Origin of the sequence: Micromonospora sp. WMMD882 (assembly GCF_027497255.1) — a bacterium.
Lineage (GTDB): Bacteria > Actinomycetota > Actinomycetes > Mycobacteriales > Micromonosporaceae > Micromonospora.
The window spans coordinates 3,105,388-3,162,522 of the sequence record NZ_CP114903.1; the positions used below are offsets into that span (position 1 = coordinate 3,105,388).

Here is a 57,135-nt window from a genome sequence, read left to right on the forward strand (position 1 = left end):
AGCACGCCGCCGATCAGGGCCAGGATCCAGGCGACGTGGTTGCCCTGCCACAACCCGTACGCGACGGTGAGGTAGAGCGCCGCGCCGATCAGGGCGACGATGACGGCGACCACGCCGTTGTCGAGGGTCTGGTACATGCGGGCGATCGCCTGGAGCCCGACCAGCAGGACCACCACGGCAGCCAGGATCACGGTCAGCGGCGCCCGGCGAGGGGTAACCGTAGTCATGCCACGCACGGTACCGGCCCGGTTACCGCGCCACACTCCCCCTGATCGACAGCTTTCGTCGCGCTTCGGCTCGGGGCCGCGGGTGGTCGGCACGACGACGTGAGCCCCGTCCGTCGGACGGGGCTCACGTCGTTTCCGAATGGGGTGACTGATGGGATTTGAACCCACGACACCCGGGACCACAACCCGGTGCTCTGCCTACTGAGCTACAGCCACCATGCGCGTACCGCCCGGATCATCGACCCGGCCGGGCGTGCTGACCAATGATAGCCACACCCGGGCCGTCCCCGTCGAGCGGGTTCCCCAGCCGGACGGGCCGACTGCCTACAGCTCGGCGGCGATCGCCTTGGCGGTGTCCACGTCCGGGCCGGGCAGCGGGACGAAGAGGGTACGCCGGTAGTACTCCAGCTCGCGGATGCTCTCCCGGACGTCGGCCAGCGCACGGTGGGCGAGCCCCTTGGTGGGCTGGCCGAAGTAGACCCGGGGGTACCAGCGGCGGCACAGCTCCTTGATCGAGGAGACGTCGATCATGCGGTAGTGCAGGTGCCCGTCGAGGCGGGGCATGTCGCGGGCGAGGAAGCCCCGGTCGGTGGCGATCGAGTTGCCGCACAGCGGCGCGGTGCGCGGCTCCTTGACGTACGTGGTGACGTAGTCGAGGACCATCTCCTCGGCCTCGGCGAGGGTGACGGTGGAGCGGCGCACCTCCTCGGTGAGCCCGGACTTGCCGTGCATGGTCCGGACGATCTCCGGCATGCCCGCCAGCTTCTCCTCGTCGGCGTGGACGACCACGTCCACGCCGTCGCCGAGCACGTTGAGGTCGGGGTCGGTGACGAGCGCGGCGACCTCGATCAGCGCGTCCCGCCCGAGGTCCAGCCCGGTCATCTCACAATCGATCCAGACGAGAAGATCAGCCACCGGAACAGACTACGCGCAGCACAGGCCGCCCGCGCCTGCGCACCGTCCCCGCCGCCGCCCGCTAGGGTTTCCCCGTGCCAGCCGAACCCGCCATCCCGCCCGACCTCGTCGAGGACGACCCGGGCGCCCGCAGGGTTCGCCGGCTGCTCACGGCGCTGGCGCTCACCGCCGTGCTGCCGGCGCTCTACCTGCCGGGGCTCACCCACGACTTCTTCGACCTGAAGATCTACATGCGGGCGATGCGGTGGTGGGCGGAGGGCAACCCGCTGTACGACTACAGCCAGCCGGACCGGGTGCAGGGCGAGCTGTACTTCACGTACCCGCCGTTCAGCGCGTTGCTGCTGCGGCCGTTCGCGGCGCTGCCCCTCGGGGCCACCATCGCCGTCTTCACGGCGCTCACCGCGCTCGGCGTGCTGGTGACGACCCGCTGGCTGATCCGGCCGACGATCGCCCGGCACGGTCTGCCCCGGCTGTTCACGCTGACCGTGGCGGTCCTGTTGGTCTTCGCGGTGGAGAGCACCCGCGAGACGATCACCTTCGGTCAGATCAACATGCTGCTGGTGGTGCTGATCCTGGCCGACCTGCTGTTCGCCGTACCCGAGGGACGACGCTGGGCCGGGGTGGGCGTCGGCCTGGCGACGGCGCTCAAGCTGTTCCCGGGCATCTTCATCGTCTACCTGCTGGTGACCCGGCGGTGGCGGGCGGCGATCGTGGCCAGCGCGACGGCCGCGGTGGCGACGCTGCTGGCGGCGGCGTTCGCGCCCCGCGACTCGTGGCGGTTCTGGACGCACGAGCTGTGGGCCACCGACCGGGTGGGGCGCACCGACTACACCGGCAACCAGTCGTTGTTCGGGCTGCTCAGCCGGTTCACCGTGCCGGAGAAGCCGGACCGGCTGGTGTGGTTGCTGCTGGTGGCGGTGGTCGCCGGGTACGGGCTGTGGCGGGCCGGGCGGGCGGCCCGGGCCGGTGACGCGTTGACCGGGCTGACCCTGACCGGTCTGGTCGGCGGCCTGGTCAGCCCGATCACCTGGACCCACCACATCTACTGGTTCGTGCCGGCCGTGGTGATCCTGGTCGACGCCGGGCTCGACGAGCGGACCCGACGCCGGGGGCGGGTGCTGCTGGTGTCGGCCGCCGCGACGTACCTGGTGATCACGTACGGGGTGGTGTCGTTCCAGGACTGGGGGGCGGGCGCGGCGCGCACCGACGATCCGGTGGACGTGCTGACCCGCAACGCGTACGTGTGGCTGTCGTTGTTGCTGCTGGTGGTGCTGCCGGTGCGACCGGCCCGCGGTGAGCGGTTGGCCGCGGCCGGCGCGGACGTACCGCCGGGCCGTCCCGTCGCCGGCCCCGGCCGACGGTTGCGGCGGCGACTTGATTCAAAACTTGCATCAAATGGACAGAACTGACGAGTAGGGATTTTTAGGTTAATCTGGCACCAACTACCTCGACGTTCGCTCAGGTAGCACCGATCCCCCGGTGAAGGTGGCCCTCCGTATCGGCAGCGCGGAGGGCCACCCGCCGTGCGGCCACCCGTAGCGGCGTCCACCGTCGCGGAACCCGCCGGCCGGGCACCGCCCACCGGGTGGCGGGAGCGGGCAGCCGGTCACCGCGCGCCGGGGCGGGAGCCGTCGGTCGGCTCGTCCGGCCGGTCGGGCCGCTCACCGGACGCCCGGCCGACCAGCCGGGGTGGCCAGGTCAGTGGGCCCGACCGCGTCGCCTCCGCCGCCCCGCCCTGCTCCGCGAAGAACCCGCCCTGCTCCGCCGAGAACCCGCTCTGCTCCGTCGCGGCGGCGGGCGGCCTGCCGGTCGCGGTCACCTCGCCTCCGCTGGTCACCCCGCTCCCGCTGGCCAGGTCGGCCAGGCTGGACGGGCGCCCGGCCGCCCCCGTCCCCACGCCACCGACGCGACCGACCTCCTCCGCCGCGACACCGACGCGACCGACCTCCTCCGCCGTGACGTCGGGGCGGCCGGTCGGGGTGGCGGCGACCGCCACCAGCGGGCGGACGGGCAGCGCCGGCACGTCGTCGCCGGCTGGGCGGGACGCCGCGCCGAGGGCGCTGAGCGAGGTCACGCCGAGCCGCTGGGCGAGCACCGGGACCTGGTCGGGCTCGACCACGAAGACCACCTCACGGGGGCGCGGCGGGCGGAGCGGAAGCAGCAGCAGGGCCAGCGCGACGAACAGCATCCCGGCCGGCGGCAGCGCCCAACGGGCCGGGCCGAGCCAGCCGGCCCGCAGGTCGACCCGGACGTCCAGGGCCAGGTCGCCCCGGCCGTCGGGGCGCATGAGCACCAGACTCGTCGGCCGGTCGCCGAACTCGGCCGGGTCCCACTCCAGCCAGCCGACGCCCTCGCGGACCCAGAACGCCCCACCGACGGGGTCGGGCGCTGTCGCCACGGGCGCGTCCCCGCCGGCCCGGCTCAGCCGGACCGGCAGCGGGCCACGGGTCACCGCCACCCGGTCGACGGTGACGTGCGGCGTGTCGGCCAGCCAGTCCCGTACCTGGTCGGTGGGGGCGAGCCCGAGGAAGACCGGACCGTCGGCGGTCCGCGCGGTCAGCCGGAGCCGGTCCACCCCGGCCGGGACGAACGGGGCGTCCCGACGCAGCAGGGCGGCCAGGTCGGTGACGACCACCGCGTGCCCGGTCGTGGCGACCGGCTCGAACCGGGCGCGGAAGCCGTGGTCGGGGTCGGCGTACCGGGTCGCCGCCCAGAGCGCGCCTGCGGCGACGAGCGCCACGATCGCGATGACCAGCAACAGTGTTCCGGCGAGCGCCCGTGCGAAACGCATCCGTGTCGTCCTCCTCGTGCCGAGTACCTGGACGACCTTACCCAGACAAGCGGCACATTCCCCGGATATCCGGGCCAAGTGGACAATCACCCCGCCGGGAACGGCGTCGGCCCGTCGGAAAACCGACGGGCCGACGCGCCGACCGCCACCCCAGGAAGATCCACCACCCCAGAAAGATCGCCACCCCAGAAGGGTCGCCACCCACGGAAGCGGCAGCTCACGAAGGAGACGAGAGCTCAGGACGACCTGGTCGGCTCCCGACGGGTACGCGCGAACGCCGCGCCGCCCAGCCCCAGGCCGGCGAGCCCGGCGACCAGCCCGGCCACCCCGAGGCCGACGGAGAGCCCGCCGCCGTCGGACCCGGAGTCGGCTTCGGAGTCGGCGGCGGCCTCCGGCTCGGCCGACGGCTCCGCGCCCGACGCGGTCAGGGTCAGCACCGGAGCGGGGCTGTCCGGCTCCTCGCCGCCGGGGGTCGGCTCCTCGATCCACCGCTGCACGTTGCCGTCCGAGTAGGTCTGGAGGGTCTTGAAGACCATCGTGTCCACCTGCGGCAGCGGCCCCATCGACACCGGGAACTCCTGGAACTCGCCCGGTTTGACCCCGCCGCCCGCCGCCGCCGTCCAGGTCAGCTTGGACACCACCTCGGTGAGCTGGCTGCCGTGCACCTCCACCGGCGGGTCGACCGTTCGCTTCTCCACCGCTACCGTCCACCCGGACACCGGCATCGTGGACACCGAGCCGACCGGCGCGTTCTCCGGGAGCACCACCTCCACCTTGGTGGTGGCGGCGGTGTCGCTCTCGTTCGGCACGCGGAACGCGAACCGACCGTAGCCGCCCTGGGTGGCCTCCTTCGGGTTCACCGTGACGTGCGCCGAGGCCGACGCGGCGAAGCCGAGAACGGCGACGGCGACAGCGCCGAGGGTGAGGCTGGCGGCGACGCTTGCGGAACGCCGATGACGGATCATGGAATCAGGACCTTTCCTAACGTACGGGCACGGTGGCGGTCACCGTGGCCTGGTCGATGTCGGACGTGCGTACGGTGAACCGGAACTGCCAGTCCCCGGCGGCCGGCAGGCTGATCTCCCCGGTGGCGTGGTTGTCGGTCAGCGGCAGCAGCGGCACCTCGATCGCCTCGATCCCGGCCGCCGGCAGCGCCGCCGTGACCCGCCACTCGGCCACCGGCTGCGGCGAGCCGTCCGGCGCGTACGCGTACAGGTGCACCGAGTTGTTGCCCCGTTCGGCCGGGGTCACCTCCACCTGGAGCGAGTAGATCGGGCTGGTCAACGTGGTGCTGAACGAGGTGACCGCCGAGCCGCCGGAGTCGGCGGCGGTGGTCCGCGCCGGTGGGGTCTGCACCAGCGTCGCAGAGACCCCGAGCACCACCGCCGCGACCGCCAGCTCCAGCCACAGCGCCCGCCGCAGCGGCCGGGGCCGGGCCGCCGCGCTCCACCTGCGGACGAGCTGACGGGAGACCGCGGCCACCCCGATCACCAGCACGAACAGCACGATCTTGACGAGCAGCAGCCGACCGTAGGTGGTGCTCACCAGCTTCTCCGGGGAGCCCACCTCGATCAGGCCGTTCACCGTGCCGGCCAGCAGCAGGGCGGTCACCGCGAGCGCCGCCCAGCGCGACCAGACCGGCAGGATCGCGCCCAACTCCCGCTCGTCGGCCCGGGGCAGCAGGAACACCGCGAGCACGACCAGCCCACCCAGCCAGACGGCCATGCCTCCCAGGTGCACCGCATCCACGAAGATGGTCAGCGGCGGGGCCGGCGAGGCCGCCGCGTGCCCGGCCAACGGCCAGGTGAGCAGCGCCGCCCCGCCGAGGATCGCCAGGATCACCCGGTCGGCCCGGCCGCCCCGGCCGGACAACACCGGCCGCAGCAGCAGCGCCGAGGCCGCCAACAGCCCCAACCGGACCAGATGGGTCACCCCGAAGTCGCTGCCCAGCACGTCCCGGAAGCCGGCGCCGTCCACGTCGAACAGGCCGCCGCCGACGGTGTACGGCACCTGCGTCCAGAGGCCGGCCAGGGTGCCCAGCAGCAGCACCCCGAGCCCGGCCCAGGCGACCCGGGCCGGACCGCGCCGGTCGAGCCGGCCCGGCCAGAACACCCCGAGCATCAACAGCGGCCCGACCAGCAGGAGCAGACCCGCGTACGTGAGGAATCTGGCGACCTTGACCGCGACGCCCACCGCCGGGTCGGCGCGGCTGTCCGTGCCGGTGTCCACCGGCACGGTCGACGGCGCGCCGACCGAGTACGTGAACGCCCCCGAGACGGGGTGGCTGTCCGCCGACACCACCCGGTAGCTGACCAGGTACGTCCCGCGCGCGCCGGCCGGGTCGACGGCCACCGTGACCAGGCTGCCGGAGAAGTTCGGCTCCCCCCGGTCGGCCCGCGACCCGTCCGGCGCGATCACCCGGATCCGGTCGGGCACCTTGCGGACCGCCTCGCTGAACGTCAGCACCACCTCGGCCGGCGGGCTCGGCACCACCGTCTCGGCGGCCGGACTGCTGCTCACCAGCACCGCGTGCGCGCTCGCCGGACTGGCCGGCGCGAGCAGCAGGGCGACCAGGGTGACCAGCAGCCCGGCGGCGGCGACCAGCCGGGCCAGGGGTCGGGGGACCGTACGGCGGGGGTTCACGGCAGTCATACCGCTCATGCTCGCCGAAAAGATCCCGATCGGACCACCCCGTCTCACCCGTGCGCCGCCACGGCAGGTGTCGACAGCGGCCGATCGAGTTGGCGGGTGACCCGGCCCAGCGCCCAGAGCAGACCGGCCTGGACCACCGCCGCCAGGTGACCGATCTCGTGCACCAGGGCGGTGGTCGAGTTGGCGATGTCGACCGCGCTGGTGCCGGCCAGGCAGACGGCGAGCACGAACGCGACCGGGACGAACGCCTGGGCCCGCTCCGGCCGGTACGCGGCCAGCGCGAAGCCCACCGCGAGCGCCACGTCGAAGGAGGCCATCTCCCGGCTGACGTGCGGATCCACCCCCATGCCGAGGCCGGCGAGAAGGATCGGCAACGCCACCGCGAGCTGGGCCGCGGCGGCCACCGCCACCGCCACCCGCAGCACCTGCCGGCGGGCCCGGACGGCGGCTGTGGCGGCGGCACGCGCCGCCGCCGCCTCGGCGGCCACCGCCGCCAGCACCCCGGCGGTCAGATCGGGTACGGCCACCGGCTGCACCCGGACCAGTCGGGTCACCTGCTCGGCCCGGGTCAGCCAGCCCCGGCAGCCGGGGCAGGAATCCGTGTGCGCGTCGAGCGTGGCCGGCGGGGCGCCCGGGTCCTCGCCGTCGAGCCGCGCCGACAGCGCCGCGCGTACGTCGTCGCATGTCATGGTCGGATAGTCGGCCGGGGTTCCGGAAAAGTTCCCGACGTGGCGCATGCCATGGCCGGCCGAAGGAGCCCGTCCCGCCCCCGCCGTCCGCGTAACCTGGGGTGTCGTGATCCCCGCACCGCGTGACACCACCGAGGTCGCCCCCGACGGCGACCCGGTCGACGCCGTCCCGGCCCCCCGGGAGGCCACCGGCGGGTCCCGGGAGGCCGGCGGTTCCGGCGGGGCCGGCGGTTCCGGTGGGGCACGCGCGGCCGGCGGGGTGGACGCGACCAGGGCCGGCGGGGCGGACGCGGCGACGGCGTGGGCGCTGACCGCGCGCGGCGGAGACCCGGTCGCCCAGGCGGCCCTCGTCCGGCTCACCCAGGCCGAGGTGTGGCGGTTCGTGGCCGCGCTGACCGGGCCGGGCGACGCGGACGACCTCACCCAGGAGACCTACCTGCGGGCGTTCCGGGCGCTGCCGTCGTTCGAGGGTCGGGCGAGCGCCCGCACCTGGCTGCTCGGCATCGCCCGGCGGGCCTGCGCCGACCACCTGCGGACCGTGGTCCGCCGCCGGCGACTCGACGACCGGCTCACCGCCCAGGCGCACACCGACCGGCCGCACCCCGACCCGGCCGGGCACCTCGGCGCGAGCGACCTGCTGCGCCGCCTGCCCGACGACCGGCGGGAGGCGTTCGTGCTGACCCAGGTCCTCGGCCTGTCGTACGCGGAGGCCGCGGCGGTGGCGGGCGTGCCGGTGGGCACGATCCGCTCCCGGGTGGCCCGGGCCCGCGGCGAGCTGGTCGAGGCGGTCGGCGAGGCCCTCACCAGTTGACCGGGGAACTTCCCGCCGGATCGGAGCGACAAATGAGCGTGACCGCGACCCGAGACGCCCGACCCGTACGCTGGCCCGTCCTGCGACCGTGGCTGGGTCTCGCCTGCCGGCTCGGACTGGCCCTGGTGTGGTTCCTCGCCGGCGGCAGCAAGGTCGGTGACCTGGCCGCGTCCGGTCGCGCGGTGCACGCGTACCAGGTCATGCCGTACGACGTGGCGACCGTGGTCGGCGCGGCGCTGCCCTTCGTGGAGCTGGCGCTCGGCGTGCTGCTGCTGGTCGGGCTGGCCACCCGGCTCGCCGCCGGGGTCTCCGCGGCGCTGCTGCTGGTCTTCGTGGCGGGCATCGCCTCGGCCTGGGCGCGCGGGCTCGCCATCGACTGCGGGTGCTTCGGCGAGGGCGGCCAGCTCGCCGCCGGCCAGAGCCCCACCTACGGCCCGGAGATCCTCCGGGACCTGGGCTTCCTGGCGCTCGCCGGGTTCCTGCTGATCTGGCCCCGTACCCCCGCCTCGGTCGACGGCTGGCTGGCCGGGGCGCCCGTGGAGGACGACGATGAGTAGTCGCAAGGGACGTAACGAAGCGGCCCGGGTGGTCCGCGAGCAGCTCGCCCGGGAGCAGCGGCGACGCCGGGCCGTCTGGGTCTCCGCCGCCGCGGTGGCGGTGCTGGTGATCGCCGGTCTGATCGGCTGGAGCGTCTTCGCCGGCCAGCGGTCCGCCGACTACACCGCCCCGACCGGCGCGAACGACGCCGGCACCGGGATCGTCGCCGGCTCCGGGCCGGTCACCGTCGACGTCTACGAGGATTTCATCTGCCCGGCGTGCAAGCAGTTCGAGGAGACCACCGGCCCGACCCTGGCCACGCTCGTCGCCGAGGGCAGGGCCCGGGTGATCTACCACCCGGTGGCCTACCTCGACCGGTTCTCCACCACCCGGTACTCCACCCGCGCGTCGGCGGCCTCCGGCTGCGCCGCCGAGGGCGGCCGGTACCGGGAGTACGCCGCGGCGCTGTTCGCCCGGCAGCCGCCGGAGGGCGGCCCCGGGCTCGACGACGACACGCTGGTCGAGATCGCCGCCGAGGTCGGCATCGACCGGGACGGGTTCGCCTCCTGCCTGCGGGAGGGTACGTTCACGCCGTGGACCGAGCACGTCACCGAGGAGGCGAGCCGGGCCGGCGTCACCAGCACCCCGACCGTCCGGGTCGACGGCGAGCCGGTCGCCGACCGCAGCCCGGCCGGGATCACCGCGGCCGTCGAGGCGGCCGGCCGGTGAGTCGACGCCGGCCCTTCCGGCACGTGCCGCCGGCGGTCGGGCCGCCGATCGCCACCGCGGCCCTGGTCCGCGCGGGCGTCGTGGCCCGCGCCGTCGCCGCTGTCCTCGTCACCACCGTCGCCGTGCTGCTGGGCGCCGCCGGGCCGGCCGCCGCGCACGGCGCGGACGCCCCGAACGGCAGCGACTACCGGGTCGCGGTGACCGCCCTCACGCCCGCCCGGCCGGGAATCGACGTCCGGGTGGTCGAGGCGGGCGCCCGGCTGGAGCTGCGCAACGACACCGACCGGACGGTCACCGTGCTCGGCTACTCCGGCGAGCCCTACCTCCAGGTACGCCCCGACGGGGTGTACGAGAACACCCGCTCCCCCGCCACGTACCTGAACCGGACCCTCGCCGGGGAGACCACCGTGCCCGCCGGGGTCGACCCGGCCGCCACGCCGTCCTGGCAGCGGGTCTCCGGTCAGCCGGTGGCCCGCTGGCACGACCAACGGGCGCTGTGGCGGCAGGCCGCGCCGCCCCCACAGGTCGCCGCCGCCCCCGACCGGGAACACCGGGTACGGGACTGGGTGGTGCCGCTGCGCGACGGGGACACCGCCGTGGAGCTGACCGGCGTCCTGGACTGGGTGCCGCCGCCGGACCCGTTCCTGTGGTGGGTGGCGATCGCCATCGGCGCGCTCGCGCTCGGCGCGCTCGGTCTGCTGCCGGCCGGCCGGCGGGCGGGCCGGCGGGCGCTGGTCGGCCTGGGCGCGCTGCTCGCCGTCGGCGGGGCCGCCGCCGTGGCGGTCGCGGTGGGCCGGGCCGCCGACACCGGCGCGCAGGGCGTCGGGGAGCTGCTCGGCGCGTTGCTGACCGGGCAGGTGTGGGCGTTGATCACCGGGCTGGGCGCGGTCGCCGCCGGAGGCTGGGCGGTGACCCGCCGGGCGGCGGCGGACTTCGCGCTGACCCTGGCCGGGGTGTGTCTGGCCCTGATCGTCGGGGTGACCAACGCCGCCGTCCTCGCCCGGTCGGTGCCCCCGCTGCCCTGGCCCCCCGGCATGTCCCGGGTGGTGGTCACGGTGGTCCTGCTCACCGGCGCGGGCGCAGCCCTGGCCGGGCTGTTCCGCCTGCACGCCGAGAGCCGGACGGTCGGCGCCCGGACCGCCGCGGTCGACCCCGACCCGTCCGACGTCGTCCCGCCGCACGCCGGCCCGACGCGCGCCGCCCCGACGAACGCCGGTCCGGCCGGCGCCACCCCGGCCGGGGGCGGTCCGGTCAGCGACGGATGACGAAGCCGTACGGCAGTTCGAGGCGGTGCCGGGCCAGCAGCTCCTCGTCGGCGAGCAGGTCCACCGTCGGCGCCTCGGCGACCACCCGCCCCCCGTCCAGGATCACCGACCGGTCGCAGAGCTCCAGCGCGTAGGGCAGGTCGTGGGTGACCATCAGCAGGGTCACCGGCAGGGCGCGCAGGATCCCGGCCAGCTCGCGCCGGGACGCCGGATCCAGGTTCGAGGAGGGCTCGTCCAGCACCAGGATCTCCGGGCGCATCGCCAGCACCGTGGCCACCGCCACCCGGCGGCGCTGCCCGAAGGAGAGATGGTGCGGGGCCCGGTCGCGGTGGTCGGTCATCCCGACGGCGGCGAGCGCCTCGTCCACCCGGGCGGCCAGCTCCGCGCCACGCAACCCCAGGTTGGCCGGGCCGAACGCCACGTCCTCCGCGACCGTGGGCAGGAAGAGCTGGTCGTCCGGGTCCTGGAAGACGATGCCCACCCGACGACGGATCTCGGCCAGCGTCGCCCGGTCCCGGGTGACCGGCAACCCGCCGACCGTCACCGTCCCCCCGGTCGCGGCGAGAATGCCGTTGAGGTGCAGCACCAGCGTGGTCTTGCCGGCGCCGTTCGGGCCGAGCAGGGCCACCCGGTCCCCGCGCGGCACGGTCAGGTTCACCCCGTCCAGGGCGACATGGCCGTCGGGGTAGGCGTACCGGACGTCACGCACGTCCAGCGAGGGCGGCTGGGTCGACACGCCCCCGATGATGTCAGGCCGCCGGTTCACGGCAGAACGACGGCGTCACGTCAGGACGACGGCTCACGTCAGGACGACGGCGGTGGCGGCGATACCGGCCGCCAGCAGCGGCACCGTCGCCGCCGCCGCCCACTGCCCGACCGTCGCCGCGCCGCCGCCGTAGAGCGCCACCGGCATCCGGCCCGTGTAACCCCGGGAGAGCATCGCCAGGTAGACCCGCTCGCCCCGTTCGAAGGCGCGCAGGAACAACGCGCCGACGCCGGCCGCGAAGCCCCGCAACTGCCACAGGAACCGGGGGTCGTCGCCCCGGGAGACCCGGGCCACCCGCATCCGCCGGGCCTCCCCGACCAGGACGTCGAGGTAGCGCAGCATGAACGTGGCGATCTGGGTGAACACCTGCGGGCAGCGCAGCCGGTCCAGGCCGACGATCAGGTCCCGGACCGTGGTGGTCGCGGCGAGCAGCAGCGACGCGAGCACGCCGAGGGTCCCCTTGGCGAGGATGTTCCACGCCCCGTACAGGCCCTCGACGGCCAGCGGCAGGCCGAGCACGTCGACCCGGTCACCGGCGGCGAGGAAGGGCAACGCGAAGGCGAACAGCACGAACGGCAGCTCGATCATCGACCGGGTGAGCAGCCAGCCCGGACCGATCCGGGCCAACGCGGCGACGGCGGCCACCAGCGCCGCGTACCCGCCGAAGGCCCAGAACGCCTCGCGCGGGGTGGCGACCACCGCCACGGTGAACACCACCATCGCCACGATCTTGACCTCGGGGGGCAGCCGGTGCACCGGCGACGTGCCGGCCCGGTGCAGGACGTGCGTGTGCCCGGCGCCCACCGCGTACCCCTGCTCAGCCGACCGGACCGGCGGTGGCCGCGCCGCCCCGGTCACCGGCCCGGCCGGCGGTGTCGGCGGGGTGGTCCTCTGCCGCCGGGTGGTCGTCGGCGGGATCGTCGGCGGCGTTCGGTGAGCGGCGACGCAGCAGCCAGAAGCCGCCCGCGCCGACGGCGAAGGTGAGCAGCACGCCGAGCACCCCGGACAGGCCGGTGGAGAGGAAGTCGTTGTCGACGCCGCTGATGCCGTAGTCGGCCAGCGGGCCGCCGATCTCGTGCTCCTTCTCCTGCCGGGCCGGGCAGTCCCCGCCGGTGATGGTGTCGTCGGCGTCGAACGTGCAGCCCTCGCGCAGCGACGAGTCGAGGCCGTCCGGGTGGCCGGACGCGAAGTTGCTGACCACCCCGGCCAGCAGCAGGGCCACCAGCAGCCCGCCGACGAGGAACCCCCAGGAACGCTTTCTCACCGCACACCTCCGACGGTCGGCACCGGGCGCGCCGGCGCGGACCGCAGCCCGCGCAGCGCGTAGACGAGATCGGGTCGCACCTTGGCGACGGTGACCACGGTGGTCGCGGTGATCAGGCCCTCGCCGATGCCGATCAGCAGGTGCGATCCGGCCATCGTGGCGGCCAGGCCGCCGAGGTTGCCGCCCAGGTCCGTGGTGCCGCCGAGCCAGTACTGGACGACGAAGCCCATGGCCGCCACCACCACGCTGAGCAGGGCGGAGACGAACGCGGTCACGGCGAGGCCGGTCGGGTTGCGGGGCAGCACCCGCAGCAGGGCGGCGATCAGCAGGTACGCCGCCGCGGTGCCGATGATCGCCATGTTGGTGATGTTCAGGCCGAGCATCGCCACGCCGCCGTCGCTGAAGACCAACGCCTGCACGACCAGCACCACCGCCACGCAGAGCGCGCCGACCCACGGGCCGACCAGCATCGCGGCGAGCGCGCCGCCGAGCAGGTGGCCGCTGACCCCCGCCGTGAAGATCGGGAAGTTGAGCATCTGCACCGCGAAGATGAAGGCGGCCACCAGGCCGGCCATCGGCGCGAGCCGGTCGTCGAGGTCGCGTCGGCCGCGCAGGACGCAGAAGGTCAGCGCCGCCAACGCCACGGCCGCGAAGACCGCGGCCACGGGACCGTTGATGATCCCGTTCGAGATGTGCATCGCCAGGCTGTCCACGCCACCTCCCCGGTAGGGCGACGGGAGGTCCCGCCGACGCCTCACCCTATTTCCGGGCAGGTGTTGTTGCCAACCGTTGGCAACAAGGTGATGACCTCGGTCACCCTGCGCGGACGCCGCCGTACCGGGATCCGGGCGGGGTCGGCGGTAGGGTCACCGCATGACCGCGCCGCACCGTCTCAGCCCCGGCGACCCCGCGCCGGAGTTCACCCTGACCACCGACACCGGCAGCACCCTCACCCTGGCCGACCTACGGGGCCGCCGGGTGATCCTGTACGCCTACCCGGCCGCGATGACCCCCGGCTGCACCAGGCAGGCCTGCGACTTCCGCGACTCGCTCGCCTCGCTCCGGGCCGCCGGGTACGAGGTGGTCGGCATCTCCCCCGACAAGCCGGAGAAGCTGGCGAAGTTCCGCGACCGGGACGCGGTCACCTTCCCGCTGGTGTCCGACCCGGACCGGGCGGTGCTCACCGCGTACGGGGCGTACGGCGAGAAGCAGTCGTACGGCCGGACGGTCACCGGCGTGATCCGCTCCACCTTCGTGGTGGACGAGGACGGGAAGATCGAACGGGCGCTCTACAACGTCAAGGCCACCGGTCACGTCGCCAAACTGCGCCGCGACCTCGGGCTGGACTGAGACCGTCACACCGGGCCACTACGGTGCGTACGTGGTCCGGTACCGGTACACCCCCGAGGCGCTCGCCGACGCGGCGGCGCGTTCCCGCAACGTCACCGAGGTCCTGCGCCTGCTCGGCGTTCGCCTCAGTGGCGGCTCGCACGCGCACGTCAGCCGCCAGCTCAAACGCTTCGGCATCGACACGTCCCACTTCAGCCGCCGCCCTCTCCACCGGGTCTCCCGGGGCCGCCGTACCTCCGCCGCCGACCTGCTGGTCCGGCTGGCCGACGGCTCTCGACGCACGCCCGGCGTCCGGCTCAAATGGGCGCTGTCCACCATCGGTGTCCCCGAGCAGTGCGAGGAGTGCGGCCTCGGGCCGCGCTGGCAGGGTCGGCCGCTGATTCTGCACGTCGACCACGTCAACGGTGACTTCCTCGACAACCGGCCACCGAACCTGCGCCTGCTCTGTCCGAACTGTCACAGCCAGACCGCGACGTACGCCGGCCGGAACCGGCGACCCGCGCCCCTCCCCCTCGGCCCGCCGGGCCCCGGCGGGAAGATCGAGCCGAGCGGGCCGGTCCGACCTCTCACCCCGCCGGAGATCGAGGCGCTGATCCGTCAGGTGGCGGCCGGTGAGGTCACAGCGGTGGAGGCCGCGCGACGGATCGGCTGCCACCGCAACCACGTGTACCGGATCCGTCACCGCCTCGACGAGACGGGCACGGTGACCCCGCGGCCCCGCGTCGCCGGACGGAACGCGGAGGACGCGCAGCTCGTGGTCCGCTTCGCGCTGGCGAACCCCACCCTGGGGCCGCGGAAGCTCGCCGAGCTGATCCGGACGACCACCGGTGGTCGGGCTCGCCCCAGTCACGGAACGGTGTCGAACGTCCTGCGGGACGCCGGTCTCAACACCGTCAAGGCACGACGCACTAGACTCTCCGGTCAGGCGGGAGTGGTGTAACTAGGCAGCCACGCAGGATTTAGGTTCCTGTGCCTTCGGGCGTAGGGGTTCGAGTCCCCTCTCCCGCACGAGGATGCCGGCGCCGTGCGCGCCCCCGGGCGTCAGGAAGCGCTTCCTGACGCCCGGGGCGGGTCGTCGGTGGCGAGCCGGACGGGGTCGCCGACGGCGACCGTGCCGACCGCGACGGGCACCAGGTTGAGTCCGAACACGACGGCCCGGTCGATCCGGCGGTGCCGGGCCAGCGTGCGCAGAGGCTCCTGCCCGGTCCGCGTCCCGGTCTCCTGGTCGACGGTGGTGACGGCGCAGCGGTCGCAGCCGCCGGCGGCGCGGAAGACGCTGTCGCCGATGCGCAGGTCGCGTCCGGTCCAGCCGTCCTCGGCCCAGGCGGGCGCGCCCTCGACCACCAGGTTCGGCCGGAACCTGGCCATCGGCGCCGGCGCGGCGTCGGCCTCGGCCAGCCATCCGTTGAGCGCGTCCAGCGAGGCGGTGACGGTCAGCAGCAGCGGGTACGCGTCGGCGAAGCTGACCTGGTCGCCCGGGTCGTGCCGGCGGTCGCCGCGCGCGATGTGCCGGGTGGGGCGGGCGAGCCAGACCAGCCGGACGGGGTGGCCGAGGGCGGTGGTGAGCCAGGCGTCGGCGGCGGGGCCGGCGGCCCGCGCCTCGACGTCGAACTTCCGGTGCCGGAAGGTACGCGCCGGCGTCGGCTCGCCGCCGGTGGGTTCCGGCACGTCCAGGTCGGGGTGGCCGGGGCCGCGCAGCACGAGTCCGCCGGACCGGAGCGTGGGTCGCAGCGTGGCGAGCGCGGGGTGCCGCCGCTGGGTCACCCCGACGCCGTCGGCGTCGACGATCATCCAGCGCCGGTCGCCGGCCAGGCCCCACGGCTCGACCCGGGCCGCGTCGTGGTCGAGCCGGTGGCACCCCTTGACCGGGTACGTGTGCAGCGCGGCGACCCTCACCAGGCGACGCCGATGCCGTCTCCGGGGTACCAGTGGTTGATCGGGGTCTCCCGGTAGGCGAGGAACCGCCGCCCGGTGCGTTCGGCGTGGTCGGCGAGGACGTTGGTGGCGGTGACGTTGTCGGTGAGCAGCATGGCGCCGGGGGCGAGTTTCGGCTCGACGGCGTCGAACTCGCGCTTCTCGTGGGCTTTGCTGTGGTCGCTGTCGTGCAGGAAGAGGTCGACCGGGCGGTCCATCGCCTGGATGGAGGCGATGGAGTCGCCGATGACCAGGTCGACGACCTGGGACCAGGGCGCGGTGCGGGCGAGGTAGCCGGCCTCGGGGTTGATGTCCAGCGAGCTGACCCGGCCGGGGTCGCCCTCGGCGGTGTTGCGCAGCAGGGCGGCGGCTAGGACGCAACTGCCGAGGCCCTTGTCGACGCCGGTCTCGACGATGTGCTGCGGTTTGCGGGCGCGGACGATGGCGTACCAGCCGACCCGGCGCGCGTACCGGACCTGCCGGTCGGCGAGGCCGCGGCGGGCGGCGCCCCGGGTGGCCTGCTCGATGTGCCGGCGCAGGGTGTCGTCGCCCTCGATCTCCTGGAAGTACGCCTTGACCTGCTTGACGGGGGTGTCGCAGACGACGCTGACGAACCAGGCGAGGTGGCTCTTGCTGAGCCAGGTGAGGTCGTACGTGTAGTTGTGGTGCTCCCGGGAGGTCACCAGCCAGCGGGCGGAGACCTTCAACAGCCTGGTGTCGTGCCGGGCGACCCGGACCAGCCGCTTGGGGAAGGCCGCCACGGGGGCGAGCGGGGTACGGGCGATCGCCCGCCGAAGCTTGGTTGCGTCCACGGAAGGGTTTTACCACCCGTACCTGGGGCGAGCGCCAGCATCAGTTTGCCGTCGTCGGGTTCGGGTTCGGGGTCGGGGGTGGGTGCGGGCGGGTCGCCCGGTCGATGATCGTCCTGCTCATCACCGGTGTCGGGGGCGGGTGACCCTTGCCTGGTGAAAGTTTCCATGCATAGAGTCAGTCCGTGAATGAAACGGCTACCGTGGGGCCGGCGCCGGGTGACCGGCTGCTGGACCTGTTCCACGGTGTCCGGCTCACCCCGACCCAGCGGCGGATCGCCCAGTGTCTGGTGCGGCACGCCGCCACGGTGGCGTACCTCTCCGCCGCCGAGGTCGCCGAGCTGGCCGGGGTCAGTCAGCCGTCGGTGACCCGGTTCGCGGTGGCGCTCGGCCACGACGGCTATCCCGCGCTGCGCCGCCGGCTGCGGGCGCTGACCGCGACCGGGTCGGCCGGGCCGACCCCGTCGACCGCCGGCGACAACGAGTTGCAGCGCGCCGTCCGGGCCGAGATCGGCAACCTGGACCGGCTGGCCGGGCAGCTCGCCGACCGGGACCGGATCGCCGCGGCCGGCCGCCTGCTCGCCGCCAGCCGGCCGCTGCCGGTGCTCGGGCTGCGCGCCGCCGCGCCGCTGGCCGCGTACTTCGCCTTCTTCGCCGCGAAGGTGCACCCGGACGTGCGGGTGCTCGACACCGGTGGCAGCCTGCTCGCCGACCGGCTCGACCAGGCCGCCGCCGCCGGGGCGGGGGCCCTGCTGGCCCTGGTGCTGCCCCGCTACCCCCGGGAGACCCTGGACGCGCTGCGGGCGGCCCGCGAGGCCGGGCTGCGGGTGGTGGCGATCACCGACTCGCCGGTCAGCCCGGCGACCGAGCACGCCGACGTGGTGCTGCCCGCCGCGGTCGGCACCGACCTGGTCTTCGACCTGCACACCGCGCCGATGGCGCTGGCCATGGTGGTGCTCCAGGCGATCTGCGACGCCACGCCGGCCGAGACGCAGGCCCGACTGGAGGCGTTCGAGGCGTCCGCCGCCCGCCGGCAGGTGTTCCTCGGATGATTGTCCGCCGACCGACGTCGCGTCGACAGTTGTTCCTCGGGACGACCGCCCGCCGACCCCGGCGTCGCGGGGTGGCCGTCCGCCGACCGTCGTCGCCCGGGGCGCGGCGACACCGACCGTTGTTCCACGGGTGAGAGGGGATCCGACATGGACCAGCCCGTCCGCGCCGCGCGCGGCGTCGACCGTACCGCCCGGGGGTGGCCGCAGGAGGCCGCCCTGCGGATGCTGATGAACAACCTCGACCCGGAGGTCGCCGAGCGTCCCGAGGACCTGGTGGTCTACGGCGGCACCGGGAAGGCCGCCCGGGACTGGCCGTCGTACCACGCGCTGGTGCGGACGCTGACCGAGCTGCGCGACGACGAGACGATGCTGGTGCAGTCCGGCCGCCCGGTGGGGGTGCTGCGCACCCACGAGTGGGCGCCCCGGGTGCTGCTGGCCAACTCGAACCTGGTCGGCGACTGGGCCACCTGGCCGGAGTTCCGCCGCCTGGAGCAGCTCGGCCTGACCATGTACGGGCAGATGACCGCCGGCTCGTGGATCTACATCGGCACGCAGGGCATCCTCCAGGGCACCTACGAGACGTTCGCCGCGGTCGCCGCCAAGCGCTTCGGCGGCAGCCTGGCCGGCACGTTGACGCTGACCGCCGGCTGCGGCGGCATGGGCGGCGCGCAGCCCCTCGCGGTCACCATGAACGGCGGCGTCTGCCTGGTGCTGGACGTGGACCGGTCCCGGCTGGAGCGCCGGGTCCGCGACGGCTACCTGGACATCGTCGCCGACTCGCTGGACGAGGCGCTGACCTGGACGGTGATCTCCAAGCGGGACCGGCTGCCGCTCTCCGTGGGGGTGGTCGGCAACGCGGCCACGATCGTCCCGGACCTGCTGCGCCGGGGCGCGCCGATCGACATCGTCACCGACCAGACCAGCGCGCACGATCCGCTGTCGTACCTGCCGGAGGGGGTGGACCCGGCCGACGCCCGGGAGTACGCCGCCGCGAAGCCGGCCGAGTACACCGAGCGGGCCCGGGCGTCGATGGCCAAGCACGTCGAGGCGATGGTGGGCTTCCTCGACGCCGGCGCGGAGGTCTTCGACTATGGCAACTCGATCCGCGGCGAGGCGCAGCTCGGCGGGTACGGGCGGGCGTTCGACTTCCCCGGTTTCGTGCCGGCGTACATCCGGCCGTTGTTCTGCGAGGGGAAGGGGCCGTTCCGGTGGGCGGCGCTCTCCGGCGACCCGGCCGACATCGCCGCCACCGACCGGGCGATCCTGGACCTGTTCCCGGAGAACGAGTCGCTGGCCCGGTGGATCCGGCTGGCCGGCGAGCGGGTCGCCTTCCAGGGCCTGCCGGCCCGGATCTGCTGGCTCGGCTACGGCGAGCGGGACCGCGCCGGGGTGCGGTTCAACGACATGGTCGCCTCCGGTGAGCTGTCCGCGCCGGTGGTGATCGGCCGGGACCACCTGGACTGCGGCAGCGTCGCCAGCCCGTACCGGGAGACCGAGGCGATGGCCGACGGCTCGGACGCGGTGGCCGACTGGCCGCTGCTGAACGCGCTCGTCAACACGGCCAGCGGGGCGTCCTGGGTGTCCATCCACCACGGCGGCGGGGTGGGCATCGGCCGGTCCCTGCACGCCGGGCAGGTCTGCGTCGCCGACGGCACCCCGCTGGCCGGGCAGAAGATCGAGCGGGTGCTCACCAACGACCCGGCGATGGGCGTGATCCGGCACGTGGACGCCGGCTACCCGCAGGCCCGTGCGGTCGCCGACCGCGCCGGCGTCCGCACCCCGATGGCCGAGGAGTGAGCAGCGCCGTGGTGGCGGACCGGTTCCGCGAGTTGTGGGACGAGATCGCGCCGATCGGGCGGGACGCGCGCACCGGCGGCTACCTGCGGTACGCGCTGACCGAGCCGGAGCGCCGGCTGCGGGAGTGGTTCCGGGCGCAGGCGGACCGGCGGGGCATGCCGGTCACCGACGACGGCAACGGCAACCTCTTCGCCCGCTGGGGCGACCCGGACGCCCCCGGGGCGGTGCTCACCGGCAGCCACTTCGACTCGGTGCCGCACGGCGGGGCGTACGACGGGCCGCTGGGCGTCGTCAGCGCCCTGCTCGCCGTGGACGAGCTGCGCGCCGCCGGGGTCACCCCGGCCCGACCGGTCGTGGTGGCCGCGTTCGTGGAGGAGGAGGGGGCCCGGTTCGGTGTGCCGTGTCTGGGGTCGCGGCTGCTCACCGGGGCGATCCCGGTCCAGCGGGCGGCCGGGCTGCGCGACGCCGACGGGGTGAGCTTCGCCGAGGCGCTCGGTGACCGCCCGGCGGGCGCCCGGCCGGAGCTGCTCGCCGGGTGCTCGGCGTTCGTGGAGCTGCACGTGGAGCAGGGGCGGGCGCTGGTCGACCGGGACGCGCCGGTCGGGGTGGCCACCGCGATCTGGCCGCACGGCCGCTGGCGGTTCAACGTGACAGGCGAGGGCAACCACGCCGGCACCACCCGGATGGCCGACCGCCGCGACCCGATGCTGACCTGGGCGTTCACCGTCCTCGCCGCGAACAAGGAGGCCCGGCTGCGGGGCGCGCACGCCACCGTCGGGCGGATCCTGGTCGAGCCGAACGCGACGAACGCGGTCCCGTCCCGGGTGACCGGCTGGCTGGACGCCCGCGCCGCCGAGCCGGGCCCGCTCGCCGAGCTGGTCGAGGCGGTACGCGGCAAGGCCACCGAGCGGGCCCGCCGGGACGGCACCGAGGTCACCGTGACCGAGGAGTCGACCACCCCGCTCGTCGGTTTCGACGCGGAGCTGGGTCGCCGGTTGGCGGCGCTGCTGGACGCGCCGACCCTGCCCACCGCCGCCGGGCACGACGCCGGGGTGCTGGCCGGGGCGCTGCCGACGGCGATGCTGTTCGTGCGCAACCCGACCGGGGTGTCGCACTCCCCCGCCGAGTCCGCCGGCGACGACGACTGCGCCGCCGGGGTGACCGCCCTGGCCCGGGTGCTGGAGGAGCTGACGTGCCGGTGACCCGCTGGCTGGCCGAGCACGCCTGGCTGCCCGACCGCCCCGAGCCCACCCCGGACGTGCTGATCGAGACCGACGGCGGTCGGATCACCGCGGTCACCCCGCTGACCGGCCGCCGGCCGCCCACCGCCGGGGTCGAGGTGCTCGCCGACGCGGTACGGCTGCCCGGGCTGACCCTGCCCGGCCTGGCGAACGCCCACTCGCACGCCTTCCACCGGGCGTTGCGCGGGCGCACCCACGCCGGTCGGGGTGACTTCTGGAGCTGGCGGGACGCCATGTACGCGGTGGCCGACCGGCTCGACCCGGACACGTACCTGGCGTTGGCCCGGGCGGTCTACGCGGAGCTGGCGCTGGCCGGGGTGACGGTCGTCGGCGAGTTCCACTATTTGCACCACCGCCCGGACGGCGGCCGGTACGCCGACCCGAACGCGATGGGCGCGGCGCTTGTCGAGGCCGCCGCGCAGGCCGGCGTCCGGATCACCCTGCTGGACGCCTGCTACCTGACGGCGGGGGTGGACGGCGCGCCGCTGGTCGGGGCGCAGCGCCGCTTCGGTGACGGGGACGCGGACCGCTGGGCCGAGCGGGTCGACGGGTTCCGGCCGGCCGGCGGGCACGTCCGGGTCGGCGCGGCCGTGCACTCGGTGCGGGCGGTCCCGGCCGACCAGCTCGGCACGGTCGCCGGGTGGGCCCGCCGGCACGACGCCCCGCTGCACGTGCACCTGTCCGAGCAGCCGGCCGAGAACGACGCCTGCCGGGCCGCGTACGGGCGGACGCCGGCCGGGTTGCTGGCCGAGCGCGGGGTGCTCGGGCCGACCGTCACGGCGGTGCACGCCACCCACCTGACCAGCGCCGACGTGGGTCTGCTCGGCGCCAGTGGCGCCGGGGTGTGCCTCTGCCCCACCACCGAACGGGACCTCGCCGACGGGATCGGCCCGGCCCGTCGGATCGCCGACGCGGGCAGCCCGCTCAGCCTCGGCAGCGACAGTCACGCGGTGGTCGACCTGTTCGAGGAGGCCCGCGCGGTGGAGCTGGACGAGCGGCTGCGCACCCGCCGACGTGGCCACTTCCCGCCGGTCGAGCTGCGGGACGCGGCGACCGTGGCCGGGCACGCCGCGCTGGGCTGGGACGACGCCGGCCGGCTCGCCCCCGGGGCGCGCGCCGACCTGGTCACCGTACGGCTGGACAGTCCCCGGACGGCCGGCGTACCGCCGGTGGGGGTGTTCTTCGCGGCCGGCGCGGCCGATGTCACGCAGGTGGTGGTGGACGGCCGGGTGGTGGTCCGCGACGGTCGGCACGTCGACGTCGACGTGCCGACCGCCCTCGCCGAAACGATCGAGGCGGTGCTGCACCGGTGAGCGCGAGGAGTGAGCCGGTCCTGCGAGCCCCGCAGTCGCGAACGAAAGGCGGCCCCGCGTGAACAGTCTGCTGGTGGACAACATCGGGGAGCTGGTCACGAACGTGGCCGGCAGCGGCGAGGGCGGCCCGTTGGGCATCCGCCGGCGGGCGGCGGTGCTGGTCGAGGAGGACCGGATCGCCTGGATCGGGCCCGCCGCGATCGCGCCGGCCGCCGCCCGCCGGATCGACGTCGACGGGGCGGCGGCGCTGCCCGGTTTCGTGGACAGCCACGCGCACCTGGTCTTCGCCGGGGACCGGGCCGCCGAGTTCGCCGCCCGGATGGCCGGTCAGCCGTACACCGGGGGCGGCATCCGGACCACTGTCGGCGCGACCCGGGCCGCCTCCGACGACACGCTGCGCGCCACCGTGCGCCGGCTCCGCGCGGAGGCGCTGCGCCAGGGCACCACCACCATCGAGATCAAGAGCGGGTACGGCCTCACTGTCGCCGACGAGGCCCGCTCGCTGCGGATCGCCGCCGAGGTGACCGGGGAGACCACCTTCCTCGGCGCGCACGTCGTGCCGACCGAGTACGCCGACCGGCCCGACGACTACGTCGGCCTGGTCTGCGGGCCGATGCTGCGCGCCGCCGCCCCGTACGCGAAGTGGATCGACGTGTTCTGCGAGCGGGGCGCGTTCGACGTGGACCACGCGCGGGCCATCCTGGCCTGCGGTCAGGCGCTCGGGCTGGGCGTACGGGTGCACGCCAACCAGCTCGGGCCGGGGCCCGGGGTGCAGCTCGGGGTGGAGTTGGGGGCGGCCAGCGTTGACCACTGCACCCACCTCGACGACGCCGACGTCGAGGCGCTCGCCTCGACCGGGACCCCGGAAACCGGCACCGGCACGGTGGCCACCCTGCTGCCCGGGGTGGAGTTCTCCACCCGGTCGCCGTACCCGGACGCGCGGCGGCTGCTCGACGCGGGCGTGACCGTGGCGCTGGCCACCGACTGCAACCCCGGCTCGTCGTACACGTCGTCGATGCCGTTCTGCGTGGCGCTCGCCGTACGCGAGATGGGGATGACCCCGGCGGAGGCGGTGTGGGCCGCGACCGCCGGTGGCGCGCGGGCGTTGCGCCGTACCGACGTCGGGGTGCTGCGGGTCGGGGCGCGCGCCGACCTGACCATCCTCGACGCCCCGTCCCACCTGCACCTGGCCTACCGGCCGGGGGTGCCGCTGATCCGCCAGGTCCTGCACAACGGAGTGCCGACATGTCGACCGTGACCGTCCGACCCACCGGAATCTCCGCCGCCGACGTGCTGGCGGTCGCCCGCGGCCCGGCCCGGGTCGTCCTCGACCCGGCGACGGTGGCGACGATGGCCGCCAGCCGGACGATCGTGGACGGCATCGAGGCCGCGGGCCGGCCCGTCTACGGGGTGTCCACCGGGTTCGGGGCGCTGGCGTCCACGTTCGTCGCGCCGGAGCGCCGGGCCGAGCTCCAGCACGCGCTGATCCGCTCGCACGCCGCCGGCATCGGCGCGCCGATGCCCCGCGAGGTGGTCCGGGCGATGATGCTGCTGCGGGTACGCTCGCTCGCCCTCGGCCGGTCCGGGGTGCGCCCGCTGCTCGCGCAGGCCCTGGTCGACCTGCTCAATTACGACGTCACGCCGTGGGTGCCGGAGCACGGCTCGCTCGGCGCCTCCGGTGACCTGGCGCCGCTGGCGCACTGCGCGCTGGCGCTGCTCGGCGAGGGCTGGACGCTCGGCCCGGACGGCGCGCGGGCGCCGGCCGCCGACGCGCTGCGCGCCGCCGGGCTGGCCCCGGTCGGGCTGGCCGCCAAGGAGGGACTGGCGTTGATCAACGGCACCGACGGCATGCTCGGCATGCTGCTGCTCGCCGCCCACGACGCCGCGCACCTGTTCACCATGGCGGACGTGACCGCCGCGCTGGCGATCGAGGCGATGCTCGGCTCGGAACGACCGTTCCTGCCGGAGCTGCACGCGATCCGGCCGCACCCCGGGCAGGCCGCCTCGGCGGCGAACATCCACCGGCTGCTCCAGGGCTCGACGGTGATGGACTCGCACCGCGACGACCTGGCGCACGCGGTGCAGGACGCCTACTCGATGCGCTGCGCGCCGCAGGTGGCCGGCGCGGCCCGGGACACCCTGGCCTTCGTCGAGCAGGTGGCCGCCCGGGAGCTGGTGTCCGTGGTGGACAACCCGGTGGTGCTGCCGGACGGGAGGGTCGAGTCGACAGGCAACTTCCACGGCGCGCCGCTCGGCTTCGCCGCCGACTTCCTGGCCATCGCCGCGTCCGAGGTCGGCGCGATCGCCGAACGCCGGGTGGACCGGCTGCTCGACGTGACCCGGTCCCGGGACCTGCCGGCGTTCCTCTCTCCCGACGCCGGGGTGAACTCCGGGTTGATGATCGCCCAGTACACGGCGGCCGGGATCGTCGCGGAGAACCGCCGGCTGGCCGCGCCCGCCTCGGTGGACTCCCTGCCGACCAGCGGCATGCAGGAGGACCACGTGTCGATGGGCTGGGCGGCGACGAAGAAGCTGCGCACGGTGCTGGACAACCTGACCAGCCTGCTCGCCGTGGAGCTGCTCGCCGCGGTACGCGGACTGCAACTGCGCGCCCCGCTGACCCCGTCCCCGGCCGGTCGGGCCGCGATCGCCGCGCTGGGCGGGGCGGCCGGGGAGCCCGGCCCGGACGTGTTCCTCGCCCCGGTGCTGGAAGCCGCCCGCGACGTGGTCCGCGGGCCGGGGCTGCGCGCCGCGATCGAACGCGAGCTCGGCCCGCTCGCCTGAGCGCCGCCGCCCGCCCGGGAGGCGGAGTCCACGGGTCGGGACGGCCCGCGCTGTCAGGGGGCGGCGAGCAGCGCCACGCCGACGAGCACCGGCGCCGCCACGGCCGTGGACAGCAGCACCGCGTCCCGGGCCAGCACGACCCCCCGGTCGTAGCGGGCCGCGTAGACGAAGACGTTCTGCGCGGTGGGCAGGGCGGCGGTGACCGTGCCGGCCAGCACCGCCGGCTGCGGCAGGCCCAACGCGTACCGGGCGACCAGGTACGCCACCAGCGGCTGGACCACCGCTTTCAGGACCACGGCGAGCCGGACGTCGGGTCCGGTCACGCCGCTGGCGGGCCTGGGCGCGCCGGCCAGCGACAACCCGTACGCGAGCAGGGCGGTCGGGACGGCCATCGGCGCCACGAGTTCGACCGGCCGCAACACCGGCCCGGGTGGCAGCCAGCCGGTCAGCGCGCAGGTCACCCCGAGCGCGCAGGCGACGGTGACCGGGTTGGTCAGCGGCCGGACGACCACCCGGGCCAGGGAACGGCGCGGCCCGCCACCGGCCGTCTCCAGGACGGTGAAGGCCAGCGGCGTCATCACCAGGAGCTGGAACAGGATCACCGGCGCGACGATCGAGGCGTCCCCGAGGACGTACACCGCGATCGGGATGCCGATGTTCGCCGCGTTCACGTACGACGAGGCGAGCGCGCCGACGGTGGTCTCCGCCGCGGGTCGGCCGCCAGCGCAGCCGCGCCACGGCCACGAACGTCCCCGCCACCACGGCGGCGCTCACCACCGTGACCAGCAGGGCGGACGAGAACAGCCCGAGCACGTCGGCCCGCGACAGGGTGCCGAACAGCAGCGCCGGGGTGGCCACGAAGAACGCCACCCGGGACAGCACGGTGGACGCCTCCGGCCCGAGCACGCCGCCCCGGCCGAGCAGCCACCCGACGGCGACGACGGCCACGATGACGGCGAATCCGGTCAGGACACCCGGCACGTCGCTCCTCCCCGGGTGGCGTGGCGTTCCCGCCGCCGGGTCAGGTGGCCGGCGGCAGCACCTTGGCGACCAGCTTGGCCAGGTCACGCAACGCCTTGCCGCGGTGGCTGATCGCGTCCTTCTCCGCCGGGGTCAACTCGGCGTTCGTCCGGGTCTGCCCCTCGCCCAGGAAGATCGGGTCGTACCCGAAGCCGCCCTCGCCGCGCGGGGCCCGCAGCAGCCGGCCGGGCTGCCGGCCGTCGACCAGGTGCTCCTTGCCGCCGGGCAGGACCAGGGCGACGGTGCAGACGAACGCCGCGCCCCGGTGCTCGTCGGGCACGTCACCGATCTGGTCGAGCACCAGTTGCAGGTTGGCCTGGTCGTCGCCGTGCCGCCCGGCCCAGCGGGCGCTGAACACCCCGGGCATGCCGTTGAGGGCGTCCACGGCGAGACCGGAGTCGTCGGCGATGGTCGGCAGGGTGGTCCGCCGGCAACCCTCCCGCGCCTTGATCAGCGCGTTCTCGCCGAAGGTGAGGCCCGTCTCGGGCAGCTCGGGGTAGTCCTCGACGTCGTCGAGACCGAGCAGCGCGATCCGGTGCGCGCCGAGCGCGCCGTCGAGGATCCGCTGCAACTCGATGAGCTTCTTCTGGTTACGGGTCGCGAGCAGGACCTTGTTCACGCTGTTTCGCCTTTCGTCACGGCTTACGGTCACGCCTCGTCACGGACTGCGGTCACGCCAGCGCCGACCGCTGGGCCTCGGCGAGGTCCGCGCAGCCCGCCACGGCCAGGTCGAGCAGGGCGTCGAGCTGGTCCCGGGCGAAGACGCCGGACTCGCCGGTGCCCTGCACCTCGACGAAGTCACCCGCGCCGGTGCAGACGACGTTCATGTCGACCTCGGCGACGACGTCCTCCGCGTAGTCCAGGTCGAGGCGGGCCTCGCCGGCGATCACGCCGACGCTGACCGCCGCCACCGAGCGGCGCATGACCTTCTCCGGTTTGGCGGTCAGCGACTTGCGGGCGGCCAGCCAGGTCACCGCGTCGTACAGGGCGACGTACGCGCCGGTGATCGAGGCGGTGCGGGTGCCGCCGTCGGCCTGCAGGACGTCGCAGTCGAGCACGATCGAGTTCTCGCCGAGCGCCTTGAGGTCCACGCAGGCCCGCAGGCTGCGGCCGATCAGCCGGGAGATCTCGTGGGTACGCCCGCCGACCTTCCCCCGGATGCTCTCCCGGTCGGAGCGGGTGTTGGTGGCCCGGGGCAGCATGGCGTACTCGGCGGTCACCCAACCCAGCCCGGAGCCCTTCCGCCAGCGGGGCACCCCCTCGGTCACGCTCGCCGTGCAGAGCACCCGGGTGCCGCCGAACTCCACCAGGACCGAGCCCTCGGGATGGGTGCTCCAGCCCCGGGTCAGCGTCACCGGTCGGAGTTGATCGGGCCGCCGCCCGTCAGGTCGCGCCATGCAGGCACTCTATGCGGTCGCGTGATCGACCTCGCCCGGGGTCTCCCGGCCGGTGGACGGTGGGACCGCGGCAGGGCCGCCCGGCAGCGGAGCACGACCGCCCGGTTACGGGACGGGACGGGGCGCGGGGGCGTCGAGCGCGCGGAGGAAACCGGTGACGGCGGCGGGCCACCCGAACTGTTCCGCCCGGGCCCGGGCGGCGGCCCGACGGTCGCCGGCCGGTCGGTCGAGCAGCCGGCGGACCGCGTCGGCCAGCGCCCCGGGCATCCCGTACGCGGCCAGGCCGGCCGGCCCGACCACCTCCGGCAGCGCGCTGGCCGCGTGGCACACCACCGGCGTGCCGCAGGCCAGCGCTTCCAGCCCGGCCAGCCCGAAGGTCTCCACCGGCCCGGGCGCGAGCGCCACGTCGGCGCTGGCCAGCAGGGCGGCCACCGCCGACCGGTCGGGCAGGAACCCGGTGAACCGCACCGGCAGGCCGGCGGCGCGACGTTCCAGGGCCGGACGCAGCGGGCCGTCACCGGCCACCACCAGCACCGCCGGCACGCCCGCGCGCCGCAGCTCGGCGAGCGTGTCGACGCTGAGGTCCGGTCGCTTCTCCACGGACAGCCGGCCGCAGTGCGCCAACAGCACCTCGTCCCCGGTGACGTGCCGGGCCCGCAGCCCCGGATCGTGACGGGACGGGTGGAAGGCGCCCAGGTCCACGCCGAGCGGCACCAGGTCCACGTTCGTCGCGCCGATCCGGTGGAACTCCTCCGCCGCCCACCGGGTGGTGCAGACGATCCGGTCGTACGTGTCGGCGGTGCGGCCGTTGAGCCGGTCGGCGAGCCGCCGGGCGGCGGGCGCCCGCCACTGCCCGAGCAGGCCGGTCAGGCACTCGTGGGAGACCATCGCCGACCGGACGCCGTGCGCCCGGGCCCAGTCGCCGGTCCACCGCAGGGTGGCGCGGTCGGACACCTCCAGCCGGTCCGGGGCCAGCCGCTCCAGCAGGCGGGCCAGCGCACGGCGACCGGTCAGCAGCCGGTAGCCGCCGGAACGCGGCAGCGGCGGGCCGGGCAGGGTGATGATCCGGCCGGCGTCGGTCAGCTCGTCACCGGCACGCGCGCCCGGCGTCACCAGCACCGGCTGGTGTCCGGCGGCCCGGTAGCCGACCCCCAGGTTCCACAACGCGGTCCGCAGGCCGCCCGAGCGGTCGGTGACGAAGTTCGCCAGCCGGACGACCCGCAGTCCCGGCCCACCCGTCACCGGTGACGTGCCCCCGTTCACACGCCCGCCACCAGCCCGGTCGTCGCCGGCGAAGTCTTCCCGCGCACCAGCCCGCCGCGTCCCGCCGCTCACGCGCCCGCCACCAGCCCGCTGGTCGCCGGGGCGGCGCGCACCGCCCGGTAGTGGCCGAGCAGCTCGTCGCCGATCGCGGCCCAACTGCGTCGGCTCACCGCCGCCCGTCCGGCTTCCCCGTACTCGCGGCGGCGTCGCGGGTCGGCGGCCAGGTCGGCCACGGCCGCCGCGAGCGCCGTGCCGTCCCCGGGTGGCACCAGCAGTCCGGTCCGGCCCGACTGGACCAGGTCCACCGGCCCCCCGGCGGCCGGGGCGACCACCGGCACGCCGCTGGCCAACGCCTCCTGCACCGTCTGCCCGAAGGTCTCGTACGGGCCGGTGTGCGCGAACACGTCCAGGCTGGCGTAGATGCGGGCCAGCTCGTCGCCGTGCCGGGCGCCGAGAAACAGCACCCCGGGCAGGGCGCGGGTCAGCTCCCGCCGGGACGGGCCGTCCCCGACCACCACCACCCGTACCCCGGGCAGCCGGGCGGTTTCGGCCAGCAGCTCGATCCGCTTCTCCGACGCGAGCCGCCCGACGTAGCCGACCAGGACCTGCCCGTCCGGGGCGAGCCGACGCCGGATCGCCGGGTCCCGCCGGGCCGGTTGGAAGCGTTCCGCGTCGACGCCGCGCCGCCACAGCCAGATCCGTTCCACGCCGTTGGCGATCAGGTCGGCGGCGGCCCGGGTGGACGGCGCGAGGGTACGGCCCGCGCTGTTGTGGATCTCGCGGATCCGCCGCCAGGCCGCCGCCTCACCCCATCCGAGCCGGTACTCCCGCGCGTACGAGGCCACGTCGGTCTGGTAGACGGCCACCGTCGGCAGCCGGTGCCGGGCGGCCAGCGTCGCCGCCCGCCCACCGAGCACGAACGGGCTGGCCAGATGCACCACGTCCGGCGCGTACGTCAGCAGGGTGTCGGCGAGCCGGCTGCCGGGCAGCCCCAGCCGGAAACTCTGGTAGCGGGGCATCGGCACGCTCGGGATACGGACCACCGGGTACGGCTGGTCGTCGACCGTCCGACGTCGGCCGCCGGGTGGGGCGGGCGCGACGACCAGCAGCTCGTGCCCCCGTGCCAGCAGGTGCTCGGCGACCCGGACGACGGAGTGCGCCACGCCGTTGACGTCCGGCGGGAACGACTCCGTCACGATGGCGATCCGCATGCTCCCACCGTGGGGCTGCCAACGGTGCTCCGGTCGACCGGCCGTTGACCGGCCGACGAACAGTACGGCACGAATCGGTGGGTCAGACCTCGTAGCGGCAGCCCGGACGGACGACCTCCAGCGGCCCGGCGAACGCGGCGCCGGCCGCCTCGACGGTCTGCGCCTCACTGCCCCAGGCGGTGACCAGGTGGGTGAGGAGCAGCCGGCCCACGCCGGCCTTGGTGGCCGCCTCACCGGCCTCCCGTCCGGTCAGGTGCAGGTCCGGCGGGTTGTCCACCCCGTCGAGGTAGCTGGCCTCGCAGAGGAACACGTCGGCGTCCTGGGCCAGCCGCAGCAGTGGCTCGCAGGGGGCGGTGTCCGAGGAGTAGCACAACGTCCGACCGTCGTGTTCCAGCCGGACGCCGTACGTCTCGACGGGGTGGTTGACCCGGTCGACGGTGACGGTGAACGGGCCGATCGGGAAGGTGCCCGGTTCGAGGGCGTAGAACTGGTAGACGTCGTCGACGCCGGCTTCCTCCTGGTGGCCGTACACGGCCTGCAACCGGTCGGGGGCGCCGGCCGGGGCGTACACCGGCAACGGCGGGTACGGGCCGTCCGGGCCGTACCGACGCACCACCACGTACGAGGCGGCGTCGAGAATGTGGTCGCAGTGCAGGTGGGACAGGACGATCGCGTCCGGGGCGTGCAGCCCGGCGTACCGCTGGAGGGCGGAGAGCGAGCCGGTGCCGAAATCCAGCAGCAGCCGGAAACCGGCGGCCTCCACCAGGTACGCGGAACAGGCGGACTCGGGGCCGGGAAAGCTGCCCGCACAGCCCAGCACGGTCAATCTCATGCGGTCGCCCCGTCGCCACTGCCGGTAGTCGAACCGTCGAGACCCGCCCCGCCGATGATCTCTACCGACGCGTACGCCACGGTGCGCAGCCTACGCCGGAGGGACCGGCGGCAAGAATGATCTGATGGAAGTTGTCGCCAACGTGACACCCCTCCATGTCCCGCCTTCGCCCACCGTCACGAGCGACCGGCCGGACCGTTGCACACGGTGAGGACCTGCCGGCCGGCGGCGGCGTCACCACGGGGACGGGGCGGATCGTGCGCATCGAGACGGAGCAGCCACCGGCCAGCCCACCGGGGGAACGGTCCGCCGTCGGCCCCACCCCGCCGGGTGCGGCGCGCGCCGCCCCGGACGACCGGGCCCGGCCAGGCCCGGCGCACACCGGCCCACACGACCGGACCGCGCTGCACGGACCAGCCGGGCCAGGTGGACCAATCGGGCCAGGTGGACCAGCCGGGCCGGGTGGACCAATCGGGCCGGGTGGACCAACCGGGCCAGGTGGACCAGCCGGGCCGGGGGAAATGCGCGCTGGGGCGGGAGGCGGGTCAGCGGAACGACCCGCCGGGTCAGGGGGACGACGCGCCAGGGCGGGGGGACAACAGGCCAGGGCGGGGGGACAACAGGCCGGGGCGCGGGAACGACGCGCCGGGGCGGGGGGACGACAGGCCGGGGCGGGGCCGGGAGGACGACACCGGTCGGCCGCGTCGACGGCTTTCGCGGGTGACGGTCGGCGACTGCTGGTCGCGTGTGGCTGGGCTACCGCCCTGGGCGTGGTGGCCCTCGCCTCCGGCCTGCGTGGCCTGGTGCTGGTGCTCGCCGGGCAGGCGCCGCCGTGGTACCAGCCGACCGTCACCGCGCTGGGTCTCGGCGGGATCGCTCTCGGGGTGCTCGCGTTGGGCGGCCACCGCCGTCCCGCCCTGTCGTGGACCGCCCTCGGGCTGGCGAACCTGGCGGTCGCCGTGAGCGCCGGCCTCACCGCCAACCTGCCCTGAGCCCACCCTGATCCACTCCAGATCAGGGTTAACGCGGCCTCGGCCCGCCACGACACCGCGATATCACGGATGTCGGGGCGGGCCGAGGGCAGGACAGGCCCGGGGCGGGCCGAGGGCAGGACAGGCCCCGGGCGGGGTGGGTCGTCAGGCCCAGAGTTGGCCTTCGAGGGCCTCTTCGGCGTCGGCGAGGGTGCCGCCGTACGCGCCGGTGGAGAGGTACTTCCAGCCGCCGTCGCAGACCACGAAGGCGACGTCGGCCCGCCGGCCGTCCCGGACCGCCTCGTGGGCCACAGCCAGGGCGGCGTGCAGGATCGCGCCGGTGGAGAACCCGGCGAAGATCCCTTCGACCTCGACCAGTTGCCGGGTACGCAGCACCGCGTCCCGGGTGCCCACCGAGAAGCGCCGGGAGAGCACCGTCGCGTCGTAGAGCTCCGGAACGTAGCCCTCGTCGATGTTGCGCAGGCCGTAGACCAGCTCGCCGTAGCGCGGCTCGGCCGCGACGATCTGGATGCCCTCGACCTTCTCCCGCAGGTAGCGCCCGGTGCCCATGAGCGTGCCGGTGGTGCCCAGCCCGGCCACGAAGTGGGTGATCGTGGGCAGGTCGTGCAGCAGCTCCGGCCCGGTCGTCTCGTAGTGCGCCCGGGCGTTCGCCTCGTTGCCGTACTGGAAGAGCATCACCCAGTCGGGGTGCTCGGCGGCGATCTGCTTGGCGGTGGCGACCGCCTGGTTGGAACCGCCGGCGGCCGGCGAGAAGATGATTTCCGCGCCGTACATCCGGAGCAGTTGCACCCGCTCGGTGGAGACGTTCTCCGGCATCACGCACACCAGCCGGTAGCCGCGCAGCTTCGCCACCATGGCCAGCGAGATGCCGGTGTTGCCGCTGGTCGGCTCCAGGATGGTGTCACCCGGGCGGAGCCGCCCGGAGCGTTCCGCCGCCCGGACCATGAACAACGCCGTCCGGTCCTTGATGCTGCCGGTGGGGTTGCGGTCCTCCAGCTTGGCCCAGAGCCGCACCGGCGGCGCCCCGTCGGGCACCGTCGGCGACAGTCGGGGCAGCCCGATCAGGGGCGTCCCGCCGCAGGCGTCGAGGAGACTGTCGTACCGCGCCATGGCGGCCGCCTCAGCGGGCGGCGACGGAGGCGCGGACGCTGCCGTGCCCGCTCATCGCCGCCAGCGCGGCGAAGCCCAGCGCGCCCCCGGCCACGGCCGGCAGGATCGTCACCGTGTCGCCGTCGGACAGCTTGGCGTCGAGCGCGCCGAGGAAACGGACGTCCTCGTCGTTGACGTAGACGTTGACGAACCGGTGCAGCGTGCCGGTCTCGGTGACCAGCCGGGCGCGCAGCCCGCCGTGCCGGCTGTCGAGATCGTTGAGCAGGTCGGCCAGGGTGTCCCCGGCCCCCTCGACGACCTTCGCGCCGCCGGTGTGACCGCGCAGGATGGTGGGGATGCGAACTTCGATGGCCATGGTGTCGTGACTCCTCGTTCGGGTGGGGCGGTGGCGTACGGGACGGACGGCTGCGCCGGGCGCTGAGGTGCTGCTCAGCGGTCGGAACACTCGTAGTCGACCGTGGCCGGGCTCTGCCCGAACATGTAGGACTGGACGGCGTGCGGGTCGACGGTGGCGTCCACGACCCGGACCGGCTCCTCGGTCACCACGCCGTCCACGATGCGGAAGGAGCGGATCTCCTCCGTGTCGGGATCGCGGGTGGAGACGAGGAGGTAGTGTGCGCCCGGCTCACCGGCGAACGAGATGTCCGTCCGGGACGGGTACGCCTCGGTCGCGGTGTGCGAGTGGTAGATGACCAGCGGCTCCTCGTCGCGGTCGTCCATCTCGCGCCAGACCCGCAGGTGCTCCATCGAGTCGAACTCGTAGAACGTCATCGAGCGGGCGGCGTTCTCCATCGGGATGTGCCGGGTCGGGGTGTCACTGCCGGCGGGGCCGGCGACGACGCCACACGCCTCGTCGGGGTGGTCCCGGCGCGCGTGCGCGACGATCGCGTCGACGATCGACCGGTCGATGCTCAGCACGCCGACCAGCCTACCGCCTGTCCGCGCCGGACCACAGGTGGCAGCCGTCACCATCGGCGCGCGGGCGCGGCTCGGTTTCCCCGGTCCGCCCACCGGGGATGCTGTCCGGACAACCGGCACGAGGAGGTCGACCATGCAGTACCGCCGTATCGGATCGGTCGAGGTGAGCGCGATCGGGCTCGGCGCCATGCCGTTGTCGGTCCAGGGCCGCCCCGACACCGAGCGTGCCGTCCGGACCATCCACGCCGCGCTGGACGCGGGCGTCACGCTGATCGACACCGCCGACGCGTACTCGTTGGGATCGGACGACTTCGGGCACAACGAGTCGCTGATCGCCAGCGCCCTCGCCGGGTACGGCGGGGACACCTCGGGCGTCCTGGTCGCCACCAAGGGCGGGCACACCCGTCCCGGCGGCGAGGAGTGGGCCCGCGACGGTTCGCCGGAGCACCTGCGCGCCGCCTGCAACGCGTCGCTGAAGCGGCTCGGGGTGGACGCGATCGGGCTCTACCAGTTCCACCGGCCCGACCCGACCGTCCCGTACGCCGAGTCGATCGGGGCGCTGCGGGAGCTGGCCGACGCCGGCAAGATCCGGATGGCCGGCATCTCGAACGCCGACCCGGAGCAGATCCGACTGGCCCGGGACATCCTCGGCGAGCACCTGGTCTCGGTGCAGAACGAGTTCTCCCCCGCCTTCCGCAGCAGCGAGCCGGAGCTGCGCCTCTGCGCCGAGCTGGGGTTGGCGTTCCTGCCCTGGTCGCCGCTCGGCGGCATCGGCCGGGCCGGCTCGCTGGGCGAACGGTTCGCGCCGTTCGCCCGGGTCGCCGAGCGGCACGGGGTCAGCCCGCAGCAGGTCTGTCTCGCCTGGCAGCTCGCGCTCGCCCCGGTGGTGATCCCGATCCCGGGCGCGAGCCGCCCGGAGACCATCCGCGACTCCGCGGCCGCCGCCCACCTGACCCTCACCGCCGAGGAGGTGGCCACCCTCAGCGGCGACTGACCCGCCGCGCGGGGGCGCGGTCCGGGGGCAGGCTCCTCGGGTACGCGTCCCCGGGCGGGCCCGGTCGACGGGGCGGTTTCAGTCGAGGAGCGCGTTGAGCAGCGACTCCTGGAGGTAGCCCAGGTAGGCGTACACGGAGAGCTGGAAGACGCGGGTCGAGGTGGGGTCCACGGCCACCGCCTCGTCCAACTCGTCGCCGAGGTCGGTGCCCTCCTGGACGCCCAGCCGTACGCCCATCGCGAGCCGGGCGTCGTTGAGCGCCCGCAGCCACGCCTCGGCCGCCTCCGCGTCCAGGCGTACCTCGCCGCCGTGCTCGTCGGGCAGGGCGGCGAGGATCGCGCCCGCCTGGTCGATCTTCGCGGTCTTGAGGTCGCCCTCGGTGTACCGGCGGAACTCGGCCGAGCTGGCCGCGTCGTCGGCGTACACCTCGGGGAAGAGCCGGCCCACCACCGGGTCGGTGTGGTCGAAGCCGTCGGTGAGCAGGCCCACCACCTCGGAGGCGACCTTGCGCAGCACGCGGACCTCGTCCACGGCGAAGGTGGCGACGTACTGGCCGCCCCGGCGACGGAACATGCTCACGCGCGGTCCACCGTCGCCCACAGGCCGTACGCGTGCAGTTGCGACGCGTCATGCTCCATCCGTTCCCGCGCGCCGGTGGAGACCACCGCCCGGCCCTTGTGGTGCACGTCCAGCATCAACTGCTCGGCCCTCTCCCGGCTGTAGCCGAAGAGCTTCTGGAAGACCCAGGTCACATACGTCATCAAATTGACCGGATCGTCCCACACGATCGTCACCCATGGCCGGTCCGAGACCGGCACCTCTTCGGTGTCCGGCGTCTCGACCGGTGCCACCTGTGGAGCCGCCATGCCACCCATCGTGCCACCGGAATCCCGATTGCGATGAACCGGAACGCCGGGTGGAACCGGATCATCGGTCGACCGTCCCGCCCGGGTGGTGGTCAGGCGAGCAGGATGCCGTGGTCGACGGCATCTAGCAGGATCCCCTCCAGCGCCAGGCGCACCGCCTCGATCCGGCGGGTGATCTCCGCCTGGAGTTCCCGGTCGACCTCGCGCAGCACGCGCTGCGCCCACGACCGGGCCTCGTCCTGGTCCGCGCCGCCCGGCGAGACCGCCACGTCCGCCCGGCCCGGCGTCCGCCAGTGCAGGTAACACCCGGCGGAGAGGGCCACCGCCACCGGCGGCAGGACGGCCTCCCGGCGCGCGGCGGGAGGGCCGTCGAGGGCCCGGACCGCGCCGTCGCCGCCCAGCTCGGCCACGCCGCCGGTGCTGGTGACCAGCAGCACCCGCGCCAGCCCCCGGCCGGGCCGGTGATCGGCCAGCCCGGTCCGCACGGCGGCGCACACCCGCCGGTACGCCGGCACGTCCGGCGCGACGCCGAAGACGTCGGTGAAGGCGTCGGTGACGATCCGCCGTACCGCCTCGTCACACCACCCGGTGGCGGCCAGGGACAGGGCGTGCATCTCCCGGTCGAGCGCGCCCGGCAGACCGTCGCGGCCGGCCCCGAAGACGATCTCCTGCACCACCCGCAGGTGCGCCTCGGCCAGCTCCAGCCCGACGTCCTGACGGATCCGGCGGGCGTGGGCACGGGCCTGCCGGGCGAGCCGGTCGGCCCATTCCCGGGTGTCGGGGCCGACCCGCACCGGCACCCGCCGGTGGCCCGGGGTGGTGGCCGGCGGGCCACCGTCCCGGCGGCGGGCCCCGACGGCGGCCCGCCCGACGAGCGCTCCCCGGAGCGCCGCCAGCCCGTCCGCACCGCCGGTGTCACCACCGCCCGTTTCGTCACCGCCCGCGTGACCCCCGGCCGGGTCAGGACCGCCCGGGTCAGGACCGCCGGCCGGGTCAGGACCGCCGGCCGGGTCAGGACCGCCGGCCGGGTCAGGACCGCCGGCCGGGTCAGGACCGCCGGCCGGGTCAGGACCGCCGGCCGGGTCAGGACCACCGGCCGGGTCAGGACCGGGCGCTGGAGCCGGGCCCGACGGTGGTAGCGCGAACCACCGGGCTCCGGTCAGCTCCGGGACGGCCGCGAGCAGCGCCGACCGGAACGCGGCCACGGCGTCGGCGGACGGGCCGGAGGGCTCCGCCGACGCCGGGGTCACCCCGACGAACACCGTGGCGTCCGCCCGGGCCGCCCCGGCCAGCAGGTCCCGCTCGACGGGGGTGAGGGCCCGGTCGGCGGGGACGACGAAAAGCAGCGCGCCGGCCCGTTCGACGGCGTCGAGCAGCACCCGGACGCCGGCCGTCCCGAGCGAGTCGGTGTCCGGCGCGACGACCATCGTGGCGTGCCGCAGCAGCGGGGCGGGCAGGTCGAGCTCGACCCGGCGCGGCGGCCGGGACAGCGCGGGCGCGTCGGTGCCGTAGGCGTGCGGCTGCCGGTAGCCGGGCACCCACGCGACCCGGGTACGCGTCCGCGCGTGCCGGATCACCAGATAACTCCCGTCCGGCACGGTCAGCGCAGCGGTCCGTACGTCGAGCAGGGCCGCCAGCGTCTCCCGCCGCGCCGGACCGGACGGCCCGGTGACCACCACGCCCGACGGCTCCTGCGCAGCCGCGGTCGCGCCGCCGGGCGCGGTGTCCTCGCCCGGCACGGTGTCCTCGCCCGGCAGGGCGTCCTCCGGCAGGGCGTCCTCCGGACGGCGGGCCGACCTCATCGTGAAACGGTCTCCTGGCGGTGTCGGGCCGGCAAGAGGGCCGGCGGTACGGGTCGGCGGTACGGGTCGGGCCGGCAGGAGGCCGGGCAGGCGTCGGCGGTGGCTCGCGTCGCCCCGGGCGGGCGACCGCGGGAAGACTACGAGGGGCGACGACCCGGCGACCGGCCGCGTCCATACTCATCCGCCACTGACCGGCTACTCAACTTCGATGCGTCACCACGGCAACGCGGAGCGAACCGGGTGGATATGCTGCCTCGATGAGTCGGTGGGGATTCGTCGGCCGGTCGGAGGAGCTCGGCCGGCTGGCCACGGCGGTGGCCGGCGGCGCCGGTCGGGGGCTCTTCTTCAGCGGGACGGCGGGCATCGGCAAGAGCCGGCTGCTCCGCGAGGGGGTCGCGGCGCTGCCCGCCGACCGGTACGCGATCTGGTCGGTCGCGGCCAGCGCGACCACCGCGGCGCTGCCGTACGGCGGGCTGGCGCAGATCCTCCCCGCCGACCAGCCGCCGGGGCTGTCGCCGGCCGGCATCCTGCGCTGGGCGGTGGACGCCCTGCGTCAGCGGGCCGCCGGACGGCCGATCGTGCTGGCGGTGGACGACGCGCACCTGCTGGACCCGCCGTCCGCCGCGCTGGTCCACCTGATCGCCCGGGCCGAGAACGCCACCGTGCTCGGCACGCTGCGTAACGGCGAGCGGGTGCCCCTGCCGATTCGCGCGCTCTGGACCGACGACCTGGTCGACCACGCCGAGTTGAGTCCGCTGGCCCGGGCCGACACCGCCGGGTTGCTGGCGGCGGTTCTCGGCGGCCCGCCCGACGCCAGTTCCGCGGACCGGCTGTGGCGGCTCTCCGCCGGCAATCCGCTGCTGCTGCGGGAGCTGGTGCTCGCCGCGCTCGGCAGCGGCGAGCTGACCGAGACGTACGGGATCTGGCACTGGACCGGTCGACTCGACCTGGCCCCGAGCCTCACCGACCTGATCGACGTCCGGATCGGCCGGCTCACCGCGGGCGTCCGTACGGTGGTCGAGCTGGTCGCCTTCGGTGAGCCGCTGGGGTTTGAGCTGCTGCTCCGGGCCTGCGCGCCGGCCGACGTGGAGGCCGCCGAGGAGCGCGGCCTGATCTCGGTGGTCCGCGACGACCGGCGGCTCGGGGTCCGTCTCGGCCATCCGTTGTACGGGGAGGTGCTGCGCCGGCGCTGTCCGGTGAGCCGGGCCCGGCGGCTGCGCGCCCAGCTCGCCGGCCTGGTCGAGGCGGTCGGGAAACGTCGTCGGGACGACCTGCTGCGGGTGGCCGTGTGGCGGCTCGACTCCGGCACCGCCCAGGATCCGGCGTTGCTGCTCGGCGCGGCCGGCGAGGCGTTCGCCAGGTACGACGTGCCGCTGGCGACCCGGCTGGCCCGCGCGGCGCTGGACGCCGGCGGCGGTTACCCCGCCGCCGAGCTGCTCGCCACCATCCTGATGTTCGCCGACCGGCCGGACGAGGCGATCGAGGTGCTCGACTCGGTCGCCGACCAGGTGGACGGCGACGGGCGGCACAGCCGGTGGCTGACCGTGCGGGGCATGCTCAGCTACTGGGGGCTGCGCCGGTTGTCCACCGTGGACGAGCTGGCCGCCCGGGCGGCGGAGCTGACCGACGTCGCCGATCAGAGCCGGGTCCGCGCGTTCGAGGCGATCATGCGGTTGCACCGGCTCGACCTGGCCGCCGCGCGTCGGCTCGGTTGCGCGGTGCTGGACCGGCCGGCGGCTCCGGTGGCCTCCCGGGAGCTGGCCCGGTGTGTCCTGGCCCACCTGCAGGCCGCCGAGGGCCGGCTGGCGCTCAGCGGCTCGGCGATCACGGCGGTCGAGGCGGAGGTCGCCCAGTGGCGTGCCGACATGCCGTACCTGCAACTGGCGTTGGAGCTGGCCCGGGGCACCCGGTTGATGCTCGCCGGGGACGTCGCCGGCATCGACGCGATCGTGGCCGCCGAGTTCGCCGACCTCGCCGGCGCCGGTGACTTCCGGCTCGGCACCGGCTATCTGGACATCCTCCGGTCGTACGCGGCCCGGTTGCGGGGTCGCGGGGCCGAGGCGGCGACCGCCAGCCTGGGCGCGTGCGCGACGCTGGCCTCCAGTGGGGTCTACGCCGGTCTGGCGCACGCCGAGCGGGCCCAGGTGGCGGCGTTGCGCGGTGACGCCGGGCAGGCGTCCCGGGCGATGGCGGACGCCGACCGGGCCCACGCGCCCGGGATGGCGGTGCTGTACCCGTGGCTTGAGCAGGCGCGGGCCGCGGTGCTGGCGGTCACCGGTGACCTGCCGGGCGCGGCGAAGCACCTCGGCGAGCTGGCCGAGCGGCTCCGCGAGGACGGGTTGGCCGGGCACGAGGTGCTGGTCCTGCACGATCTGGTCCGGCTGGGTCAGGCCGGGTACCTGGTCGGTCCGGTCTGCCCCGACGGCGACCGACGGACGGTCGCGCAGCGGCTCACCGAGCTGACCGAGCAGGTGGACGGGGCGCTGCCGCCGTTGCTGGCCCGGCACGCCCGGGCCGTCGTGGACGACCCGACCCGGTCGGTCGCCGCGGCGTCCGCCGCCGAGCTGTCGGCGGTCGCCGACGAGTTCGCCGCGCGGGAGCTGCACGTCTTCGCGGCGGAGGCGGCGGCCCTGGCGCTGCACCGGTTGCGTCGGCGGCGGGCGGCGGGCGCGACGGCCGCCAACGACCGGCTCGCCGAGCTGCTGGGCCGGTGCGACCTGGTACGTACCCCGGCGTTGCGGTGGGGGCAGCCCGCGCTGACCGGGCGGGAGTGGCAGATCGCCCGCCTCGCCGCCGACGGCGTGGCCAGCCGTCGGATCGCCGAACGTCTCTACCTGTCGCCCCGTACGGTGGAGAACCATCTCCAGCGGGTCTACGGCAAGATCGGGGTCACCGGGCGGGCCGAGCTGGGCGTGGCGCTGCGCGGCATCCCGGGCCACGACGACACGCCGGACCGGTGAACTCTAGGCTGGTGGACGTGAGCATCCTTCGCCCCGCGCTGCTGACCGACCACTACGAGCTGACGATGGTCAGCGCCGCGCTGCGGGACGGCGCCGCCGACCGCCGGTGCGTCTTCGAGGTGTTCAGCCGTCGGCTGCCGACCGGCCGGCGGTACGGGGTGGTGGCCGGCACCGGCCGGCTGGTGGACCTGGTCCGCGACTTCCGCTTCGACCCGGCCGAGATCGACTTCCTGCGCCGGACCGGGGTGGTGGACGACGCGGGCGCCGACTGGCTGGCCGGTTACCGCTTCACCGGCGACATCGACGGGTACGCCGAGGGTGAGCTGTTCTTCCCGGGCTCGCCGATCCTCACCGTCTCGGGCAGCTTCGCCGAGTGCGTGGTGCTGGAGACGCTGGTGCTGTCGGTGCTCAACCACGACTGCGCGATCGCCGCGGCGGCGGCCCGGATGGTCACCGCCGCCCGGGGTCGCACGTTGATCGAGATGGGCTCCCGGCGTACCCACGAGGAGGCGGCGGTGGCCGCGGCGCGGGCCGCGTACCTGGCCGGGTTCGGGTTCACCTCGAACCTGGCGGCCGGGCAGCGGTACGGCATCCCGACGGCGGGCACCGCGGCGCACGCGTTCACCCTGCTGCACGACGACGAGCGGACGGCGTTCGCCTCGCAGGTGGAGACGCTGGGCAAGGACACCACGCTGCTGGTCGACACGTACGACATCAGCCAGGGCATCCGCAACGCGATCGCGGTGGCCGGCCCGGAGCTGCGCGCGGTGCGGATCGACTCGGGTGACCTGGCGGTGATCGCCCAGCAGTCCCGTGAGCTGCTGGACTCGCTCGGCGCCACCGAGACCAAGATCATCGTCTCGGGTGACCTGGACGAGTACGCCATCGCCGCGCTCGCCGCCGAGCCGGTCGACATGTACGGCGCGGGCACCGCCGTGGTGACCGGCTCCGGCGCCCCCACCGCCGGGCTGGTCTACAAGCTGGTAGAGGTGGAGGGGCGGCCGGTGGTCAAGCGTTCCGAGCAGAAGGCCACCATCGGCGGGCGCAAGGTGGCCGTCCGCCGGCACAAGCCGACCGGCACCGCCACCGAGGAGGTCGTCGTCCCGCAGGGCGTGCCCGACCACCTGCCGCACGACCGGCTGCTGCAACGGGAGTACGTCATCGGCGGCGAGCCGGTCACGGCGCCCGCCCTGGCCGAGTCGCGGGAGCACCTGCGGCAGTGCCTGATCTCCATTCCCTGGGAGGGGCTCAAGCTCTCCGCCGGCGACCCGGCCGTCCCGCTGACCGTCGTCCCGGCGGGCTGACCGGCCGTCCCGTCCCTCCCCGACACCGAAGGAGCAACCGTGGCCAGGAACGCGCTGATCATCGTCGACGTGCAGAACGACTTCTGTGAGGGCGGCTCGCTCGCCGTGGCGGGCGGGGCCGGGGTGGCCGCCGGGATCTCCCGGCTGCTCGCCACCGAGCCGGACCGCTGGGACCACGTGGTCGCCACGAAGGACTACCACGTCGACCCGGGGGCGCACTTCGGTGACCCGCCGGACTTCGTCGACTCCTGGCCCCGGCACTGCGTGGTGGGCACCGCCGGCTCGGAGTTCCACCCCGAGCTGGACACCTCCCGGATCGAGGCGGTCTTCCACAAGGGCGAGCACGCCGCCGCGTACTCGGGTTTCGAGGGGCACGCCGCCGACGGTGAGCGCCTGGCCGACTGGCTGCGCCGGCACGGGGTGGACCGGGTCGACCTGGTCGGCATCGCCACCGACCACTGCGTACGGGCCACCGCGCTGGACGCCGCCCGGGAGGGTTTCGCCACCCGCGTGCTGTTGGAGCTGACCGCCGCGGTCGCCCCGGCCACCACCGACGTGGCGCTGCGGGCGATGGACGGCGCCGGGGTGACCCTGCACGGCGACCCTGTGATCAACGCCGCATAGCTGGTATTCCGTTGGCGGTTACCGCCCCGGGGAACGACGATGTGCGCCGGAGGTACGGACCGTCATGAACCTGAAGCCTTACCGGGCCGCGCTCGCGTTACCCGGCATCCGGCCGCTGCTGCTGGTGTCGGTGCTCGCCCGCGTCCCGCACACCGCCGCGGGCGTGGCGCTCACCTTCTACGTCCTGCTGGAGCTCGACCGCGGGTACGGCGCGGCCGGTCTGGTCGGCGCCGCCGCGACGGTCGGCGCGGCGTTCGGCGCGCCGCTGCTGGGGCGGCTGGTCGACCGGCGGGGCCTGACCCCCGTCCTGGTGCTGACCACGTCCGCCGAGGCGGCGTTCTGGGCGACCGCGCCCCAGTTGCCGTACCCGCTGCTGCTTCCGGCGGCGTTCGTCGCCGGGCTGCTCGCCCTGCCGATCTTCTCGGTGATCCGGCAGTCCATCGCGGCGCTCGTACCCGAGGACCGCCGACGTCCCGCGTACGCGCTGGACTCCATGTCGGTGGAGTTGTCGTTCATGGTCGGGCCGGCCCTGGCGGTGGCGCTGTCCACCGCCGTCTCGCCCCGGCTGACCCTCTACGCGGTGGGCGGCGGCATCGTCGTCGCCGGGCTCGCGCTGCTCGCGTTGAACCCGCCGATCCGCACCGCCGACGAGGAGCGCGCCGGGCCGCCCGCCCGGGTGCCCCGCCGGCAGTGGCTGACCCCCCGGCTGGTCGCCGTGCTGGCCGTCAGCTCCGCCAGCACGGTGGTGCTCGGTGGCACCGACGTCGCCGTGGTGGCGGTGCTGCGCGACGGCGGCGAGGTGGGCTGGACGGGGGTCGTGCTGACCGTCTGGGCGGTCGCCTCGCTGCTCGGCGGGTTCGCGTACGGCGCGTTGAGCCGCCCGGCGTCACCGGCGCTGCTGCTCGCCGCGCTGGGCGCGTGCACCGTGCCGATCGGGTTGGCCGGGTCGCACTGGTGGCTGGTCTGTCTGGCCCTGTTCCCCGCCGGGATGCTCTGCGCGCCGACCATGGCGGCGACCGCCGACGCGGTGAGCCGGCTCACCCCGGCCGCGGTACGCGGCGAGGCGATGGGCCTGCACGGTTCGGCGATCACCGTGGGCGTCGCCGTCGGCGCGCCGCTGGCCGGCGCGGTCATCGACCGGTCCGCGCCCGCCTGGGGGTTCGCGGTGACCGGGCTGATCGGGTTGCTGGTCGCCCTGGCCGTCCTCCCGACCGTCCTGCGCCACCGCGAGCCCACCACCGCACCGGCCGCCACCGGGTCGACCGCCACGGGGCCCGCCGCCGAGCCGACCACCACCGGGTCCGCCGCCGTCGGGGCGTCCGGTGACGAGCCCGCCGGGATCGGGACCGCCGCCACCCGCTGAGCCGGCCGCCGGCACCACGGGGACATCCAGGTGGCCTCGACGCCCGCAGGCGCGGTCTTCCGCGTCCTGCTCCCCCTGACCGGCGGCGGCGACGCGCCGACGGCCGGCCGCCCGGGCTGAAGCCCCACGCGGCCCGCAGCCCGGCCGGGCGGTCCGAGCCCCCTGGGACCGCCCGCGGTCCGGCGCGGACCGGGCCGACGGTCTCGGGGCCCAGAATCGGGCCGACGGGCTCGGGGCTCAGCCCGGCGAGACGGGCGGGGCGTCCCGGCGCGGGCCCGTCGCCCCGGGAGCCAGGACCTTGTCGACGTAGCAGTAGCGCCAGGACTCGCCCGGCTCGATCGAGACGATGGCCGGGTGCCCCGTCGTCTCGTGGTGCCGGGTGGCGTGCGTGTTCGGCGAGTCGTCGCAGCAGCCGACGTACCCGCAGGTCAGGCAGGACCGCAGGTGCACCCACGAGTCGCCGGTGGCCCGGCAGTCCGCGCAGCCGTCGGAGACCGGCTCGGCCGCTGCCACCTCGGTGTGGACGCAGGAACGCACCATCGTCTCCTGCCCCACGTAGCGGAAGCTGCCGCCGAGCAGCCAGTTGGGCAGCACCACGGACAGCCGGTGGGAGCGGGCCGCGAGGATCGGCCCGACCAGGGCGAGCACCAGCACGTAGAGCGCCACGAACGGCCCGATCCGCTCGTCCAGCCCGGCGGTGATCGCCAGGGTGGCCAGGATCAGCGAGAACTCGCCCCGGCCGAGCAGCACCAGCGCCGCGTTGGCGGCGGACCGCTGGTTGAGCCCGTGCGAGCGGGCCAGCACCACGCCGCCGAGCACGTTCATCACCAGGGACAACGCCACCGCCGCGGCGACCGGCAGCAGGACCGGCCCGAGGGCGTCGAGCTGGATGGTCGCCCCGAAGACCACGAAGAAGATCGCGGCGAACGCGTCCCGGACCGGCAGGATCAGCCGCTCGATCTGGTGCTTGGCCGCGGTGCGGGACACCACCAGGCCGATCATCAGCGCGCCGATCGCGTCGGAGACCCCGAGTTGCTCGGCGAACCCGGCGACCAGGATGGCCAGGCCGATGGCGATGACGGTGACCAGCTCGTCCTCGTCCGAGCGGACGATCGCGTGCACGGCGCGGGCGCCGAAGCGGGCCAGCAGCAGCAGACCGAGGATGAAGCCGAAGGTCAGGCCGAGCTCGCCGAGCATCGCCGCCGGGGAGGTGGCGCCGCCGAGCACCGGCCCGAGCAGCCCCAGGTAGAGCGCGAGGAAGATGTCCTCGACGACGATGACCCCGAGGATGACCGGGGTCTCCGCGTTGGTCAGCCGTCTCAGCTCGACGAGCAGTTTCGTCACGATCGCCGAGGACGAGATGCCCACCGCGCCGGCGATGACCAGCGCCTCGGGGGCGCCCCAGCCGATGCCGAAGCCCAGCGCCAGGCCGCCGCCGACGTTGAGACCGATGTAGGCGAAGGCGGCCAGCAGCATCCGTCGGCCGCTGGCGAGCACCTGCTCGGCCGGGAAATCGATGCCGAGGTGGAACAGGAGCACCACCAGGCCGATCTTGGCGACCAGCTCGATGTCCTCCGGGTGGCCGACGATCCCGGTCACCGAGGGCCCGAGGATGATGCCGGCGGCCATGAAGGCCGGGATGGTCGGCAACGCGAGCCGCCGTCCGCCCCGGGCGAGCAGACCGGCGGCGACCCCGGCCGCCCCCAGGGCGACGAGTTCGGCGCTCATCGGCGGCTCAGTCCTGGAAGTAGGTGCCGAGGAGCACGGCGGCCACCCGACGCGCCTCGTCCTCGTCGAGATGGATCACGGCGCTCGGCTCGTCCGCGTTGCCGCCGTCCTCGAAGGCGTACAGCTCGCGGCGGCCGTCCTTGAGATGCACGATCGTCAGCCGTTGCCGCCGGCTGCACGCGATCTCGTACTTCGTGCCGATGCCGAACAGCTCGGTCACCTCGATGCCGTGGCCCACGCGGCGACTATTCCACAACCGCGTCGCCATGGTCCACCTCACGTCCGATCCGTCACCCCCGGACACCGCACGGGCTCGACGGCGACGGGCGCCGTACCCGGGTGGGTACGACGCCCGTGCGCGAGCTGGTCGGGTCAGTGCCGGTCGATGTCGCTCTCGACGTCCTCGCGGTACCGCGCGCCACCGTCGGACTCGCTGGTCAGCGGCTTGGCGCCGCCCTCGGGCGGGCCGGCGAGGGACTGCCCGGCGGCCAGCTCGGGGAACTTCGCGTCGAACGCCGGCCGCTCGGAGCGGATCCGGGGCATCCGGTCGAAGTTGCGCAGCGGCGGCGGGCAGCTCGTCGCCCACTCCAGCGAGTTGCCGTGACCCCACGGGTCGTCCACCTCGACCACCGGGCCGGTCTTGTACGACTTCCAACAGTTGTAGATGAACGGCAGGGTCGACACGCCGGTGATGAACGCGCCGATGGTGGAGATCATGTTCAGCGTGGTGAAGCCGTCGGTGGCCAGGTAGTCGGCGTACCGCCGGGGCATGCCCTCGTTGCCCAGCCAGTGCTGCACCAGGAACGTGGTGTGGAAGCCGATCGTGGTCAGCCAGAAGTGCACCTTGCCGAGCCGGTCGTCGAGCATCCGGCCGAACATCTTCGGGAACCAGAAGTAGATGCCGCCGAACACCGCGAACACGATCGTGCCGAACAGCACGTAGTGGAAGTGCGCCACCACGAAGTACGAGTCGTGCAGGTGGAAGTCCAGCGGCGGGCTGGCCAGGATGACGCCGGTCAGGCCACCGAAGAGGAAGGTGACCAGGAAGCCCAGCGCGAACAGCATCGGCGTCTCGAAGCTGATCTGGCCCCGCCACATGGTGCCGATCCAGTTGAAGAACTTCATGCCGGTCGGCACGGCGATCAGGAAGCTCAGGAAGCTGAAGAACGGCAGCAGCACCTGGCCGGTGGCGAACATGTGGTGCGCCCAGACGCTCATCGACAGGCCGGCGATGGCGATGGTCGCCGCGACCAGGCCCTTGTAACCGAAGATCGGCTTGCGGGAGAAGACCGGGATGATCTCGGTGATGATGCCGAAGAACGGCAGCGCGATGATGTACACCTCGGGGTGCCCGAAGAACCAGAAGAGGTGCTGCCACAGCATCGGGCCGCCGGTCTCGGGGGCGAACACGTGCGCGCCGAGGATGCGGTCGGCGGCCAGCGCGAAGAGCGCGGCGGCCAGCAGCGGGAAGACCAGGATCACCAGGAGGCTGGTGACCAGCATGTTCCAGGTGAAGATCGGCATCCGGAACATGGTCATGCCCGGGGCGCGCAGGGTCAGGATCGTGGTGATCAGGTTCACCGCGCCGAGGATCGAGCCCAGACCCGAGATGGCCAGACCGACGACCCACATGTTCGCGCCGATGCCGGGCGAGTGGGCCTCGGTGCTCAGCGGCGTGTACGCCGTCCAGCCGAAGTCGGCCGCGCCACCGGGGCTGAGGAAGCCGGCCACGGCCATCGTGCCGCCGAAGAGGAACAGCCAGTAGGCGAAGCTGTTGAGCCGGGGGAACGACACGTCCGGCGCGCCGATCTGCAACGGCACCACGTAGTTCGCGAAGGCGAACACGATGGGCGTCGCGAAGAACAGCAGCATGACCGTGCCGTGCATGGTGAAGAGCTGGTTGTACTGCTCAGGCGAGAGGAACTGCAGCCCGGGGCGGGCCAGCTCGGCACGCAGGATCAGGGCCATCAGGCCACCGATCATGAAGAACGCGAACGCGGTGACCATGTACATGATCCCGATCTGCTTCGCGTCCGTGGTTCGCAGCATCCGCGCGAGGGCCGAGCCCTTCACCGGCTCCCGGACCGGCCAGGGCCGGGTCACGACCGGCTTCGGTGCGACGGTGGTCACGAGTGGCCTCCGGTTCTCGTTCGTCCCGCTCGGCACGCGCTGGTAATAGCGAGCCGTAGTCCGATGGAAGGATAGTCCCCGGCAGGTGGGCGTGCCCCGCCGGGTGGCGGGAGGTCAGAGCGGGTCCACCAGCAGCCGGTAGTGCTCCTGGAAGATCCGGCCACCCCGGCCGCGCAGCAACGGGTCGCGCAGGGCCGGCGGCACGTCCCGGGTGCGGTCCCGGTCCCGGGTACGGTCGCGCACCCACTTGGTCCGGGGCCGCCGCCGACTCTCGTACGCGATCAGGGCCGCCTCGACGCTGGGCGTGGCGGCCAGCGACTCGGCCAGCACCACCGCGTCCTCCAGCGCCATCGCCGCGCCCTGGGCCAGGGTGGGCGTGGTGGCGTGCGCCGCGTCCCCGACCAGCACCACCCGGCCCCGGGACCAGCGTCCCAGCTCGACCTCGCAGGTGACGCCGACGTGCACGTCGGTCAGCGCGTCGAGCACCCGGGGCGCCGGTCCGCCGTACCCGCCGAAGACCTCGCGCAGCCGGGCCGTCGGGTCGGCCGGCGGCCGGACGCCGGCCTCGTCGGCGTACCAGTAGAGCCGGCCGCCGCCGACCGGCATCACCACGAGACCGGCCCGCTGGCCGAGCAGGGCGGTCCACTCGGCGAGCGGCGGGCCGCCCCGGACCATGCCCCGGTAGACGATCTGCCCGGCCGGGCGGGCCGGGCCACCCAGCGCGGCCAGCGCGCGTACCGCCGAGCGTGGCCCGTCCGCCCCGATCACCAGGTCGTACTCGGCGACGGCGTCGTCGTGGAAGGTCACGGTGACCGTGCCGGCAGCCACCTCGAGGGTACGGACCTCGACGCCGTGCCGGACCGCGCCGCCGGCCCCGGTGAGCAGCACCCGGTGCAGGTCGCCGCGGGGCAGGGCCCGGCACTCGCCGACGCCCGCCCAGAGACCGGTCAGGTCGACCTCGCAGAGCGGGCTGCCGGTCGAGTCGAGGAACCGCTGCCGGTGGATCACCTGCCCGAGGGGTCGTACCGGCAGGTCGAGGCCGAGTCCGCGGAGCGCGCGGGCGGCGTTGCCGGGCAGGTAGAGGCCGCTGTCGTGGGGTTCGCCGGTGGGCAGTTTCTCGATCACGTCCGGGCGGAAGCCCGCCAACCGCAGCGCCCGGGCCACCGCCAGGCCGGCGATGCCCGCGCCGACGACGAGAATGCGCAGGGGGGATCCAGCCATGCTGGTGTACGCCTCCGAGGGGAGCGGCACGCGTTGAAGGCAAGAGACTACTCCCCGCAATCGACGCAGGGAAGATCCGATCGGATGGCGCGGATCTTCCCTTCCGGCGGGCGGACGGGCCGGTCCCGCGCCCGCCGCCCGGGTCCGGTTGCGTAGCCGTTTCAGCCATGTAAATCTGTCGACAGACACTGGGAGCGCTCCCGCAGCCTCACCACCACCGGCAGGCTCCGGCGCCCCCACGCCGAGTCAAGGAGCTACGAACAGATGAAACGTACCCTCCGCGCCCTCGCGGCGGCCGGGCTGCTCGCGGCCGGCTCGATCGTCGCCGTCGCCCTCGGCGGCAGCGCGTCCGCCGACACCCAGATCTGCGAGCAGTACGGCTCGACCGTGATCCAGAACCGGTACGTGGTGCAGAACAACCGCTGGGGCACCACCGCCCAGCAGTGCCTCAACGTCACCAGCACCGGCTTCCAGATCACCCGCCAGGACGGCAGCGCCCCCACCAACGGCGCGCCCACCGCGTACCCGTCGGTCTTCTTCGGCTGCCATTACACCAACTGCTCCCCCGGCACCAACCTGCCGATGCAGGTCAGCCAGATCAGCAGCGCGACCAGCAACATCAGCTACAACTACGTCAGCGGGGCCACCTACAACGCCTCGTACGACATCTGGCTCGACCCGTCGCCCAAGCGGGACGGGGTGAACCAGATGGAGATCATGATCTGGCTGAACCGGCAGGGCTCGATCCAGCCGATCGGCTCGCGCGTCGGCAGCACCAACCTGGTCGGTCGGACCTGGGAGGTCTGGCAGGGCAGCAACGGCAGCAACAACGTCATCTCGTACGTCGCGCCGTCGGCCATCAGCAGCCTGAACTTCAGCGTCCTGGACTTCATCAACGACACGCGCAACCGGGGCGCGATCACCAACTCGTGGTACCTGACCAGCATCCAGGCCGGTTTCGAGCCGTGGTCCGGCGGTGTCGGCCTGGCGGTGAACTCCTTCTCGGCCAACGTCAACGGCGGCGGCAACACCAACCCGAACCCGACCACCCCGCCGCCGTCCGGCGGTGGCTCCTGCGCGGTGAAGTGGGTCGCCAACACCTGGAACAACGGCTACACCGCCGAGGTGACCGTCACCAACAACGGCTCCAACGCGATCAACGGCTGGACCCTGACCTACGCCCTGCCGTCCGGGCACCAGGTCACCAGCGCGTGGAACGCCACGGTGACCCAGAGCGGCAGCACGGTGACCGCCCGACCGGTGAGCCACAACAGCAGCATCCCCGCCCGGTCGTCGGTCAACTTCGGCCACCAGGTGTCGATGAGCGGCGGCTACTCCGCGCCGGGCAGCTTCAGCCTCAACGGCGCCGCCTGCTCCCGCGCCTGACGGCTGACGGGGGGACCCGGCCGATCCGGGTCCCCCCGTCACGCCCCCAGCGCGTCGACGGCGCGCAGCTCGTCGGGGGTGAGGGAGAAGGTGAAGATCTCGGCGTTGGCGCGGATCCGGTCGGGCGTGGCCGACTTCGGAATCACCACGATCTCGTGGTCGACGTGCCAGCGCAGCACCACCTGGGCCGGGGTGACCCCGTGCGCCTCGGCGATCCGGGTCAGCGCCGGGTCACCCAGGTCGGTGGACCTGAACGGGCTGTAGCCCTCCAGCACGATGCCGCGTTCCCGGTGCTCGGCCAGCCGCGCGGCGTCGTACAGCGCCGGCGCCCAGCGGATCTGGTTGACCGCGGGCGCCTCGGCGGTCCGCCCGATCAGCTCGTCCAGTTGCGTGGTGGCGTAGTTGCTCACCCCGACCGCCCGGGTCAGCCCCTCGTCCCGCAGCTCCAGCAGCCGCTGCCACATGCCCACCCCGTCGTCGGCCGGGGGCCAGTGGATCAGCCAGAGGTCGAGGTGGTCGACGCCGAGCGCGGCCAGGCTCGCCTCCAGCGTCTCCCGTTCCCGGCCCACCCGTTCGGCCGGGATCTTGGTGGTGACGAAGACGTCCTCCCGCCGCAGGCCGCTGTCCCGCAGCGCCTGGCCGACCTCGGACTCGTTGCCGTACATGGTGGCGGTGTCGAGGTGCCGGTAGCCGGCGTCCAGGGCGGCCAGGACGGCGTCCCGCCCGGCCGACCCGGTCAACTGCCAGGTGCCGAAGCCGAGCAGCGGCATCCGGACCTCGCCGGAGAGCGTGACGGTGGGCTGGTCGGAGTCGTTCATGGCCCCGACGTACCCGGGACGTGCCCGCCCATGCCGGCAGAGTGGCCGCCGGTTCCGCCGGGCCGCCCGGCGAGCCCGGCCGCCGGCAGCGCCGACCGGCCGCCACGGGCAGCGCCGTGCCACCTAGTCGGCGGGCGGTCAGTCAGCCCCGGGCTCGGTGAGCCGCCAGGCCGCGTTGACCAGCCCGATGTGGGACAACGCCTGGGGGAAGTTGCCGAGCTGAGCGCCGGTGACCGGGTCCACCTGCTCGGCGAGCAGCCCGACGTCGTTGGCGTGCCCGACGGCCCCGGCGAAGACCGCCTCGGCCCCGGTCCGCTCACCGGCCAACGCCAGGCACTGCGTCAGCCAGAACGAGCAGAGCAGGAACCCGCCCGGGTCCCCGGCCCAGCGCCGGACCAGCCCGCCCGGCGCGCCGAGCTGCCGTTGCACCGCCGCGACGGTGGCCCGCATCCGGGGGTCGGTGGCCGGCAGGAACCGCACCACGGGCAGGTAGAGGACGGAGGCGTCCAGCTCGTCGGAGCCGAACGCGCCGGTGTACGCGCCGACCCGCTCGTTCCAGCCGCGTTCCAGCACCGTCGCCCGGATCTCGTCGCGGACCGCCGCCCACCGGGCCGGGTCGGCCCCGCGTCCGAGGCGCGGCGCGAGCCGTACCGCGAGGTCCATGGTCACCCAGCACAACGCCTTGGACGACAGGTGGTGCCGCTCGTCGTCCCGCAGCTCCCACATGCCCCGGTCGGGCAGCCGCCAGGTCGCGGCGACCTGCTCGGTCAACCCGACCACCATCTCCCGCACCTCCGGGTCCAGCCGCTCGCCGAGCTGGTCGCGCAGCCGCCACACCGCCGACACCAGCTCACCGGGCACGTCCAGTTGCCGCTGCCGCCAGGCGTCGTTGCCGACCCGCACCGGCCGGCTGCCCGCGAAGCCGCGCAGTTGCGCGTAGTCGTGCTCGGCCAGCTCCCGTTCCCCCTCCAGGCCGAACAGCACCGGCACCGGAGCCGACCCGAGCCGGCCGATCGACCGGGCCGCCCAGGCGAAGAGGCGGGACGTCTCGTCCGGGCAGGCGGCCACCCAGAGCGCGTGCAGGGTCATCGCGAAGTCGCGCAGCCACGAGTAGCGGTAGTCGTAGTTGCGGTCCCCGCCGAGCCGCTCGGGCAGCGACGTGGTGAGAGCGGCGGCCGCCGCGCCGCTGCGGGCGTACGTGAGCCCCTGCAACACGGTGGCGCTGTGCCGGACCAGCCCGGCGTGCCGGCCCCGGTAGTGGTGCGTCGCGCGGAACGCCTGCCAGGCCAGCACGGTGTCGGCGAGCGCGGCGACCGGGTCCAGCCGGGCCGGCTCACCCCGGTAGACCGACGCGTACGCCAGGTCGAAGCCGATCCGCTGACCGGCGGAGACGGCGAAGTCGGCGCGGACCCGGTCGTGGTCGGCCCGCAGCGGGACCCCGCCGCGCAGCACCAGCGCCACCGGGCCGGCCTCGGCGCGCACCCCGCCGTCGGGCAGTTCCCGCAGGTACGGCGTGAGCAGCCCGTACTCGGGGCGGGGGGTGAGGTCCAGCCGCATCGGCACCCGGCCGGTCAGGCCCTCGACCACCCGGACCAGCACGGCCGGCGAGTTCAGGCCGAGCTGGTGCCCGCGGGCCCCCGGCTCGGCGGCCAGCGCGTCGGTGACCGCCACGCTGCCCTCCGGGGTGTGGTGGACGGTCCGCAGCACCAGGGTGTCCGCCAGGTACGCCCGCTCCACCCGGCTCGGGGCGACCGGGGCGAGCCGCCACGACCCGGCGGCGTCGTCGAGGAGCCGGCCGAGCACCGCCGGCGAGTCGAACCGGTCCGGGCACCACCAGTCGACCGAGCCGTCCCGACCGACCAGCGCGCCGGAGCGGCAGTCGGAGAGGAAGCCGTAGTCGGAGATGGCCGGCCGGTCCACCCGGCCGGCGTACCCCGATCCGCCGCGTTCAGGCCCGCCTCAGGCGGTGGGTGGCTCGTCCCTGCCGGCGGCCTCCATCTCGTCGGCCTCCTCCTTGGTCCGGTGCACGGCCTGGTCGGCGTGCTCGGGCGGACCGTAGACGGTGTACAGGACCAGCGGGTTCGGCCCGGTGTTGACGAAGTTGTGCCGGGTGCCGGCCGGCACCACCACCAGGTCGCCCTGGACGACGGCCTTCGTCTCGCCGCCGACCCGCGCCTCGGCCGTGCCGCTGACGAAGGTCAGGATCTGGTCGATGCCCTCGTGCACCTCCTCGCCGATCTCCCCGCCCGGTGGGATGGTCATGATGACGAGTTGGGTCTGCTCACCGGTCCACAGCACCCGCCGGAAGTCCGGGCTCTGCTCGGCGACGGTGGCGATCGTGTAGTGCTCCATGCCCGCCCCATACCCGGCGACGGCCGGGTCCACGCCGGGACCACCGAAGGGTGGAGTTCTCCACACCTACCAGGTTTGGCCGACCCGGAAGCGGGCATCATGCGAAGCAGCACGGACCGACGGCGCAGGCCGGTTCGGTCGAGCCAGGTCCCCGCTGGCGTACCGCCCGAAGGCTGCGACGGTGGGAGACGGTCAGAGCGGCGGCGACGTGCCGGCGGCAGCCGGACGCCGCCGCACGCTCATGTCCGCCGCCGGTCGCTCCGCACGCGCCACCTCCGGTATCGTATCCACGTTGGCAAATACGATCGGGTGCTCGCGCCTGCCGGGCGCAGCGGTCCGGCGTCGAAGGAGAGTCCCCGTGCTCCGCTCCCCCAGCCTGGTGACCGCCGTCGTGGTCGCCGCCGTCCTGACGACCGCGCCCGCGCACGCCGGCCCCCCGGCCGGCATCGACCTCGACCGCGGTGAGCGGCACCAGACCATCGACGGCTTCGGCTACTCGATCGCCTTCCAGCGCGGCTCGCTGGTGCACAACCTGTCCGAGCAGAAGCGGGAGGCCGCCCTCGACCTGCTCCTGGACCGCCGCGTCGGCGCGGCCCCGACCATCCTGCGCCTCGGCATCGGCTCGTCGGCGACCACCGAGTACGACAAGATGCTGTCCATCCAGCCCACCGACCCCGGCGGCCCGGACGCCACCCCGGACTACCGGTGGGACGGCTGGGACGGCGGCCAGGTCTGGTACGTCAAGGAGGCCCGCAGGCGCGGCGTCGACCGGTTCTACGCCGACGCCTGGAGCGCCCCCGGGTACATGAAGGACAACGGCGTCGACATCAACGGCGGCCAGCTCTGCGGCCTCCAGGGCGTCTCCTGCGCCAGCGGCGACTGGCGCGAGGCGTACGCCCGCTACCTGGTGCAGTACACCCGGTTCTACCGCCAGGAAGGCATCCGGATCGACGAGCTCGGGTTCACCAACGAGCCCGACTGGACCGCCCCGTACGCCTCGATGCGGTTCACCCCGGCCCAGGCCACCGAGTTCCTCAAGGTGCTCGGCCCGATCGCCCGGTCCGCCGGGGTACGGGTGGCCTGCTGCGACTCGTTCGGCTGGCAGCAGTCCGACCCGTACGCCCGGGCCGTCGAGGCGGACCCGGAGGCCCGCCGGCACCTGTCCCTGTTCACCGGGCACGGCTACGCCAGCCCGGCGGACCGGCCGCTGCCCACCACCGCCCGGACCTGGATGTCGGAGTGGGCCCCGTCCAGTGTCGCCGACGGCTGGAACGAGGCCTGGGACAGCGGCAAGGAGACCGACGGCATCCGGGTCGCGCTGCGGATCCACGACACCCTGGCGCTGGCCGACAGCAGCGCCTTCGTCTACTGGCTCGGGTCCTCCCGGGGCGCGACGGCCGCCCTGATCCAGGTCGACGACGCCAACGACACCTTCCGCGTGTCGTCCCGCCTCTACGCGTTCGCCGCGTACAGTCGGTTCGTCCGCCCCGGCGCGGTCCGGATCGGAGCGCACGGCCCGCAGGACGGCCTGAAGGTCTCCGCGTACCGCAACGTCGACGGCTCCGAGGTCGTCCAGGTCGTCAACACCACCGACACGACCGTCTCCACCACCGTCGACCTGGCCCGGCCGACCGTCTACCGGACCGACGCCAGCCACGACCTCGCGCCCGTGCCCGACGCGGTCACCCGGCGCGGACCCCACCCGACGGTCGAGCTGGCGCCCCGCTCGCTGACCACGCTGGTCAGCCGGCGGCCCGGCCGGGACTGACCCTCCGGCCCCTCCCCCGACCAGTCGTCGCCGACCACAATGGAAGGTCGACGACCGGGACCGGCAGCGGGGAGGACCAGGGTGAGTCAGGAGAGCGGGCCACCACCGGCGGGCACGGTTCCGGCGGGCACGGCGTGGGCGCGCGCGCCCCGGCTCCGGCTGGTGGCGTTGACGGTCGTGCTGACCCTGCTGGCGGTGGCCCTGGTCCCGGTCGTGCTCGGCTTCGGCCCGCCCACCCGGGACGAGCTGCTGGAGCAGGCCGGTCTCAAGGGCAAACACGAGCTGCTGATCGGCGTCAAGGACGACCAGCCCGGCGTCGCGCAGTCCCTCGCCGGCGGCGGCTGGCGCGGGTTCGACATCGACATCGCCTACCTGATCGCCGGCTACCTCGGCTTCGAGCGCAGCCAGGTGGTGCTGCTGCCGATCGAGAGCGAGGACCGGGCCCGCCGCCAGGCCTTCTACCGGGACCGGTTCGTCGCCGTCGACCTGGTGATCGCCTCCTACAGCATCACCGAGGAACGCGAGAAGGAGGGCGCGCTGTTCTCCGCGCCGTACCTGCACACCGAGCAGTCGGTGATCACGGCCGCCACCGAGAAGGGCCCGGTGAGCAGCCTGGAGGACCTCCAGGGTCGGCGGGTGTGCACGCTGACCACCTCGACCTCGCAGGCCCGGCTCCGGGAGGCCGGCACCCGGCCGGTCGGTCGCAACCGGATCAGCGAGTGCGTCCAGGCCCTCTACGACGGCGCCGTCGACGCGGTCACCACGGACGCGGCGATCCTGGCCGGTTTCGTCACCGGCCGGCAGGGCGACAACCCGTTCCCCGCCACCCTGGTCGGCCCCAAACCACTGCGCCACTGGGACATCGGCTCGTCCCCGCAGGAAAAATGGGGGGTCAACGCCGCCAACCGGCCCCTGCGTGATCTGGTGGATCTCGCGCTGCACGCCTCGGGCACCGACCCCGCCGACCGGAGCTGGGAGGACGCGTACGACGCCAACCTGCGCTGGCAGCAGCCGTACAACCTGCCCCAGCCGGTGGCGGAGGAGCAGCAGCCCGAGCCGAGGAACGTGGAGGTACGGCAGTGGCCGTGGGAGAGGTTCGCGCTACCGCCGCCGGGTCACCCCGGATCACCGCCGGCCCCGGCAAGAGCGCCCGCCCGCGCCGTGCCGCCGGGGCGCGGCAGGCGCAACAGTGGCTGCTGACGCTCCTGCCGGCGTTCCCCGTCCTGCTGCTGGTGCTGCGGCTGTGGCAGCTCAGCCGGCAGGACATGTCCACGATGCTGCTGCTGGTGCAGTACGTCAGTCCGCTCGGGATGCTCAGCGCCCTGCTCATCGCGCTGGTCTGGGCGGGGCCGCTGGCCGTGCTGGTGGTCGGGGTGCTCGGCCGGCTGCTGCGGCTGAGCGCGCCGGAACGGTTCGACCCGGAACGTTCGCTGCTGGCCTCCGGCACCGCCCGCACCCCCGGCTGGGTGCTCACCGGGGCGGTGGTGCTGGCCGCGCTCACCTGGCAACTGCGTTTCCTGCCGACGCTGCTGATGCTCGCCCTCTGGCTGCTCGCCCTGCGCACCCGCTACCTGTACCCGGAGCACCCCACCCGGCTCCTGCTGGTCGGCACGGCGCTGCCGGTGGCGGCGGGCGTGCTGACGTACGCGGTGCTCGGCCCGGCCGTCTGGGCGGCGGCGACGACGGGTGAATGGACCACCGCCGTGCTGCTCGCGGTGCCGCCGGCCGCCGGTCCGGTGCTGACCGGGCCGATCCCGGGCTGGATCGCGCCGGCGCTCACCCACGGCCTGGCCTACACGGTCGCCGCGGCCCTGCCGCTGGTGATGGGCGCGGTGTTCCTGCGCGTCCCGGTGCTGCCGGACGCCGCGGTGGAGGTGGCGGCGACCGACAGCGACCAGATGCCGGACGAGGTCGCGCTCGGTCAGTTGATCACCATGACCGACACCGCGACGGTGCTGCTGGACCAGGGCGGCACGGTGCGGTTCCTGCCCAACGGTCGGGTCCGGACGCAGACCCTCTGCCCGGAGGTCGCCCGCGCGCCGTTCAGCGTGGTGTCGGTGCACGGCTGGCCGGTGGAGGAGACCACCCTGGACTGGATGACGCCCCGCCGGCCGGTCGCCGCCCAGGATCCGCGCTGCGCCGGCCGCCCGGCCGGCGGCTCCTGACCGCC

The 57,135-nt window shown here is 74.5% G+C and carries 52 protein-coding genes, 2 tRNA genes and 2 pseudogenes (1 of these 56 only partly in view); 24 read left to right on the plus strand and 32 right to left on the minus strand.

Translation table 11 applies throughout. From position 1 onward, the window contains the following. From O7606_RS12730 to orn, 3 genes are all read right to left on the minus strand, one after another. On the minus strand, positions 1-227 hold the 5' portion of the coding sequence (locus tag O7606_RS12730; RefSeq protein WP_281599321.1) for a hypothetical protein. Its footprint begins 115 nt before the window's first position; only the first 227 of its 342 coding nucleotides appear in the window; it begins with the start codon at positions 225-227; its stop codon lies off the left edge, out of view. A gap of 140 nt (positions 228-367) precedes the next feature. After that, positions 368-443: transfer RNA gene (locus tag O7606_RS12735), tRNA-His, on the minus strand. A 108-nt stretch (positions 444-551) separates the two neighbouring features. Beyond that, a complete protein-coding gene (gene orn / locus O7606_RS12740) occupies positions 552-1,142 on the minus strand; it encodes an oligoribonuclease (protein ID WP_281599322.1) in 591 nt (196 codons plus the stop codon). A gap of 74 nt (positions 1,143-1,216) precedes the next feature. Here orn and O7606_RS12745 point away from each other — a divergent pair, with 74 nt between their 5' ends. Further along, positions 1,217-2,551 carry a glycosyltransferase family 87 protein gene (locus tag O7606_RS12745; RefSeq protein ID WP_281599324.1) on the plus strand — a complete coding sequence of 445 codons (1,335 nt, stop codon included), beginning with the start codon at positions 1,217-1,219 and terminating at the stop codon, positions 2,549-2,551. A gap of 572 nt (positions 2,552-3,123) precedes the next feature. Here the strand turns inward: O7606_RS12745 and O7606_RS27640 are convergent. The 4 genes and pseudogenes from O7606_RS27640 to O7606_RS12765 all read right to left on the minus strand — a co-directional run. Next, positions 3,124-3,408 (minus strand): annotated as a pseudogene (locus O7606_RS27640) (hypothetical protein); the annotation flags it as partial. A 761-nt stretch (positions 3,409-4,169) separates the two neighbouring features. Then, positions 4,170-4,898 (minus strand): YcnI family protein, encoded by a 729-nt coding sequence (locus O7606_RS12755; RefSeq protein ID WP_281599328.1) that lies wholly within the window; start codon positions 4,896-4,898, stop codon positions 4,170-4,172. A 16-nt stretch (positions 4,899-4,914) separates the two neighbouring features. Continuing rightward, entirely contained in the window at positions 4,915-6,594 is a 1,680-nt protein-coding gene (locus O7606_RS12760) for a copper resistance protein CopC (RefSeq protein ID WP_281599329.1), read from the minus strand. Between the two features lie 35 nt (positions 6,595-6,629). Continuing rightward, complete coding sequence (locus O7606_RS12765) at positions 6,630-7,274, minus strand: zf-HC2 domain-containing protein (protein WP_281599330.1); 645 nt, start codon at positions 7,272-7,274, stop codon at positions 6,630-6,632. 259 nt (positions 7,275-7,533) lie between these two features. Here O7606_RS12765 and O7606_RS12770 point away from each other — a divergent pair, with 259 nt between their 5' ends. From O7606_RS12770 to O7606_RS12785, 4 genes are read left to right on the plus strand one after another with little or no spacing between them, the layout of a single operon-like run. Then, complete coding sequence (locus tag O7606_RS12770; protein ID WP_281599640.1) at positions 7,534-8,085, plus strand: sigma-70 family RNA polymerase sigma factor; 552 nt, start codon at positions 7,534-7,536, stop codon at positions 8,083-8,085. A 32-nt stretch (positions 8,086-8,117) separates the two neighbouring features. After that, positions 8,118-8,642, plus strand: coding sequence for a MauE/DoxX family redox-associated membrane protein (locus O7606_RS12775; protein WP_281599331.1), 525 nt, complete (start codon positions 8,118-8,120; stop codon positions 8,640-8,642). Continuing rightward, entirely contained in the window at positions 8,635-9,351 is a 717-nt protein-coding gene (locus tag O7606_RS12780) for a thioredoxin domain-containing protein (protein WP_281599332.1), read from the plus strand. The genes O7606_RS12775 and O7606_RS12780 overlap by 8 nt, the downstream gene beginning before the upstream one ends. After that, positions 9,348-10,616, plus strand: coding sequence for a hypothetical protein (locus tag O7606_RS12785; RefSeq protein ID WP_281599333.1), 1,269 nt, complete (start codon positions 9,348-9,350; stop codon positions 10,614-10,616). The genes O7606_RS12780 and O7606_RS12785 overlap by 4 nt, the downstream gene beginning before the upstream one ends. Here the strand turns inward: O7606_RS12785 and O7606_RS12790 are convergent. Genes O7606_RS12790 through O7606_RS12805 form a run of 4 tightly spaced genes read right to left on the minus strand, consistent with a single transcriptional unit; the run spans position 10,603 to position 13,359 of the window. Beyond that, positions 10,603-11,364, minus strand: coding sequence for an ABC transporter ATP-binding protein (locus tag O7606_RS12790; protein WP_281599642.1), 762 nt, complete (start codon positions 11,362-11,364; stop codon positions 10,603-10,605). The two genes, O7606_RS12785 and O7606_RS12790, sit on opposite strands and share 14 nt — an antisense overlap. A 51-nt stretch (positions 11,365-11,415) precedes the next feature. Continuing rightward, positions 11,416-12,186, minus strand: a complete 771-nt coding sequence (gene cbiQ / locus O7606_RS12795) for a cobalt ECF transporter T component CbiQ (protein WP_281599334.1) — start codon at positions 12,184-12,186, stop codon at positions 11,416-11,418. 13 nt (positions 12,187-12,199) lie between these two features. Next, a complete protein-coding gene (locus O7606_RS12800; RefSeq protein ID WP_281599335.1) occupies positions 12,200-12,646 on the minus strand; it encodes a PDGLE domain-containing protein in 447 nt (148 codons plus the stop codon). Continuing rightward, entirely contained in the window at positions 12,643-13,359 is a 717-nt protein-coding gene (locus O7606_RS12805) for an energy-coupling factor ABC transporter permease (RefSeq protein WP_281599336.1), read from the minus strand. The genes O7606_RS12800 and O7606_RS12805 overlap by 4 nt, the downstream gene beginning before the upstream one ends. A 160-nt stretch (positions 13,360-13,519) precedes the next feature. Here O7606_RS12805 and bcp point away from each other — a divergent pair, with 160 nt between their 5' ends. The 3 genes from bcp to O7606_RS12820 all read left to right on the plus strand — a co-directional run bounded on the left by bcp (position 13,520) and on the right by O7606_RS12820 (position 15,004). Beyond that, the gene (gene bcp, locus O7606_RS12810) at positions 13,520-13,996 is read left to right on the plus strand and encodes a thioredoxin-dependent thiol peroxidase (protein WP_281599337.1); all 477 of its coding nucleotides are present in this window, start codon (positions 13,520-13,522) and stop codon (positions 13,994-13,996) included. Between the two features lie 31 nt (positions 13,997-14,027). Continuing rightward, positions 14,028-14,936 (plus strand): helix-turn-helix domain-containing protein, encoded by a 909-nt coding sequence (locus O7606_RS12815; RefSeq protein WP_281599339.1) that lies wholly within the window; start codon positions 14,028-14,030, stop codon positions 14,934-14,936. After that, positions 14,922-15,004, plus strand: a tRNA-Leu gene (locus O7606_RS12820). Before O7606_RS12815 ends, O7606_RS12820 begins: the two co-directional genes overlap by 15 nt. Positions 15,005-15,037: 33 nt before the next feature. Here O7606_RS12820 and O7606_RS12825 read toward each other — a convergent pair. Together O7606_RS12825 and O7606_RS12830 are read right to left on the minus strand one after the other, a co-directional pair. Then, entirely contained in the window at positions 15,038-15,892 is an 855-nt protein-coding gene (locus O7606_RS12825) for an MOSC N-terminal beta barrel domain-containing protein (protein WP_281599341.1), read from the minus strand. Beyond that, positions 15,889-16,722 carry a class I SAM-dependent methyltransferase gene (locus O7606_RS12830; RefSeq protein ID WP_281599343.1) on the minus strand — a complete coding sequence of 278 codons (834 nt, stop codon included), beginning with the start codon at positions 16,720-16,722 and terminating at the stop codon, positions 15,889-15,891. The genes O7606_RS12825 and O7606_RS12830 overlap by 4 nt, the downstream gene beginning before the upstream one ends. A gap of 182 nt (positions 16,723-16,904) precedes the next feature. On the opposite strand from O7606_RS12830, the gene O7606_RS12835 reads away from it, so the two are divergent. The 6 genes from O7606_RS12835 to hutH all read left to right on the plus strand — a co-directional run bounded on the left by O7606_RS12835 (position 16,905) and on the right by hutH (position 24,906). Beyond that, on the plus strand, positions 16,905-17,771 hold the full coding sequence (locus tag O7606_RS12835) for a MurR/RpiR family transcriptional regulator (RefSeq protein ID WP_281599344.1): 867 nt from the start codon (positions 16,905-16,907) through the stop codon (positions 17,769-17,771). A 147-nt stretch (positions 17,772-17,918) separates the two neighbouring features. Then, complete coding sequence (gene hutU / locus O7606_RS12840; RefSeq protein ID WP_281599345.1) at positions 17,919-19,568, plus strand: urocanate hydratase; 1,650 nt, start codon at positions 17,919-17,921, stop codon at positions 19,566-19,568. Next, on the plus strand, positions 19,565-20,770 hold the full coding sequence (locus tag O7606_RS12845) for an allantoate amidohydrolase (RefSeq protein ID WP_281599347.1): 1,206 nt from the start codon (positions 19,565-19,567) through the stop codon (positions 20,768-20,770). The genes hutU and O7606_RS12845 overlap by 4 nt, the downstream gene beginning before the upstream one ends. Further along, complete coding sequence (locus O7606_RS12850) at positions 20,767-22,122, plus strand: formimidoylglutamate deiminase (RefSeq protein ID WP_281599643.1); 1,356 nt, start codon at positions 20,767-20,769, stop codon at positions 22,120-22,122. The genes O7606_RS12845 and O7606_RS12850 overlap by 4 nt, the downstream gene beginning before the upstream one ends. A 58-nt stretch (positions 22,123-22,180) precedes the next feature. Next, a complete protein-coding gene (gene hutI, locus O7606_RS12855; protein ID WP_281599348.1) occupies positions 22,181-23,380 on the plus strand; it encodes an imidazolonepropionase in 1,200 nt (399 codons plus the stop codon). Further along, on the plus strand, positions 23,368-24,906 hold the full coding sequence (hutH, locus tag O7606_RS12860; protein WP_281599349.1) for a histidine ammonia-lyase: 1,539 nt from the start codon (positions 23,368-23,370) through the stop codon (positions 24,904-24,906). The genes hutI and hutH overlap by 13 nt, the downstream gene beginning before the upstream one ends. A 53-nt stretch (positions 24,907-24,959) precedes the next feature. Here hutH and O7606_RS12865 read toward each other — a convergent pair. From O7606_RS12865 to O7606_RS12890, 6 genes and pseudogenes are all read right to left on the minus strand, one after another. Continuing rightward, a pseudogene (locus tag O7606_RS12865) lies at positions 24,960-25,607 on the minus strand (AEC family transporter); the annotation flags it as partial. 320 nt (positions 25,608-25,927) lie between these two features. Further along, positions 25,928-26,545, minus strand: a complete 618-nt coding sequence (gene rdgB, locus O7606_RS12870) for an RdgB/HAM1 family non-canonical purine NTP pyrophosphatase (protein WP_281599352.1) — start codon at positions 26,543-26,545, stop codon at positions 25,928-25,930. A 52-nt stretch (positions 26,546-26,597) separates the two neighbouring features. Then, the gene (gene rph, locus O7606_RS12875) at positions 26,598-27,323 is read right to left on the minus strand and encodes a ribonuclease PH (protein ID WP_281599353.1); all 726 of its coding nucleotides are present in this window, start codon (positions 27,321-27,323) and stop codon (positions 26,598-26,600) included. A 105-nt stretch (positions 27,324-27,428) separates the two neighbouring features. After that, positions 27,429-28,547: a glycosyltransferase gene (locus tag O7606_RS12880; protein ID WP_348651167.1), complete on the minus strand. Its 1,119-nt coding sequence runs from the start codon at positions 28,545-28,547 to the stop codon at positions 27,429-27,431. 107 nt (positions 28,548-28,654) lie between these two features. Then, the gene (locus O7606_RS12885) at positions 28,655-29,797 is read right to left on the minus strand and encodes a glycosyltransferase family 1 protein (RefSeq protein WP_281599355.1); all 1,143 of its coding nucleotides are present in this window, start codon (positions 29,795-29,797) and stop codon (positions 28,655-28,657) included. An 82-nt stretch (positions 29,798-29,879) separates the two neighbouring features. Further along, entirely contained in the window at positions 29,880-30,629 is a 750-nt protein-coding gene (locus O7606_RS12890; RefSeq protein WP_281599356.1) for an MBL fold metallo-hydrolase, read from the minus strand. Positions 30,630-31,399: 770 nt separating this feature from the next. Here O7606_RS12890 and O7606_RS12895 point away from each other — a divergent pair. Continuing rightward, positions 31,400-31,621, plus strand: a complete 222-nt coding sequence (locus O7606_RS12895) for a hypothetical protein (RefSeq protein WP_281599357.1) — start codon at positions 31,400-31,402, stop codon at positions 31,619-31,621. 144 nt (positions 31,622-31,765) lie between these two features. On the opposite strand, the gene O7606_RS12900 is transcribed toward O7606_RS12895, so the two are convergent. The 3 genes from O7606_RS12900 to O7606_RS12910 form a co-directional block, all read right to left on the minus strand. After that, positions 31,766-32,731, minus strand: coding sequence for a pyridoxal-phosphate dependent enzyme (locus tag O7606_RS12900; RefSeq protein ID WP_281599358.1), 966 nt, complete (start codon positions 32,729-32,731; stop codon positions 31,766-31,768). Between the two features lie 10 nt (positions 32,732-32,741). Continuing rightward, entirely contained in the window at positions 32,742-33,086 is a 345-nt protein-coding gene (locus O7606_RS12905) for a MoaD family protein (protein ID WP_281599359.1), read from the minus strand. A gap of 74 nt (positions 33,087-33,160) precedes the next feature. Continuing rightward, positions 33,161-33,649, minus strand: a complete 489-nt coding sequence (locus tag O7606_RS12910) for a M67 family metallopeptidase (protein ID WP_281599360.1) — start codon at positions 33,647-33,649, stop codon at positions 33,161-33,163. Between the two features lie 133 nt (positions 33,650-33,782). Here O7606_RS12910 and O7606_RS12915 point away from each other — a divergent pair, with 133 nt between their 5' ends. After that, positions 33,783-34,643, plus strand: a complete 861-nt coding sequence (locus O7606_RS12915) for an aldo/keto reductase (protein WP_281599361.1) — start codon at positions 33,783-33,785, stop codon at positions 34,641-34,643. A gap of 78 nt (positions 34,644-34,721) precedes the next feature. On the opposite strand, the gene O7606_RS12920 is transcribed toward O7606_RS12915, so the two are convergent. The 3 genes from O7606_RS12920 to O7606_RS12930 all read right to left on the minus strand — a co-directional run bounded on the left by O7606_RS12920 (position 34,722) and on the right by O7606_RS12930 (position 37,311). Beyond that, entirely contained in the window at positions 34,722-35,216 is a 495-nt protein-coding gene (locus O7606_RS12920) for a DUF2017 domain-containing protein (RefSeq protein ID WP_281599645.1), read from the minus strand. A 2-nt stretch (positions 35,217-35,218) separates the two neighbouring features. Continuing rightward, positions 35,219-35,509, minus strand: a complete 291-nt coding sequence (clpS, locus tag O7606_RS12925; protein ID WP_281599362.1) for an ATP-dependent Clp protease adapter ClpS — start codon at positions 35,507-35,509, stop codon at positions 35,219-35,221. A gap of 92 nt (positions 35,510-35,601) precedes the next feature. Continuing rightward, on the minus strand, positions 35,602-37,311 hold the full coding sequence (locus O7606_RS12930; protein WP_281599364.1) for a hypothetical protein: 1,710 nt from the start codon (positions 37,309-37,311) through the stop codon (positions 35,602-35,604). A 257-nt stretch (positions 37,312-37,568) separates the two neighbouring features. Here O7606_RS12930 and O7606_RS12935 point away from each other — a divergent pair, with 257 nt between their 5' ends. The 4 genes from O7606_RS12935 (at position 37,569) to O7606_RS12950 (ending at position 43,562) form a co-directional block, all read left to right on the plus strand. Next, a complete protein-coding gene (locus O7606_RS12935; RefSeq protein WP_281599365.1) occupies positions 37,569-40,271 on the plus strand; it encodes a LuxR family transcriptional regulator in 2,703 nt (900 codons plus the stop codon). 17 nt (positions 40,272-40,288) lie between these two features. Beyond that, a complete protein-coding gene (locus O7606_RS12940; RefSeq protein WP_281599366.1) occupies positions 40,289-41,575 on the plus strand; it encodes a nicotinate phosphoribosyltransferase in 1,287 nt (428 codons plus the stop codon). Positions 41,576-41,614: 39 nt separating this feature from the next. Further along, a complete protein-coding gene (locus O7606_RS12945) occupies positions 41,615-42,199 on the plus strand; it encodes an isochorismatase family protein (protein WP_281599368.1) in 585 nt (194 codons plus the stop codon). A 64-nt stretch (positions 42,200-42,263) separates the two neighbouring features. Next, on the plus strand, positions 42,264-43,562 hold the full coding sequence (locus O7606_RS12950; protein WP_281599369.1) for an MFS transporter: 1,299 nt from the start codon (positions 42,264-42,266) through the stop codon (positions 43,560-43,562). 237 nt (positions 43,563-43,799) lie between these two features. Here the strand turns inward: O7606_RS12950 and O7606_RS12960 are convergent, their stop codons facing one another. The 4 genes from O7606_RS12960 to O7606_RS12975 form a co-directional block, all read right to left on the minus strand. Further along, positions 43,800-45,290: a cation:proton antiporter gene (locus O7606_RS12960; protein ID WP_348651148.1), complete on the minus strand. Its 1,491-nt coding sequence runs from the start codon at positions 45,288-45,290 to the stop codon at positions 43,800-43,802. 7 nt (positions 45,291-45,297) lie between these two features. Then, positions 45,298-45,558 carry a potassium transporter TrkA gene (locus O7606_RS12965; RefSeq protein WP_281599370.1) on the minus strand — a complete coding sequence of 87 codons (261 nt, stop codon included), beginning with the start codon at positions 45,556-45,558 and terminating at the stop codon, positions 45,298-45,300. Positions 45,559-45,662: 104 nt separating this feature from the next. Beyond that, on the minus strand, positions 45,663-47,420 hold the full coding sequence (ctaD, locus tag O7606_RS12970) for a cytochrome c oxidase subunit I (protein ID WP_281599371.1): 1,758 nt from the start codon (positions 47,418-47,420) through the stop codon (positions 45,663-45,665). A 114-nt stretch (positions 47,421-47,534) separates the two neighbouring features. Beyond that, entirely contained in the window at positions 47,535-48,641 is a 1,107-nt protein-coding gene (locus O7606_RS12975) for an FAD-dependent monooxygenase (protein ID WP_281599372.1), read from the minus strand. Between the two features lie 264 nt (positions 48,642-48,905). On the opposite strand from O7606_RS12975, the gene O7606_RS12980 reads away from it, so the two are divergent. Then, entirely contained in the window at positions 48,906-50,027 is a 1,122-nt protein-coding gene (locus tag O7606_RS12980; protein ID WP_281599374.1) for a cellulose binding domain-containing protein, read from the plus strand. 38 nt (positions 50,028-50,065) lie between these two features. Here O7606_RS12980 and O7606_RS12985 read toward each other — a convergent pair whose 3' ends face one another. The 3 genes from O7606_RS12985 to O7606_RS12995 all read right to left on the minus strand — a co-directional run bounded on the left by O7606_RS12985 (position 50,066) and on the right by O7606_RS12995 (position 53,197). Then, on the minus strand, positions 50,066-50,845 hold the full coding sequence (locus O7606_RS12985) for an aldo/keto reductase (protein WP_281599375.1): 780 nt from the start codon (positions 50,843-50,845) through the stop codon (positions 50,066-50,068). Positions 50,846-50,983: 138 nt separating this feature from the next. Further along, the gene (locus tag O7606_RS12990) at positions 50,984-52,765 is read right to left on the minus strand and encodes a glycoside hydrolase family 15 protein (protein ID WP_281599376.1); all 1,782 of its coding nucleotides are present in this window, start codon (positions 52,763-52,765) and stop codon (positions 50,984-50,986) included. A 39-nt stretch (positions 52,766-52,804) separates the two neighbouring features. After that, positions 52,805-53,197 (minus strand): cupin domain-containing protein, encoded by a 393-nt coding sequence (locus O7606_RS12995; protein WP_281599377.1) that lies wholly within the window; start codon positions 53,195-53,197, stop codon positions 52,805-52,807. Between the two features lie 358 nt (positions 53,198-53,555). Here O7606_RS12995 and O7606_RS13000 point away from each other — a divergent pair, with 358 nt between their 5' ends. From O7606_RS13000 to O7606_RS13010, 3 genes are all read left to right on the plus strand, one after another. Continuing rightward, positions 53,556-54,965 carry a glycoside hydrolase gene (locus O7606_RS13000; RefSeq protein ID WP_281599378.1) on the plus strand — a complete coding sequence of 470 codons (1,410 nt, stop codon included), beginning with the start codon at positions 53,556-53,558 and terminating at the stop codon, positions 54,963-54,965. An 81-nt stretch (positions 54,966-55,046) separates the two neighbouring features. Beyond that, on the plus strand, positions 55,047-56,165 hold the full coding sequence (locus O7606_RS13005) for a transporter substrate-binding domain-containing protein (protein WP_281599380.1): 1,119 nt from the start codon (positions 55,047-55,049) through the stop codon (positions 56,163-56,165). Beyond that, positions 56,051-57,130 carry a hypothetical protein gene (locus O7606_RS13010; protein ID WP_281599381.1) on the plus strand — a complete coding sequence of 360 codons (1,080 nt, stop codon included), beginning with the start codon at positions 56,051-56,053 and terminating at the stop codon, positions 57,128-57,130. The genes O7606_RS13005 and O7606_RS13010 overlap by 115 nt, the downstream gene beginning before the upstream one ends. The last annotated feature ends 5 nt before the right edge of the window (positions 57,131-57,135 follow it).

Coding starts and splice junctions, on each gene's coding strand:
- O7606_RS12765 (WP_281599330.1), bottom strand. CDS start 7,274: ATGACATGCGACGACGTACGCGCGGCGCTGTCGGCGCGGCTCGACGGC.
- O7606_RS12900 (WP_281599358.1), bottom strand. CDS start 32,731: ATGGCGCGGTACGACAGTCTCCTCGACGCCTGCGGCGGGACGCCCCTG.
- O7606_RS12960 (WP_348651148.1), bottom strand. CDS start 45,290: ATGAGCGCCGAACTCGTCGCCCTGGGGGCGGCCGGGGTCGCCGCCGGT.
- O7606_RS12985 (WP_281599375.1), bottom strand. CDS start 50,845: ATGAACGACTCCGACCAGCCCACCGTCACGCTCTCCGGCGAGGTCCGG.
- O7606_RS12885 (WP_281599355.1), bottom strand. CDS start 29,797: ATGCGGATCGCCATCGTGACGGAGTCGTTCCCGCCGGACGTCAACGGC.
- O7606_RS12890 (WP_281599356.1), bottom strand. CDS start 30,629: ATGAGATTGACCGTGCTGGGCTGTGCGGGCAGCTTTCCCGGCCCCGAG.
- clpS (WP_281599362.1), bottom strand. CDS start 35,509: ATGGCGGCTCCACAGGTGGCACCGGTCGAGACGCCGGACACCGAAGAG.
- O7606_RS12950 (WP_281599369.1), top strand. CDS start 42,264: ATGAACCTGAAGCCTTACCGGGCCGCGCTCGCGTTACCCGGCATCCGG.
- O7606_RS12905 (WP_281599359.1), bottom strand. CDS start 33,086: ATGGCCATCGAAGTTCGCATCCCCACCATCCTGCGCGGTCACACCGGC.
- O7606_RS12920 (WP_281599645.1), bottom strand. CDS start 35,216: ATGTTCCGTCGCCGGGGCGGCCAGTACGTCGCCACCTTCGCCGTGGAC.
- O7606_RS12965 (WP_281599370.1), bottom strand. CDS start 45,558: ATGGCGACGCGGTTGTGGAATAGTCGCCGCGTGGGCCACGGCATCGAG.
- hutH (WP_281599349.1), top strand. CDS start 23,368: ATGTCGACCGTGACCGTCCGACCCACCGGAATCTCCGCCGCCGACGTG.
- O7606_RS12995 (WP_281599377.1), bottom strand. CDS start 53,197: ATGGAGCACTACACGATCGCCACCGTCGCCGAGCAGAGCCCGGACTTC.
- hutU (WP_281599345.1), top strand. CDS start 17,919: ATGGACCAGCCCGTCCGCGCCGCGCGCGGCGTCGACCGTACCGCCCGG.
- O7606_RS12930 (WP_281599364.1), bottom strand. CDS start 37,311: ATGAGGTCGGCCCGCCGTCCGGAGGACGCCCTGCCGGAGGACGCCCTG.
- rph (WP_281599353.1), bottom strand. CDS start 27,323: ATGGCGCGACCTGACGGGCGGCGGCCCGATCAACTCCGACCGGTGACG.
- O7606_RS12760 (WP_281599329.1), bottom strand. CDS start 6,594: ATGAGCGGTATGACTGCCGTGAACCCCCGCCGTACGGTCCCCCGACCC.
- O7606_RS12975 (WP_281599372.1), bottom strand. CDS start 48,641: ATGGCTGGATCCCCCCTGCGCATTCTCGTCGTCGGCGCGGGCATCGCC.
- bcp (WP_281599337.1), top strand. CDS start 13,520: ATGACCGCGCCGCACCGTCTCAGCCCCGGCGACCCCGCGCCGGAGTTC.
- O7606_RS12755 (WP_281599328.1), bottom strand. CDS start 4,898: ATGATCCGTCATCGGCGTTCCGCAAGCGTCGCCGCCAGCCTCACCCTC.
- O7606_RS12775 (WP_281599331.1), top strand. CDS start 8,118: ATGAGCGTGACCGCGACCCGAGACGCCCGACCCGTACGCTGGCCCGTC.
- O7606_RS12980 (WP_281599374.1), top strand. CDS start 48,906: ATGAAACGTACCCTCCGCGCCCTCGCGGCGGCCGGGCTGCTCGCGGCC.
- O7606_RS12780 (WP_281599332.1), top strand. CDS start 8,635: ATGAGTAGTCGCAAGGGACGTAACGAAGCGGCCCGGGTGGTCCGCGAG.
- O7606_RS12915 (WP_281599361.1), top strand. CDS start 33,783: ATGCAGTACCGCCGTATCGGATCGGTCGAGGTGAGCGCGATCGGGCTC.
- O7606_RS12935 (WP_281599365.1), top strand. CDS start 37,569: ATGAGTCGGTGGGGATTCGTCGGCCGGTCGGAGGAGCTCGGCCGGCTG.